The organism is Streptomyces sp. NPDC020996, assembly GCF_040641355.1.
Lineage (GTDB): Bacteria > Actinomycetota > Actinomycetes > Streptomycetales > Streptomycetaceae > Streptomyces.
The window spans coordinates 1-54870 of record NZ_JBFADM010000014.1; the positions used below are offsets into that span (position 1 = coordinate 1).

The following is a 54870-nucleotide window of genomic DNA, read 5'->3' on the forward strand; positions in this document are numbered from 1 at the left end:
GGACACCCGATCCGGCGTCGGACGGCACCGCCCCCACCGCACCAGCGTGATGCGGTGGGGCATCGGACCGTCCAGGCCGCACCGGGCATCCCGGGGCGTGAGGAAACCCGCCCCCGCATTCCCGGACCACGGACACGATCCGTGCGTGCCGGACGCGGAGCGAAAGCGGGCGACCAGCGTGCCCACAACCGTTCGGGGCACGCGGCTGAGCACCAGTCCTGGCACCAGGACTCACTCCCGCTCAGTCCCTAGGAACGGTTCGCGATCGACCTCGACTGCGGGCTGTGCGTGGCCGAATGCCCGTGCGGCGCGATCGAGATGGTTCCCGAGGAGGATTCCGGCACATGACCCACAGCACCCTCACGGTGCCCGGACTGCTCCCGCGCATCCCGCTGTTCGCGGGGCTGACGCGGGAGCAGCTCACTGTCATCGCGGCGGGCTCGCACGTCCGCGCGGTGTACCGGGGCACGATCCTGTTCCACCAGGGCGACCCGGTGCGCGGCTTCTTCTTCGTGGTGCGCGGCCAGGTGCAGCTGACGGTGTCCGCGGCCGACGGCGCGGAGAAGGTGCTGGAGATCGTCCAGGCCGGGGAGAGCTTCGGCGAGGCGGTGGTGTTCGACGGGATCACCTACCCGGTCACCGCCACCGCCCTGGTCGACACGGAACTGCTGTCGGTGTCCAGCCGCGCGGTGCTGGACCTGCTGGACCGCGACCCGTCCTTCGCCCGCCGCATGCTGGCCAACATGGCGGTCCGGCTGCGGCGCCTGGTGCGGGACGTGGAGTCGTACTCGCTGCGCACCAGCGAGCAGCGGGTGATCGGGTTCCTGCTGCACGAGGCGCGCGGCGAGGACGGCGGCCAGGAGATCGTGCTGCCCGCGGCCAAGCAGACCGTGGCGTCCCGGCTCAACCTCACGCCCGAGACGCTCTCGCGCACCCTGCGGGGGCTGACCGCGGACGGGCTGATCAGCGTCCGGGGCCGGTGCGTCACGCTGCACGACGTGCCCCGGCTGGCGGCCCGCCTCGAGTGGCGGTGACCCCCGTCACGGCGCCGGCTTGACCTGGATCAAGGAACCACCCGCGCTCCGCGCCTAACGTCACTGACCGCAACGAGCGACATCTCCCGAGGAGTACACGCATGTTCTGTTACCAGTGCGAGCAGACCGACCGAACGGGCGAGGTACCCGGCTGTGCGGGCCCGCTGGGCAACTGCGGCAAGGACGAGGCCACTTCCGACGTACAGGACCTGCTGATCCACTCGGTGAAGGGCATCGCCCAGTACGCGAGCCGGGCCCGCGCGCTGGGCGCCGCGGACGACGAGGCGGCGGGCTTCATCCTGTACGCCATGTTCACCACACTCACCAACGTGAACTTCAACCCGACCCGCTTCGTCGCCCTGCTGCAGGAGGCGGCGGCCGTACGGGACCGGGTGCGCGGCCGCTACGAGGCGGCGGCGCGGGAGCACGGCCTGGAGCCGGAGCGGCTCGACGGCCCGGCGCGCTGGCAGCCCGCCGCCGACCTGACCGGGCTGCTGGAGCAGGCGCCCGGCTTCCGCGTGGACGCCGGCCTGGACGTGGTCGGCCCGGACATCGTGGGGCTGCGCTCGCTGCACCTGTACGCCCTCAAGGGTATCTGCGCCTACGCCCACCACGCGCACGTCCTGGGCAAGCACAGCGCGCAGGTGTTCGCCGGGGTGGAGGACGAGCTGGCGTACCTGGCGGGCGAGCCGGCGGACGCCGAAGAGCTGCTGGAGCGCGCGGTCGGCCTGGGACGCCTCAACCTGACGGTGATGGAACTGCTGGACGCCGCCAACACCGGCACGTTCGGCGCCCAGCAGCCGACCGCGGTGCGCACGACGCCCGTGGCGGGCAAGGCGATCCTGGTCAGCGGCCACGACCTGCGCGACCTGGCGGCGCTGCTGGAGCAGACCGAGGGCACCGGCATCAACGTCTACACGCACGGCGAGATGCTGCCGGCGCACGCCTACCCGCTGCTGAAGCGCTACCCGCACCTGGCCGGCAACTACGGCGGCGCGTGGCAGGACCAGCAGCGCGAGTTCGCCAAGTTCCCCGGCCCGATCCTGATGACGTCGAACTGCATCATCGAGCCCTACCCCGCCTACCGCCGGCGCATCTTCACCACCGGCCCGGTCGGCTGGCCGGGCGTCCGCCACCTCGGCGACGGCGACTTCTCCGCCGTCGTGCAGGCCGCGAAGGCGATGCCGGGCTTCAAGGAGGACGGCGAGGAGCGGTTCATCACGGTCGGGTTCGGGCGGGACGCGCTGCTGTCCGTCGCGGACGACGTGGTCGGCGCGGTGAAGAAGGGCGCCATCCGGCACTTCTTCCTGGTCGGCGGCTGCGACGGTCCGACGGTCGGCCGCGACTACTACCGGGACATCGCGCTCGGCGCGCCCGACGACGCGGTCGTGCTCACCCTCGGCTGCGCCAAGTACCGTTTCAACCGGCACGACTTCGGCACGATCGACGGCATCCCGCGGCTGCTGGACCTGGGGCAGTGCAACGACGCCCACTCCGCCGTCCGGATCGCGGCGGCGCTCGCCGACGCCTTCGACTGCGGCCTGAACGACCTGCCGCTCACGCTCGCCCTGTCCTGGACGGAGCAGAAGGCGGTGGCGGTGCTGCTGAGCCTGCTCGCGCTGGGCCTGCGCGACATCCACCTCGGCCCGTCCCTGCCGGGCTTCCTGACGCCCACGCTGGTGGCCGCGATGGTGGACCGGTTCGGGCTGCGCATCATCGGCGACCCGCAGGCGGACATCGCGGCGGCGCTGCAGAGGGCCGGGGCATGACGACGTCGACGTCGTCCACGGTCACCCTCACCACCGCCGACGGCGAGCGGCTGGAGTTCGGCTGCGCCGACGGGCAGAGCGTCCTGGAGGCCGCCGCGGAGTGGGGGGCCGCCCTGCCGGCCGCGTGCCGCCAGGGCACCTGCGGCTCCTGCCGGGCGGACGTCACCGACGGCGCCTACGACCTCGGCGCCTGCGCCGCCGACGCGCTGCCCGGCGCCGAACGGGAGGCCGGGGGCGTGCTGCTGTGCCGCACCTACCCGCGCGGGGCGTTCAGCGCGGCGCTGCCGTACGACAACTCCCGCATCCTGCACGGCGGGATACCGGAGCGCGAGGGCACGGTCACCGCGCTGGAGAGGGTGGCGCGGGACACCGTACGGCTGGAGCTGATGCTGGCGGAGGACGAGGAGCAGGGCGCCGGATTCCAGTTCGACGCCGGGCAGTTCGTCGAGGTGCAGGTGCCCGGCCGGGAGGAGCGGCGGGCCTACTCGCTGGCCAACACCGGCAACTGGGACGGCCGCGTGGAGCTGTTCGTGCGGCTGCGGCCGGGCGGGCTGTTCTCCGGGTACCTGGGCGAGCGGGCCCGGGTCGGCGACCGGCTGACCGTGCACGGCCCGCAGGGCGCCTTCGGGCTGCACGAGACGGGCCTGCGGCCGCGCTGGTTCGTGGCCGGCGGCACGGGGCTCGCTCCGCTGCTGTCGATGGCCCGGCAGATGGCGGAGTGGCAGGAGCCGCAGCCGGTGCGGTTCTTCTTCGGCGTGAGCGAGGACGCGGACGTCTTCGGGGAGGACCTGCTGAAGGAGGTGGCGGCCGAGTCGGCGTCCTTCGACCACGAGATCTGCGTGTGGCGGCCCGGCCCGGGCCGGCAGGGCGTGGCCGGCACACCCGCCGAACGGGTCGCCGAGGCGCTGCGCACGGCGGACGAGGCGCCGGACGTGTACGTGTGCGGGCCGCCGCCGCTGGTGGAGAGCGTGACGACCGCGGCGCTCGCCGGGGGCGTCGCACCGGAGCGGGTCTTCCGGGAGCGCTTCCTGCCCACCTGAGCCGGGAGGGCTTCCTGCCCACCCGAGCCGGGACCGCTTCCTGCCCACCCGAGCGGACGGCTCGGGCGCCCCCGTGGGTCGGTCACCGCGGGGGCGCCGTGCGGTGCGGGTCAGAGGACGAACTCCCCGACGGCCGCCTTCAGTTCGGCCAGCCCCTGCTTGGCGTCGGTGAAGAACATGCCGGTCTTGGGATCGGTGTACAGCTCGTTGTCGACGCCGGCGTAGCCGTGGCCCATGGAGCGCTTGATGACGACGACGCTCCTGGCCTTGTCGACGTCGAGGATCGGCATGCCGGAGATCGGGTTGCCGGGGCGGCGGGCGATCGGGTTGGTGACGTCGTTGGCGCCGACCACGAGGGCGACGTCGGCCTGCGGGAACTCGGGGTTGACCTCGTCCATGTCCTTGAGCTGGGTGTAGGGCACGTCGGCCTCCGCCAGCAGCACGTTCATGTGCCCGGGCATGCGGCCGGCGACCGGGTGGACGGCGTAGCTGACGTCGACGCCGTGGTCGGTGAGCAGCTTGGCGAGGTCGCCGAGCTCGTGCTGGGCCTGGGCCGCGGCGAGGCCGTAGCCGGGGACGAGGACGACCTTGCGCGCGTACGCCAGCTGGATCGCCACGTCGTCCGCGGAGACCGACCGCACCTGGGCGGGGCCTCCTCCGGCCGCGGCCGGGGCGCCGTCGCCGGTGCCGAAGCCGCCGACGACGATGCCTGCGACCGACCGGTTCATGGCGTCGGCCATCAGCCTGGTGAGGATGCCGCCGGAGGAGCTGACCAGCATGCCCGCGATGATCAGCGCGGTCTCGTCGAGCACGAAGCCGGCCATGGCGACCGCGGAGCCGGTGAAGGCGTTCAGCAGGGCGATGACGACCGGCATGTCGGCGCCGCCGATGGGCAGCACCATCGTCACGCCGAACAGCACCGCGACGGCGACGAGCCCGAACAGGGCGGTACGGGAGTCCGGGGCGAGCACCAGCCAGACGGTGCCGGCCACGAAGGAGGCTGGCAGCACCAGGTTGAGCAGCCGCGCCCCGGGGAAGACCACCGGCGCGCCGGGGACGACGCCCTGCAGCTTGCCGGCCGCGACGAGCGAGCCGGAGAAGGTGACCGCGCCGATGACGATGTCCAGCGCGCCCGGCAGGGAGACCCGCGCGCCGGTCGCGGCCGGATCGCCGACCTGCAGCAGGCCGTCGACCGCGATCAGCGCGGCCGCCCCGCCGCCGACGGCGTTGAAGAGGCTGACCAGCTGCGGCATGGCGGTCATCTTGACCGCGCGCGCGGCGTACAGGCCGAGCGCGGCGCCGACCAGGCCGCCGCAGGCCAGTACCAGCCAGCCGGTCGCGGTGATGGCGCCCTCGTGGGCGACCAGCCACACCGTGGCGGCGATCGCGACGGCCATGGCGCCGGCGGAGACAGTGTTGCCGCGGCGGGCGGTGCGCGGGTGGTTCATCAGGTGCAGGCCGAGCACGAAGCAGGCGGCCGTGGCCAGGAAGACGTAGTGGACGGCGTCGGAGACGGTGTCCATGGCGGTCACACGTCCTTCTTCTCACTCGGCCTGGCCCGGAACATCTCCAGCATCCGGTCGGTGACCGCGTATCCGCCGACGACGTTCATCGCGCCGAACACCATCGCCACGAAGGCGAGCGCGTAGCCGGGCCAGGTGTGCGATTCCGCGGCGATCAGCATGGCGCCGATGACGACGATGCCGTGCACGGCGTTCGAGCCGGACATCAGGGGGGTGTGCAGGGTCGCCGGGACCTTGCTGATGACCTCGACGCCGACCAGGACGCTCAGCACGAAGACGGTGATCGCGGTGAGGAGATCGAGGTTGTTCATGCGGGGGCTCCTCCCGTCAGCGCGGCCGTGATCTCGTCGGCCGGGTCGAGGACCAGTTCTCCGTCGCGCACGAGGTGGCGCAGCAGCGCGACGAGGTTGCGGGCGTATGCCGTGGACGCGGCGGTCGCCATCGCGGACGGCAGGCGTCCGGCGCCGATGACGGTGACGCCGTTGTCGAGGACGGTCGTCCTGTCGGGTTCGGACACCTCGACGTTGCCGCCGGATTCGCTCGCCGCGAGGTCGACGACCACGGAACCGGACTTCATGGCCCGCACCGCGGCGGCCGTGACCAGCAGCGGCGGCTTGCGGCCCGGCACCTGGGCGGTGGTGATCACGATGTCCGTACGGGCGATGTGCGCGTCCAGCGCCGCCCGCTGGGCCCGCTGCTCGGACTCCGTCAACTCGCGTGCGTAGCCGCCCTGTCCGGTGCCCTGTTCCCATGTCGGCGGGGCCGCGACGTCCAGGAAGCGGGCGCCCAGCGACTTGACCTCCTCCCGCGACTCGGGGCGGACGTCGTAGGCGGTGACGGCGGCGCCGAGGCGGCGGGCGGTGGCGATGGCCTGCAGTCCGGCCACTCCGGCGCCGAGGACGAGGACCTGCGCCGGGCGCATGGTGCCCGCCGCGGTGGTCAGCATCGGGAAGAACCGGCCGTAGGTGTCGGCGGCGAGCACGGCCGCCTTGTAGCCGGCGACGTTCGCCTGGGAGGTCAGCGCGTCCATGGACTGGGCGCGGCTGAGGGTGCGCGGCAGCAGGTCGAGGCTCACCGTGCGTACCCCGCGCGCGGCCAGCGCGGAGACCAGGGCGGGCCGGCGCAGCGGTTCGAGCAGGCCGATCAGGACCTGCCCGGCGCGCAGCGATTCGGCGGCACCGGCGTCCGGCGGGCCCACGCACAGCACGGCGTCCGCCCTGGTGTACAGCTCGTGCGGCGGCACGACGGCCGCGCCGGCCTCCGCGTAGTCGGCGTCGGCGAACCAGGCGCCGGCCCCGGCTCCGGTCTCGACCAGGACGTCGATCCCGTCCCGGCGCAGCAGGGCGACGGCCTCGGGGACGAGGGCGACACGGCGCTCGCCGGGCGCCCGCCCCCGTACGGCGCCGACGGTGACGGTTCCCATGATCTGCTGCCTCTCGTCGTGGCCCGGTGTGCCGGGGGACCGGGGGCCGGGTCAGAACTCGAACACGAGCCGTGCCTCGGCCCGGCCCGCGAGCACCTCCTCGAAGGAGTCGTTGACCTCCTCCAGCCGCCGCGGCTCGGCGACGACCTGGGTGCGTCCGGCGGCGTGCAGGGCGAACACCTCGGCCAGGTCCTGGCGGGTACCCACGATGGAGCCGATGACGGAGATGCCGCCGAGGACGGTGTCGAAGACGGGCACGCTGATCGCCGCGTCGTCGCCGGGCAGCGCGACCATGACCAGGCGCCCGCCCCGGTTGAGGGACCGGTAGGCCTGCTCGAACGCCGTGGGCGCGGCGGCCAGCACGACGGCCACGTCCGCGCCGCCGGCCCGCACGATCTCCTCGACCGGGTCGTGGGTGCGGGCGTTGACGATCTCGTCGGCGCCGAGCCGGTGGGCCAGGCCCAGCTTGTCGGGTTCGAGGTCTACGGCGGTGACGAAGCCGCCGACCAGCCGCGCGTACTGCAGCGCCAGGTGGCCGAGGCCGCCGACGCCGAAGACCGCGACGCGCTCGGCCGGGGTCACCCGGGCGACCTTGATCGCCTTGTACGTGGTCACGCCCGCGCAGGTCAGCGGGGCCGCGTCGAACGACGGCACGCCGTCGGGGACCGCGACGACGCCGCCGGCGTCGGCGACGGCGTACTCGGCGAAGCAACCGTCGACGGAATAGCCGGAGTTGACCTGCTTCTCGCACAGGGTCTGCCGGCCGGAGACGCAGTAGCGGCAGGTGCCGCAGGAGGACCCGAGCCACGGGACGGCGACCCGCCTGCCCACGAGGTCGGCGCTGACGCCCGCGCCGACGGCCGTGACGGGGCCGACGCCCTCGTGGCCGGGGACGAACGGCGGGCGGGGCTTGACCGGCCAGTCGCCGTGGGCGGCGTGGATGTCGGTGTGGCAGAGCCCGGAGGCCTCCATCTTCACGAGCACCTGGCCGGGACCGGGCTCGGGGACGGGCAGGTCGCGGATCTCCAGGGGCTTGCCGAAGTCGGTGACGACCGCTGCCTTCATGGTCTGCTCCTCAACTGGTCCGCATGCGGGGGCGCTTGGAGCCAGGTCGCGAAGTGCGGCGGGTTCCCGGCCGCGAGGCGGTGAGCAGCAGGTGCGCCGCGGCGCGCCGTCGCGTGCGTCCCGGTGACGTGCCGAGCGTCCACGGCACCTCCCGCGTGCCTTCCCTACCCGGTCCGGTCCACCAGCCTCACGCGCGCGCGGGGCGGGCAGCAGAGGCCGAAGGACCCCGCTCACGGGGCCGCTCGGACCCCACGCCGCCGCCCGGCCGGAGCCGCTTCCTCACCGGACCCCGCCTTGCGGGACCACTCGGCGAACCGGGCGGTGAGCAGGGGGCCACCCGGCCACCGGGCCGGCCGCACGACCCCGGTCGGCCGGCAAGGAACGCCCCCCTTTTGTACCTACTAGTATGTACACTCCTCGCATGGATACTGCCGAACGCCTCATCGAAAGCACTCGCGAACTGCTGTGGGAACGCGGTTACACCGGCACCAGTCCGAAGGCGATCCAACAGCGGGCAGGGGCCGGACAGGGCAGCATGTACCACCACTTCGCCGGTAAGCCGGATCTGGCACTCGCTGCGATTCGCCGCACCGCCGAGGAGATGCGCGCCAAAGCCGAAGCAGAGTTCTCCGCTCCGGGGACCGCCGTTGACCGCGTCACCGCGTATCTGCTCCGGGAACGGGACGTCCTCAAGGGCTGCCCCATCGGACGTCTCACCCAGGACCCGGACGTCATGGGAGCCCCGACGCTGCGGGCCCCGGTCGACGAGACCCTGGCCTGGCTGCGCGAGCGCCTCGCTGGCGTCCTGGCCGAGGGGCGCGAGCGCGGCGAGTTCAGTACCGCGCTGGATCCCCAGACAGTCGCGGCAACGGTCGTCGCGGTTCTTCAGGGCGGCTACGTCCTTGCCCGCGCCGCAGACTCCGTGCAGCCGTTCGACCAGGCGATCGCCGGGGTGCTGAGCCTACTGGCCGCACACACCTCCACTCCCCGAACGTAAAGGAGTCCATCCTTCATGCGCATTTCCCACGCACCGCAAGCCACTGCCGTCGCGCCGCCCGAATGGGTTTCCGGGGCGGCATGGGTGGACGAGATCGCCGCTCCCGAGGGCTCGTCGCGCTACCGGGTGGACCTCGTGCACTTCGCCCCCGGCGCCCGCACCGTTTGGCATCGCCATCCCCTGGGCCAGACCCTTCTCGTCACCCAGGGAACCGGGCTCGTTCAATGCCGGGGCGGAGAGGCGCACATCATCCGAGCGGGCGACAGTGTGCGCATCGCGCCGGACGAGTGGCACTGGCACGGAGCGTCTCCCACCACCTTCATGACACATCTGGCCATAGAAGAGGTCGCCGAAGACGGCTCCGAGGCCGAGCGTGGCTCCCAGGTCACGGAGGTCGAGTACACCGCCGGCCCGTTCGTTCACTGATCCTTCACCAAGAAAAGGAAGCGCCTTCGTGTACGCCAAGCAGTACGAGATCACCCTGCCCACCGACTACGACATGAAGATCATCCGCACACGGGTAGCCGATGGCGGCCACGCCCTCGACGACCGCTCCGGACTGGGCCTGAAGGCGTATCTCATCCGCGAGCGCGGCATCGACGGCTCGCCGGTGAACCAGTACGCCCCCTTCTATCTGTGGAATGACACCGGCGCGATGGCCCACTTCCTGGTCGGCGGAGGCGGCTTCCAGAACATCATCCGCGACTTCGGCCGCCCGGTCGCCCGCCATTGGACCGGCATTGCCTGCCACACGGGCCCCGCTCGGACGGCACCTCCCAAGGCGGCGTCGCGCCGCCTCACGGGGATACCTTCCGAGGCCGACCCGGACGGCACGGGGATGGGCCTGTCCGCACTGATCGAACGGGAAGTCGAGCAACTGCGACGCTTCTCACGTCATGCTGACGTGCACACCGCCGCACTGGCCGTCGACCCCCACCACTGGCAGCTGCTGCGATTCGTGTTGTGGGCAAACACGTCCGCGCCGGACGAGGACGCGACCGAGCGCTACGAGGTTCTGCACCTGTCCGCCCCCGGTCTGGATCTGCTGCCGGAGGGGCAGGACTGGTAGTGCATGCTTGCGTCGGGCAGGCCGTCGCCGGCCATGATGCGGGCGCGCAATCCGTAGCGGCCCAGGCAGCCGGGCCGTGCCTCCGAGGCAGCCCTCCTCGACTGGGGCCGGCACGGCTGATCGCCGAGACCACCACCGGCCCCACCGAGTACCCGGCCCCCGCGGTCGCCCACCCCACAGGGTCTGGGATCGCCGGAGCCGTCAGGTGCTTCTCCTTAATCGGGGGCCGACGGGGAACCGAGCCGTAGTCCTCCTCCGGCGGCGGCCTCGACGAGCACGTTCACGAGCTCCCCGGGCATCGACAGCATGGGGTAATGACCGGTGGGGAGTTCGAAATACGTCGATCTGTCGTCGAGAAGGCCCGCTACCCGTGGGTCTCCGGCAGAGTGCAGGGCGCGTAGCAACGCGAGGTCGATTCCGCCCGCGGTACAGAAGATCTTGGTGGTCGGGAGATCTTCGGTACCGCCGGTCAGAACGAGGGGTTCCGTGAACGTGGCGTAGGGGTGCGGGGCTGCAAGGCGGCGCAGCCTGTCCAGCGCCATGGCGTCGAGGCCGGCGAGGTTGCCCCAGTGCGGCAGGGCGTCCGCTTCCGGCAGGGGGAAGCGCCACCCGTCGCCTCGGGTCTGTACCTGCCCTTGCAGTGCGGACTTCTGTTCCGGGCTGAGGAAGGCGTCCACGACGCTTTGGCCATTGCGCGGCATGCCGGTGTCCAGGAACACGATGCGGCCGACCGACCGCGGTCGGCGGTCAGCCGCTCCGAGAGCCGGGAAGATCCCGTAGCTGTGGCCCACGAGCACGGTGTCCGGCGTCTCGCTGGTGTCGAGAATCGAGACGACGTCCTGGATGTGGGTGCTCAGCCCCACGGCCCGGGAGGCCAGGTGCCGGCGCTCACCGAGTCCCGTCAGGGTCACAGGCACGGCCTGATGGCCGCGACGCGTCAACTCCGCGACGACCTCGCTCCACGCCCAGCCGCCCAGCCAGGCACCTGGCACCAGTACGAACAGCGACACAACACACCTCCTGCCCGGTGCGGGACACCCCGCACCCGGTTCTTTCGACCAGTTGTAGTGTGGAAAACGCCCTATGGGGAGGTTCAAGCCGTGCCACAGGAAGGCGAGCCGGTCTGGAGTGTGGGTGAGCTCGCGGCTGCCGCCGGTGTGTCCGTGAAGACCGTCCGCTTCTACACCGAGCGCGGTGTCCTCACCGAGGCCGGCCGCAGCACCGGCGGCCATCGGCGATATGGCCAGGACGCCCTTGACCGGCTGCGCCTGGTGAGGAGCCTGCGGATGCTGGGACTCGGGTTGCCGGCCGCCTCCGCTGCCGCAGTCGATGGAGCGGCGGTCCGTGACGTCCTGGCTGATCACCTCGGCGACGTGGAGCAGCAGCTGGAGGACCTGCGGTGGCGCCGGGCAGCGCTCCAGGCCCTCGACGAAGTCCCGGACGACGATGCCCTGGCCCTGGTACTGCCTCTGCTTGACAGCGTTGCCGCCAGACCCGACCCGGAAGAGCTCGGAGTCTTCTGGCGGCGCATCATGCCTGCGAGGTTCCCTCGCCACATCAGTGACGCGCTCGCCCGGGCCGCCATCCCCGAGCTGCCAAGCGATCCGAGCCCCCGGCAGGCGCTCGCGTACGCCCGCCTGCACCATCTCGCCACCGACCGCAGCGTCGCCGCTGCCATCCGCGCCCACCTGAAGCACGCTCCGCCGGCAGACCCCTCGCCGGATCCCGAACGCGTGACCCGGTTCTACGAGGCACTCGCCCGTTCCCACGCGCTGGCAGCGCGCGCCCTCACTGCCGGCGAAAGCGGAGCGGACACCACTGCGCTGGACACCTTCGTCGGCGCTTACGCGCAGTATGCGGAAGCCGCCGACACACCCGCCTTCCGTAGGGCACTCGCAGCGCGTCTGAGGCGGGAACGACATCCCTGTCTGGTGCGCTACTGGACGCTGGCGGCGCAGCTCGCCCCGTCGTCGGCTGTCACGGTCGGCGCAGGTCACGGCCGCCTGGTCGCCCTCCTCGTCTCCACGCAGCCGCGGCGCGGCTGAGGCGTTGCGTCGAGCAACCCCAGGGCTCCTTCAGACCGCGCCGGCGACTGTTACCACCCGGTCAAGCCGCTTGTGTGACCGGTGGGACGAAGGGGTGAAAACCCGGTTGTCACGCAGGAGGCCCCACGGGACGCTGGCTCGCCGGCGGGCCAGGGCTACGACTGCCTGGACCCGTTTGCATCCCTGGCTTCGCTTCTTCGGGCAGCAGTCCCCGCTCGGCAGTGCGCCCGTCGCAGACGTCGGCTGTGGCGCTGGGGCCGGTGCAGGTTGCCGGTTCGCCGTCCGGAGTCGCGCGGGACGGGCACCAGCGCGGCCGCCGATGCCAGGTGGCCGCCGTCCACGTAGGCCGAAAGATCGCCGACAGCGACGACGAACTCGGCATCGAGGATCGGACCATGCCGGGCAGGGACTCGTCGCCGACTTGGCGGAACAGATCCTGGCCCTGGACGACCGGCTCGAGCGCGTCGACAAGCAGATCCGCGAGACCTTCCGCACTCACCCGCAGGCGGAGATCATCATCTGCGTGGCGACGTCCTCGCCGGGCAGCGCGGTCTGCTGCGCCTGCGCGGCTCCAGCGCGGTCACGGCAACCTCGTCGGCGCCCCGGACGCTGCGGTTGGCCAGCCACGCGGTGAGCCGGGCATGCCCGCGGCGCCCCCACCAGCAATCGGCCGCCCACGGCCTGACTTCCTAAGCCCCCTCGTCAGACAAGGACTGTCCCATGACCGCATCCCCCACGACGACCGACACCGGCACCGTCCCCGCTTCGACGCCCGTCACCGCCGTGATCGGCTCCGGCCGGATGGGCGACGCCCTGGTCCGTCTCCTCGCACCGCACCGACGAGGCCTGATCTGGTCCGGCCGCGACCCGCAACGCCTCACCGCCCGCGTGGCGGAGCTCGGCCACACCGGCGTCGTCGACACCGCCGACCACACCACGGCCGTGCACCGAGCCGACCTGCTGGTCCTGGCGCTCTGGCACCGCCACGCCCTGGACTTCGTGCGCACCCACGCCTAAGCACTGGCCGACAAGACGGTCGTGGACATCGCCAACCCGTTCACCGACGACTTCCAGGGATTCACCCTCCCCGAGACCACCTCGGCGGCCGAACAGCTGGCCGCGGCAGCGCCACGGGCCCGGATCGTCGGCGCCCCGAAGAACACCTTCTGGGTCGTCTTCGATGACCCGGATCTCCCCGGCGGGCCCTCCGACGTCTTCGTCACCGGCGACCACCAGCAGGCCGAGGAGCAGGTCATGTCCCTGCTCGCACCCTTGCCCTTCCGCTGCCTGGACGCCGGAGCCCTGACCAACAGCCGCACCGTGGAACGCATGACACTGCTCTCCCGCGAGATCGCGGTGCGGTACGGCCACTACCCCCGAACCACCTGGCGCCTGCTCGGAGCCAGAGCGTGACCCGACCATCCCCCCGTCACGTCCATACGTCGTCACAGGTACGGGGTCTGCCACGATCCAGTAGCCCGATTGCAGGGGAACGGTTTCCCTGGCTCCGGTACTCGTCAGACAGGCGGGAGAGCCGGTTCGGCCTGCTCGACCGCGTACACAACCGCGTCGAGGAGGCCGGGGAAACGCGCGTCAAGCTCTTCCCTGCGCAGCGTGTTGACCCGCGAGTTGCCCGCTGCGACCTCTTGGCGGATGATCCCGGCCTCGCGCAGCACCTTGAAGTGCGCGGACAAGGTTGACTTGCTCAGGTTGATGCCGAAAGTGCCGCAGGGTTTGCCGTCGCCCTCCACCAACCGCCGCACGATCGTCATCCGGGCCGGTTCGGCCAGGGCGTGGAGCACTGCATAGATGCTGAAGTCCTCGGCGCGAGGATGGTGAAGCGGCTTCACGGCATTGCTCTCCCTGCCCAGCAACAGTGTTCGCAAGTTGGCGAACTCAGGTTGACTAATCTTCGGGCGAGTGTATACGTTCAATCGCGTGTTCGCCAAACAGCGAAAACACGGACACTGGGCGTCCTACGCTTTCGGGAGACCTCTCATGCTCAAGACGAAGACCACCACCGCGGCCGTCGGCGGCCTGGCCACAGCCCTCGCCTTCGGCGGCATGTTCACCGTCGCCAAATCCGCCTTCAGCTGTGTCGATCCCTTCCACCTCACTCTGGCCCGTTTCACCCTCGGCTCCGCGATCTTCGTGCTCCTCCTGCTGGCCGTCGAAGGCCGCACGGCCCTGCGCACGGACGGAAAGCTCCTCAGGCTCTGGGGACTCGGTTCGCTCGGGTTCGCCGGCTTCAACCTGCTCACCTACGTCGGCCTGCAGTCGACTCCGGCCCCCACCGCATCCCTGATCATGGCTGCGATACCCGCGATCACCGTATTCGTGATGTGGGCGCGCACGAGGAAGCAGCCGACGGGCATCACCCTCGCCCTGGTTCTGCTGGCCCTGACCGGCGTCGCCATGGTTCTGGGCAATGGCGACCCGCTCACCGTCTTCACCGGCGGCATGGGCCCAGGGGGCCTGCTCATCCTGACCGGAGTGATCGGCTGGGTCATCTACACCACCGGTGCCGCCGGCTTCCCCGGCTTCTCCGTGCTGCGCTACACAGCCCTCACCAGCACTCTCGGCACACTCACCATCGCGATCGTCACCCTCGCCGCCGCCGCACTCGGCTGGATACCCAACCCGTCCGCCGCCGACTACGCCGCCAGCTGGTGGCAGATCCTCTACATGGCCGTCCCCGCCACCGCCGTCGCGATCCTCACCTTCAACAACGCCATCCGCACCCTGGGCCCTGCCAACGGCGTCCTGTTCATCAACCTGGTCCCCATCACCTCCTTCACCATCGAGGCCGTCCGGGGCCACCAGCCCACCACCGGTGAACTGGCCGGCGTCGCCCTCACCCTCGCCGCCGTCATCGCCAACAACCTCCACAGCCGCCGCACCACCGGCAACAACTCCGCCGCGGCCGCCGGCACCGACAAAACCGCGATCACCGTCGCCTGAAGGCAGCGACCTCGAGGCGAGACCCACCGCACAGAGCAGTGACGTCCCTCGGGTCCCCATGGGCCGCCGCCGCGCCATCAGGACGGAGGGCGACGGCGGCACGGCGACCGCGAGAGGCGGAAGCATGATCGCCTTCGTGAACATGCGCGCCCGGAAACGGAGACGGCACGATCCTCATCCGCCGTGCTCGCAGTCACGGTCGTCATTGCAGCCAGGTACGGCCACGGGACCCGATCCGCACGCGTACGGACGGCCAGGGGCGCCCGGCTGCCCGATGTCCGCACTGTGATCGCCGAGAGTTCCGAGCGCACCGCACCGCCTTGATGGCCGCGGGTGTGCTGCCGTCGCAGGCGCCGACCAGAGGCGCGCCGTCCGGGTACCGATTGGCCCGCCCACCTCCTGCTCCATCTCCAACCCACCGAAGGCATCAACGCCCGCAAGGCTTGAGCAGCGACAATCCCCCGCCACGACAAACATGCCGGAGTGCCAGCCATGACCACCCAGTCCCTGCCGCACAACGACACCGTCTTCGTCTTGACCGTCACCTACAACGCCCCGCTGAAGCGCGTCGACGAACTGCTCCAAGCACACCGGGAGTGGCTCGACACTCACTTCTCGAGCGGACTGTTCCTCGCCTCCGGCCCCCGCGTGCCCCGCACGGGCGGCGTCATCCTGGCCCGGGCCGCCGACCGTGCCGAAGTGGAGGCGCTGATCCTCACCGACCCATTCGTGCTGGGCGGCGTGGCCGACTACGACATCGTGCAGTTCCAACCCAGTCGCGGCCCGTTCGCCACATCTCTGGTCACGGGCACTACCGCCGAGCAGACGTGATGTCACACCCGCATCCGCCGGCCCGGTGTACCCGCACCAGGTGCCATCGTTCAACGACCTCCCGAAGCCGGAACCCTGTCAGTCCAGCGGGACCCGCCACACCAGGGTCGTGCCGCCGGTCTCGGGGCAGTCCACCGTCAGGGAGCCGCCGAGCTGTTCCGCTCGTTCGGCCATGTTGCGCAGGCCGCTGCGACGGCCACCGGACGGGATGCCCACGCCGTTGTCGGAGACGGTCAGCCGCACCTGCTGACCGTCGGTCTCCAGGGCCACGTCCGCGCGGTCGGCGCCGGAGTGGCGGGCGACGTTGGTCAGGCTCTCGGACAGGACCGCGATGACGTGATCGGCGATCTCGCGGGGCACGTCGGTGTCGACCAGGCCCTCCATGCGCACGCTCGGCGCGAAGCCGAGCACCGGCGACGCCTCGCCGACGGCCCGGACGACGCGGGCGCGCAGCCCGGTCCCGGCTCCCCCGTCACGCGCCCGCAGGCCGAAGATCGTGGACCTGATGATCTTGATGGTCTCGTCCAGGTCGTCCACCGCGCGCGCCACCCGCTGCCCGGCCTCCGCGTGCTCGATGAAGCGGCCGGCGCTCTGCAGCGTCATGCCGGTGGCGAACAGCCGCTGGATGGCCAGGTCGTGCAGGTCCCGGGCGATGCGGTCACGGTCCTTGAGCACCGCGATCTCCTCGGAGTCCTGACGGCGTTCGGCCAGCTCCATGGCGATCGCGGCCTGCGCGGCGAAGCTCTGCAGCGGTTCGATCTCCTTCTCGGAGAACGCCATCTGACCGGTCTCGCGCACCAGCAGGACGACGCCCCGCACCCCGCCCTCACCCGTGCCGATGGGTACGGCGACGGCCGGGCCGAGCCGGCTGAAGCGCGGCGGCCCGGCGGAGACCCGGTCGTCGTGCGAGATGTCCGGGCTGGTGACCGGGGCGGCGCTGGAGAACGCCTCGCCGATCAGGCTGTCGTCCACCGGCAGCACCAGTCCCCGGTGGGTCTCCGCCTCCTCCCCGACGGCGAGTTCGACGGTGAGGGCGTCGGTGTCCTCCATCGGCATCGCGACCACGGTCAGAGCCGCCCCGGTGATCTCCATGGCCCGCCCGGCGATCAGGCCGAGCACCTCGCCGCGCCCGCTGCCGGACATCAGGCTGTGGCTGATCTCCGCGTTGGCCTGCAGCCACCGCTCGCGCTGCCGGGACTCCTCGTACAGGCGGGCGTTGTCGATCGCGACGCCGGCCGCCACGGCCAGGGTCGACAGGACCGACTCGTCCTCCTCGTCGAACTGCATCCCGCCGCGCTTCTCGGTGAGGTACAGGTTGCCGAAGATCTGGTCGCGCACCCGGATGGGGACGCCGAGGAAGGTGTTCATCGGCGGGTGGTGGGGCGGGAAGCCGTACGACGCCGGGTGCTCGGAGATCTTGGCCAGCCGCAGCGGCGCGGGACGGCGGATGAGCTCGCCGAGGATGCCGTGGCCCTCCGGGTAGGGGCCGATCCTGGCGATCTGGTCCTCGCTGACGCCGACGGTGTAGAACGCCGACAGCCGCTTGCCGTCGGGGCCGATCACGCCGAGGGCCGCGTACTCGGCGTCGACCAGGACCGCGGCGGCCTCGACGATGCTGTGCAGGACCTGCTCGAGGTCCAGCTCCCGGCCGACCGAGAGCACCGCCTCCAGGAGGCTGTGCACCCGGTCGCGCGTGCCGCGGGCCGCGTCCAGCCGGGCCTGCAGTTCCTCCAGCAGCTCGTCCAGCCTCAGCTGCGGAAGCCGAATGCGGGCCTCCCCGGCGTCCTCGGAGCGTCCCACCCGTGATCCTCCACATCCCATGCCGTGCGTGCCGTCGGCCTGCCGTTCCGGTCACGTGCCACGGTAACGGTCCAGGCAAGGGGACGATACGGGATCCCGCGGGGACCGCTGCCCGCCGGGCCGGACAAGGCCGTCAGAGCCGGGCGGCGACGTGCTCGGTGAGGTCGAGCAGCCGGTTGGTGTAGCCCCACTCGTTGTCGTACCAGCCGAAGACCTTCACCAGTTCGCCGTGCGCCTGGGTCAGCGGGGCGTCCAGCACGCAGGAGGAGGGGTCGCCCACCACGTCGCGCGAGACGATCGGCGCGTCGGACACCCGCAGGATGCCCTTCAGCGGACCGTCGGCGGCCTCCCGGTAGGCGGCGTTGATCTCCTCGGCGGTCACCGGCCGCTCCAGCACCAGGCTCAGGTCGGTCAGCGACCCGTCCTCCACCGGCACGCGCACGGCGATCCCGTCCAGCGTCCCGGCCAGCTCCGGCAGCACCAGGCCGACGGCGCGGGCGGCGCCGGTGCTGGTGGGGATGATGTTGACGGCGGCGCTGCGGCCGCGGCGCAGGTCCTTGTGGGGGCCGTCGAGGACGACCTGGTCGTTGGTGTAGCCGTGGATCGTGGTCATCAGGCCCTTGACGATGCCGAAGCGCTCGTCGAGCACCTTGACCATGGGGGCCACGCAGTTGGTGGTGCAGGAGGCGTTGGAGACCACGTCGTGCCGCGCGGGGTCGTACGTTCCCTCGTTGACGCCCATGACCACGGTCGCGTCGACGTCCTTGCCGGGCACGGACAGCAGGACCTTGCGCGCGCCCGCCGCCAGGTGCGCGCCGGCCGTCTCCCGGGTGCGGAAGCGGCCGGTGGACTCGATGACGACGTCCACGCCGAGGTCGCCCCAGGCCAGCGCGGCCGGGTCGCGCTCGGCGCTGACGGCGACCCGGTGGCCGTCCACGGTCAGCGACGAGTCGTCGTGCTCGACGGTGCGGCCCAGCCGGCCGTACGTCGAGTCGTAGGCCAGCAGGTGGGCCAGGGCGGCCGGCGAGGTGAGGTCGTTCACCGCGACGACCTCTACCCGGGTGCCGCTGGTCTCGGCGCGCTCCAGCACGCAGCGCAGGTAGTTGCGGCCGATGCGGCCGAAGCCGTTGATGCCCACGCGCACGTTCATGTCCGTTCGTCCTCCCCTTGGGAACCCGGTGGCGTCCGGGATGCGATGCCAGCGTGCTCGGGTCGGGCCCGGCGGGGCATGGGCCGTACGGGGGCGACCGGGGGGACATTCGGACCCACCGGCCGCGCCGGGCGGTACGTCAGTGGCCCTGCTGCCTGAGCCGGTCCTGGGCCTGGGTGGCGATGACCGCGGCCTGGATGCGCCGCTCCACGCCCAGCTTGGCCAGCAGGCGGGAGATGTGGTTCTTCACCGTCTTCTCCGCGAGGAACAGCCGCTGGCCGATCTGACGGTTGGTCAGACCCTCGCCGATCAGGGCGAGTATCTCCCGTTCCCGGTCGGTCAGGCCCGGCAGCGTGTCCGGCTCCTCCTCGTGCTGCTGGTCGTGGCGCAGGCGGGCCATGAGCCGCGTGGTGGCGCTCGGGTCGAGCAGGGACTGCCCGGAGGCCACCGTGCGCACGGCGGAGACCAGGTCGGAGCCCTGGATCTGCTTCAGCACGTATCCGGAGGCGCCCGCCATGATCGAGTCCAGCAGGGCTTCCTCGTCGTCGAACGAGGTCAGCATCAGGCAGCTCAACTCCGGCATGCGCGAACGCAGTTCACGGCACACGCTGACGCCGTCGCCGTCCGGCAGGCGCACGTCGAGCACCGCCACGTCGGGGCGCAGCGCGGGGACGCGGACCAGCGCCTGCTCGGCGGTCGCGGCCTCCCCGACGACGGAGATGTCCGGCTCGTCGTTGAGCAGGTCGTGCACGCCTCGCCGTACCACCTCGTGGTCGTCCAGCAGGAAGACCCGGATCGGTTCGCCGGGGCCGGGCCGCTGGCTGTCCGCCATCAGATGCTCCTCGTCACGTCTCGTGGTCCCGTGCTCAGCGCGACGGAACCGTGTCCACCAGGAGATCTTCGTCGTCCCGGGACGGACGGGCCAGGGGCCGGTCGGCCCTGATTCCCGCCCCGCGCGCACGGCTGCCGGGTACCCGGGACCGACGTTCCCGCACCTGGGCGGCGCACCGGGACCGACGGCCCGGGTGCGGGGGCCGGGCGGCCCCTGGGGCCCGGCCGGGGCCCGGGAGAGGCTGTAACCGATCACGAAAGCGCATAAGGAGTGGAGCACATGACTCCCAGGGACACCGGTACCGACGCCCGCACGACCCAGGCCGTACGGGTACGGGCCGAGGGCGACGTGGACGAGGCGACCCTCGGCTACGTCCGGACCAAGGTGAACGCGGTCTTCGACCGGCCGGGTCTGCCGGCCGTCGCCGGCGAGGTACGGATCGCCAAGGCCACCGCCCACCATGTCGAACAGCCCTGGTCGGCCGCGGCCGAGATCCGGGTGGGGAGCGAGCTGCTCGTCGTCCACGCCGACGAGGCGAGCGCCCACGAACTCGCCGACCGGCTGCAGGACCGGCTGCGCGGCCGGCTGGACCGGCTCGCCGACCGCTGGGCCACCGCCCGCAGGTCGGCCGCTCCCCCGCCGTGGCGGGGCGGGCCGGCGGAGGCACGGCAGGGCTGAGGGCCCGCGGCGGGAGCGGCGCCTGTCCCGTCGCTCCGGGACGACGGCGCCGCTCCCGCACCCGGCCGCGAGGTCAAGGAGGAAGACGTCGTGAAACCGCATCCCGTCGGTGAGGTGATGACCGGTGAGGTCGTGGTAGCCCACCGCGACACGGCCGTACGGGAGCTGGTCCGGCTCCTGGAACGGCACCGGATCAGCGGGCTTCCGGTCGTCGACCACGACGACAAGGTGCTCGGGATGGTCTCGGGCACCGACCTGGCCCGCGCGCCGGCGGGCGGGCGGACCGCCGGTGAGCTGATGTCGACCCCCGCGGTCACCGTGCACCCGGAGCAGTCGGTCTCCGACGCCGCGCGCGTGATGGAGCGGCACGGCATCGAACGGCTGCCCGTGATCGACGAGGAGGACCGGCTGATCGGCATCGCCACGCGGCGCGACCTGCTGCGGGTCTTCCTGCGCACCGACGGGACGATACGCCGTCAGGTCATCGACGAGATCGTGGTCGGCGCTCTCGGCCTGCCGCCCGACGCCGTAGCCGTCTCCGTCCGCGACGGGATGGTCACGCTGGCGGGCCGGGTGGAGCGGCGCAGCGACATCCCTCCGGCGGTGCGGTCGGCGTACCGGGTCGAGGGGGTCGTCGGCGTCGTCAACGGCCTCACCTACCGCGTCGACGACGCCCGGCCGTCCGGAGTCTGACGCCGCCCGGCACGGGCGGCGCGGCGGCACGAGGCCTGTCGGACCCGGTGCGGGGACCATCGGCCCTGGGCGGCCGGGGGGCACCGCGGGACAGTGGAATCGGGAGCGGCGTCAATCCCCCGTGGCGCCGCTCCCACCTGTTTGCGGGCGGGCCTGTGTGCGGGCCGGCTCGTCCGGAAAGCGGATGCGGTGGGAAGGGCCCGCCCGGGCCCGGGGAAAGGTCCGAACGGCCCTAGCGCGAGCGTGCCCCTGCCCGCTGCAATGAGCTGCTCGACCGAGCCCGCACCACCCCACGCCCGACCGCCGAGTGAACGTACGGACGCCGCCCATGGCCCTCGACCAAGCCCAGCCGATTCCCGTCGGCCCCCGTCACAGCGTCGCGCTCGACAGCGCCGAGGCTCTCCAGCTGCTGGGCAGCGTCTCCTTCGGCAGAATCGTCTTCACGCAGCACGCGCTGCCGACCATCCGGCCGGTCAACCACGTCCTCGACGAGGGGGAGATCGTCATCCGCACCCACGAGGGCGCGGCCCTGACCTCCCGCACCCGGCAGGCCGGTTCGCCGGGCGTGGTCGTCGCCTACGAGGCCGACACCATCGACCCCGCGACCCACCTGGGCTGGAGCGTGGTGGTCACCGGCTACGCCCATCTGGTCACCGATCCGGTGCTGCTGACCCGTTACCAGTCGATGCTGCATCCCTGGGTCGGCCAGGCCATGGACTTCGCCGTCCGAATCCGCCCGGACCTCGTCACCGGCATCCGCCTGACCCCCGCGGACACCTGAGCCGGAAAGGCCGCCGAGCCGGCCGGGCCGGCTCACCAGGCGTCGCGGCCAGAGCGGATGGCCGGAATCAGCACCGGTGTGACTGACGGCTTGCCATCATGAACCTGTGCGTGAAGAGCTGATATTGCGGTTACGCGGGGCGTGGCAGCACGCCGAACGACCCGACACGGCGCTGATCGGCGCCGCGCTCGCACCGTTCGGTGTGGAGCTGGACGGGGTGATCGGCGTCGGCCCCGGTGACATCCGGGTGCCGGTCGCGATCCCGGAGACGGCCGATGTCGTCGGCGTCCTCGGCTGGCTCTGGCACACCGTCGGCCGCCCCGTGCTCGAAGCACTGACCGCGACAGGGTGGAACGGCTCCCGCCTGTGGTGGTGCCCGGCAGGCATCATGTCGCTCTTCCCCCTGCACGCGGCGGGCGACGACGAAGAATCCGTCATGGCCAGAACCGTGTCCTCCTACCTTCCCACCGTCCGCGCCATGCCTGCCGCCCGCCGCGCCCCGGCTCCGCCGGGCGAAGCCCTCGCGGTCGCCATGAGCAGAACGCCCGGCCAAGCCTTCCTGGCGGGCGCCGTCTCCGAGGCGAACAGCCTCACCCGCCTGCTCGGCGCCACGGTCCTGCACAACGAGCAGGCCACCCGCGACGCCGTACTCGCCGCCCTGCCCCGCACCCGGATCGTGCACTTCGCCTGCCACGCGGAGCCCGACACGCGCGTCCCCACCCTGAGCCGCCTGCTTCTCCACGACAAGCCGCTCACCCCGCGAGACCTGCCGGGGCGTCTGGACGCCGACCTCGCCTACCTGTCGGCCTGCGCCACCAGCGACGTCGTCTTCACCGGCGCCGACGAAGCGCTGCACATGACCGCCGCGTTCCAGTTGGCCGGCTTCCGCCACGTCGTCGGCACCCTCTGGCCCGTCGACGACCGGGTCGCATCCGACATCGTCGAGCACTTCTACGCCCACATCGCCGCCCACGGCCCCGACGACGCCGCCCGAGCCCTCCACTCAGCCACCACGGAAATCCGCCGAGCCCACCCCGACAGACCCGACCTCTGGGCAGCTCATCTCCACGTGGGGCCCTGACACCCTCCGATGAGGGCCGCCTGTCCACAACCGGCCCGAACCGAGGACGGCGGCCCCGGGCCCTCTCCGTTCGGCCCGGCTCCAGTGCTCAGCCGCGCGGCGCGGGGGCCTTCGTGCGGCGCGGGCCGTGCGGTGACCTTCGTGCGGCGCGGGCCGTGCGGTGACCTTCGTGCGGCGCGGGCCGTGCGGTGACCGCGCGCCGGGCTGCGGATCCGCCCTCGCGACCCGCGACCCGCGACCCGGCCGCGACCGCTCGCTCGGCGCTCGGCCGTGCCGCACGCCGGCCATGCGGCCGGTGTCGGTGCCGGTGTCTGTGTCCTCAGTCGTGCGGCACCACGGCCACCGGGGCGACCGCGTGGCGGAGCACCTCGTGGGTGACCGGGCCGACCTGGCGGGCGGCGGTCGCGCTTCGGCGGTTCCTGCGGCCGATCACGATCAGGGAGGCGTCCCGTGAGGCGTCGACGAGGTGCGCTCCCGCGTGTCCGACCACGGCCTCCTCGGTGACCTCGACGTCGGGGAACTTCTCCCGCCAGGGCCGCAGCAGGCTCTCCAGCCCGTCCTCCGGCCGCGCGGGCGTGTCGGCGTGCGACGGCAGCCGGCGGCCGTGGACCACCCGCAGGCCGGCCGCGCGGCGCCGCGCGGCGTCGAAGGCGAACTCCAGCACGGCGTCACCGGTGCGGTCGGCCAGCTCGACGCCGAGGACGACGTCGCGGAAGGGGGTGGCCGCCGAAGGGGTGCCGTCCGCGTCCGGCCGGTGCTCGCCCGGGGCCTCGGCGCCGGCCCGTACGAGCACCACGGGCCCGCCGGCCCGGCCCGTCACGGCCGAGGCGACGGAGCCGAGCAGGTGACCGGCGGCCCGGCCCAGCCCCCGGGACCCGAGGACCAGCAGGTCGCTCTCCCCGGCCGCCTCCACCAGGGCGGCGGCGGGCCGGCCGGCGAGCCGTTCGGCGGTGACGTCCAGTCCGGGGTGGCGGTGGGTCAGCGACGCCCGGACCTCCCGCAGCATCCGCTCGGTGCGGTCCTCGTCGGGCTGTGCGACCGCCTCACCCGCGAACGGCACGTAGCCGGAGGGCTGTTGCTCTCCGGCGTACACGGCGCGCAGCACGGCCGCCCGCAACCGGGCTTCCCTGGCTGCCCAGTCGGCGGCGGCGAGGCTCTCGGGCGAGCCGTCCAGGCCGACGGTGACGGTGCGGAACATGATCGGGCCTCCTTCGTGTCGGACCCCACTGTGCCTCCCACCACCCGCCCCGGATAGGTCCACTGGTCCCCGAGTGACCCCTGAGAGTCCCACCCATCCCCGCGCCGGCCTCGTCCCCCGGGCGCCGGGTACGACGCGATGTCCCGTACGCGGCGCCGGCCCGCCGACCCGGCGGAGCACCACGGCCCGGTGCTGCCCCGCGCCCCGACGCGACGCAGGCAGCGGCCCGCGCGCTCCGGAGCATCCCGTGCCCCGCGAAGGCAGACGCGACGCGGCACCCCCCGGCAGCCCCGCACCGGGGCGGCCGGTGCGGCACAACCCGGCGCCCGGCGCGGCGCAACGGCCCGCCCGGCGCGGCCGGGGCGGTCGGCACGGCCGGGGCGGTCGGCACAGCCGGGGCGGTCGGCACAGCCGGGGCGGTCGAGGCGGTCGGCGCGGTCGGCGCGGTTGAGGCGGTCGGCGCGGGGCATGCGAAGGGCGCCGCCGCTGAGGTGGGTTTCCTCAGTGGCGGCGCCCCGGTCCGGTGCGCATCGAGCGGTCAGAGGAGCCAGCGGTTACGGCTGACGAAGGGCAGCCGCGCCCACACCTTGCCCAGGCCCCAGGTGGCGCCGGCGCCCGCTGCCGCGAGGGCGATCAGCACGGCGGCGTAGATCACGTGGTAGTCGGCGAACGGGTTGGTCGACATGCTCAGCGACCCGTCCGAGAGGTGCTTGGCCGGCGGCCATTCCGCGATCCACATGAAGGCCATCATCAGCGTGCCCGCCACCGCCGCGAGCCGCAGGGCCACTCCCGAGACCAGCGCCACGCCGATGCCCAGCAGGCCCAGCATGAACAGCCAGTCCGCCCAGCCGGCGCCGGCCCAGTCGTGGAAGGTCGACTCCATCGGACCGGCCGCCACCGAGCTCAGGAAGCCCTTGGTGGGCGAGCCGCCGTCGATCCAGCCCTTGCCGGACGGGGTGGCGTAGCCGAAGCCGAAGGTCTTGTCGAGGAACGCCCACAGGAAGACGAAGCCGGTCAGCAGTCGCAGCCCGGCGAGAGCCTGCGCGACGAGCGCCGTCGATGCGGCGGTGTCCACGGTCTGCGGGGCGGTCGCGGCCTTGCGCTGGAACGAGAAGTGGAACCCGTGAAGGCGCTGCGGGTGGTTGTGGACTGCCATGATCGTCATCCCCTCCGAGAGTTTCGCTCGGGCTTTCCGAGCCCTTGTTGCACCTTCAATGTCCCGCGGCCGCGGCGGCTGCCGCAGGGGCTGCAAGGCCTGACCGCACAGTCCGAACGGCCCCCTGTGCCGGACCAGTTGGGGCCCGGCACAGCGCCCGTCACCGGTCCGTCGAGGGGACCAGCAGCACGGGGCAGTGGGCGTGGTGCAGCAGCGTGTGCGCGACCGTGCCCAGGTGGGGGCCGAGCCGGCCGGCGCGACCGTGCGAGCCGATCACGACGACGGCGGCCTCACGGGTGGCCTCCAGCAGCGCCTGAGCGGCGCCGGAGCGCACCGTGCGGGCGTCGACGCCCACCGTGGGGTGCCGTTCCTGCAGCCGGGCGAGGCTGAAGCGCGCCACCGCCTCCTCCGCCCGGTCCTGCTGCGCCATGCGCCGCTGGCCGGGGCTCGTCGCCGGCACCAGCGACGGCATTTCGGGGGTGACGTGCGGGCGGTCCCAGGAGTGCAGGACGCGCAGCCACACGCCGCGGCGCTCCGCCTCCTCGAACGCGAAGGCCGCCGCGGTGACGTCGGTGTCGTCCTGCAGACCGAGGAGCACCTCGTGGCCCGTGCCGAGCCGCTCGCCCGCGTCGGTCCCGGCGGTCTCCCCGTGGCAGACGTGGTCCCCGCGGACGATCAGCAGGGGACCGTGCACCTGCGCGGCCAGCCGCAGGCTCACCGAGCCGAACAGCGTCCCGGTGACCCCTCCGAAGCCGCGGGTGCCGACGACGGTGAGGGCGGCGCCCTCGCTCTCGGCGGCCAGTGCCTGGACGGCGCCGCCCTGCGCGGCCGTGGGCACGACCCGCAGGCCGGGGTGGCGTTCGCGGACGCGCGAGGCGGCCGACGACAGGATCGGTCCCGCCTCGTCGCGGTCGGGCACGGCGTAGACGACGCGCAGTTCGGCGGAGCGCCGCGCGGCGTCGTCCGCGGCCAGGTCCAGAGCCCGTACGGCGGCCGGCGTGCCGTCCACGCCGACGACCACGTGGTGGAGAGTCATTGTCCCGTTTCCCTTCTGGTGCCGTTGTCTTCTCGTGCGGCGGGAAGGGGCCGCCGGAACCGGGGCGTGTGCCCCGTCGGACGGCTCGCGGGAATCCCGCTACGGCTACGGGTCCGATGCTCGCGGTACGGGGGCGCCGCGGGGCAGGGCCCGCGGGAACCGGCGGGCACGCCGTACGGCCCCTTGCGGGAGGGCCGTACGGTCCCCGGCCCGGGCCGGGCCGCGCTCAGGCGGGGATGTCGAGATCGACGCCGTACAGGGTGCGTCCGGCGACCAGTTCGCGTCCGGTCACCAGCTCCGGCTCGATGCGGACGAAGACCTCCCGTGGCGAGGCCACCCACGAGCGGGGGCCGGTGCGGGCCAGCGTCTCGTGCCGTACGGGATCGGTGACCACCGCGGCCCGTCCGGTGATGACGACGCTCCACCCGGAGTGGGCGACCGCGTCGACCTCGTCCGCCTCGAAGGCGACGACCGCCTGGTCGATCGCCCGCACCAGTTCGGAGGCCGCCGAGGTGCGCAGCAGCACGGCGCCGTCCCCGTCGAGGCAGAAGTTCACCGGCAGCACCGCCGGCAGGGCCTTGCGCGTGTGGACGATGCGACCGACGGGCACCTTCGCCAGCAGACGCAGGCACTCCTGCCGATCCAGTTCGCGGAATCCGTCGTTGGGGTACATGGCCGGCCGTCTTTCAGCGCGTGGGGACCGCTCTGTGCGGCGGTATGGGAACAGGTCCATCATGAGTCGGCCGGGACCGCCGGCTTAGGGCCATGGGTCCCGACCAGGATGGACAACAGCCCTTTCACACGGTGATCCGGCGCCCGGTCAGAGCGAGCAGCTCGATGCGCACCCACACCTCGCGCCGCCCGCCGGCCCAGGGTTCGCTGTAGGAGCCCTCGACCAGCCGGCGCACCTCGTCCGGGTCGGTCACGGTCCGGGCGAGGCCGCGGACCAGCACGCTCCAGCCCTGGCTGAAGACGTCGTCGATGCGGTCGACCTCGAACGCCACCCGGCAGCCGGCCGCCTGCGCCGGTACGGTGCCCGGCGAGGTGCTGAAGACGATCGCGCCGTCGACGAGGCTGTAGTTGACGGGGACCACGAGGGGTCCCTCGACGGTGGGCACCGCGATGCGTCCCACGCCGTGCGTGGACAGCAGCGCGCGGCACTCCTGGACGCTGAGTTCGGTGAACTCCGCGTGGCGGGCCGCCCTGCCGGGACCGGGCGGCGCGTCGGCCTCGCCGCCGGTCAGCTCCGTGATGGTGGTGCCGAGGACCTCCGCGAGCCTCAGCAGGGTGCCGGTGCCCGGTGCGGCGGCCGGCTGCTCCTCCAGGTACTGGAGGTATCCGGGAGCCACGCCGGCCCGGGCGGCCGTCTCCTCGCGGCTGAGCCCGAGACGGTTGCGCCTGCGTGCGAGACGGCGCCCGAGGTCGCCCGCCGCGAGGGCGTTCGGGACGCCGGGACCCGCTGCTGTCATTCCCCGTCACTCCTTCCGGTCACGTCCGTGTCATGCCGTCCGGACGGCGACGGTCTCGTGGCTCTCCCCACCGAGCACCACCTTCAGGGCGCCGGTGTCCGCGGCCCGCGCGAAGACGTCGTACGCCTCCTGCATCTCGTGCATCGGGAAGGTGTGGGTGACCAGCGCCTGCACGGGCAGCCGGCCGGCGGCCGCCATGCGCAGCAGCATCGGCGTGGTGTTGGTGTCGACCAGGCCGGTGGTGATCGTCACGTTCTTGATCCACAGGTCTTCCAGGTGCAGCGTCGCGGGGCTGCCGTGCACGCCGACGTTGGCGACGTGCCCGCCGGGGCGCACCATGCGGGTGCTCATCTCGAAGGTCGCCGGGATGCCGACGGCCTCGATGACGACGTCGGCGCCGAGTCCGTCGGTGAGGTCGGCGATCAGCTGCTCGGGCGCCTCGCGGGCGTCGGCCACGGCGTCGGCGCCGAGCTGCTTGGCCGCGTCCAGCCGGGCGGGGGCCAGGTCGACGGCGACGATGCGCTCGGGGCTGAACAGCCGGGCGGTGGCGATCGCGGCCAGTCCGACCGGGCCCGCTCCGACGACGGCGACGGTGTCGCCGGGCCGCACCTTCCCGTTGAGGACGCCCACCTCGTAGGCGGTGGGGAAGATGTCCGCCAGGAGCACGGCCTGGGTGGCGTCCAGCGTGCTGGGCAGCGCGTGGACGGACAGGTCGGCGTAGGGCACACGCACGTACTCGGCCTGGGTGCCGTCGATCAGGTGGCCGAGGATCCAGCCCCCGCCGCCCCGGCACTGGCCGTACATCCCCGTGCGGCAGTAGGCGCAGCGTCCACAGGCGCTGATGCAGGAGACCAGGACCCGGTCCCCCGGCCGTACGGTGCGCACGTCGCTGCCGGTCTCGACGACCTCGCCGACCGCCTCGTGGCCGAGGACGGTACCGGGCCGGACCTCGGGCACGTCGCCCTTGAGGATGTGCAGGTCCGTGCCGCAGATGGTGACGGCGTCGACGCGGACGACGGCGTCGGTCGCCTCCTGGATGCCGGGGTCCGGGACGTCCTCCCAGGAGGACTGGCCGGGGCCGTGGAAGACGTAGCCCTTCATGGCGATCTTTCCCTCCTCGGTTCCCCGGGCCCGTGGGTCCGGGGTCACCGGATGCCGGTGCGGCGCCGGGACTGCCCCGCAGGTTCAGCTTGGGCCGCCACGGCCCTGCCCGCTTGGGCCGGTCGGCCCTGCGGGCGCCGCCGGACGGATCCTTACCGGCCCGGTTCGGTCCGTCCGGCCCAGGTCCGGCGCGACGCGGTGGGCCGATCGGCACTTCCCCGCGCGGGCCCCGGACGGCTTGTCTTGGAGCATGGCCGAAACCCACTCCAGCCGCACGCCGGACCCCACCGTGTGCACCGTCGCCGGGAGGACCGTCGTGGCGCTGCGCGGCGAGATCGACCTGCTCGTGGCGCCGTCCCTGTCGGCGCGGCTCGACGCGCTGACGTCGTCGCCGAGCCCCGACGTGGTGGTGGATCTGCGGGCGGTGTCCTTCATCGACTGCTCCGGACTGGGAGTGCTGTGCCGGGTGCGCAACCGCGTCCTGGCGCGGCACGGCCGGCTGCGGCTGGTCTCCGACGACCCCGGCTTCCTTCGGCTGCTGCGCCCCGTCGGCCTGGCGGGCGTCTTCCACGTGTGTACCCGGCTGTCCGAGGCCCTCACGCCCGAGCCGGAGCCGGTGGGCCTGTCCGCCGCCGCAGGCTGAGGACCGGGGGCTGAACGGCCCAGCGCCACGGGGAGGTGGGTCCCGGTCGGACCCGGGAAGGCGCCTGACCGGCCCATCCCCGCACGCCCCGCCAGGTGGCACCGTCGTGCCGTGACCACGAGGAGAAGGGGCAGGACAATGGGCGGCAGGTCTGGAAGGAAGAGGCTGTGGCGGTTCCGGAGCAATCCGCTGCGACGCCACGAGGACATCGTCGAGGCGTGGATCGTGCTCGCCGTGTGGGCGGTCATCGCCGTCGGCGGAGCCGTCGCCGGGCTGGTCACGGCCGGTGCCGCCGGTGACGTGCTCGCCCAGCAGCGTGCGGAACGGCACTCCACCCGCGCCGTCCTGCTCGCCGACACACCGGGCGACTCGTCGGCCGGGGTGACGGCCGAGCGGGTCCCGGCCCGGGTCCGCTGGACGACGGCGGACGGCGCCACCCGCACCGGCAGGACCCTGGTGGACGCCGGTCAGAAGGCCGGCAGCCGGGTCGTGGTCTGGCTGGACGCCCGGGACGCGCTCACCACCCGGCCGCCCGGGCCCACGGAGGCCCGTCTCGAGGCGGGTCTGCTGGGCGGGGCCGCCGGGCTGGCCGTCGCGGGCGCCGTCTTCGGCGCGGGCGCGCTGGCCCGCTGGCGCCTGGACCGCAGGCGCTTCGAGGAGTGGGGCAAGGAGTGGGACCTGGTCGGACCCACCTGGGGCCACAAGACCGGCTGACCCACCGCCCCCGGCCCCGCCCCCGGCCCCGGCCGAGCCGCCGCCCCGCCCCCGGCCGAGAACCTCCAGCCCGTGCCCCCGCCCCCGTGCGAGGCACGGGCTCAATGTCGCCCGCACGACCCCGACCGCTCGACCCCGACCGCTCGACCGCGACCGCACGACCGCGGCCTCGCGCCACCGTCACCGCCACCGCCACCGCCACCGCACGAGGCCGCCCCCACCCGCCGAAGCCGCCGGACCCTGTCCACCCGCGCACCACGAGGAGGTCCGTGGACCCCGTCCGGGGTGCACGGGCCTCCTCGTGGTCACGGGGCCGAGTCCGCCTCAGCTCACCGTCAGGTCCGGGCGGACCAGCGTGCCGGAGCGGCCGTGCACGATCTCGTACGCGGCGTCCAGGGCGCCGATGGCGGCCAGCCCGCCGGTGCGGGCGACGAAGCGGGCGGCGGCCTCGGCCTTGGGTCCCATGGACCCGGCGGGGAAACCGCCGCGGCGCAGTTCGGTGGGGGTGACGTCGAGGACGGGGCGCTGTTCGGGGGTGCCGAAACCGGCGTACACGCACGGCACGTCGGTGAGGATCAGCAGGAAGTCGGCCTTGAGGTCCTCGGCGAGCAGGGCCGCGGTGAGGTCCTTGTCGACGACGGCCTCCGCCCCGCTGAGCCCCCCGGTGACCCGGTCGGCGACGACGGGGACACCCCCGCCGCCGGCGCACACGACCAGCGTGTCGCAGGCCAGCAGGTCGTGGATGGTGGGCGTCTCCAGGAACCGCTCGGGCGCCGGTGAGGGGACCACCCGGCGCCAGCCGCCGGTGTCCTCGGCGATGTGCCAGCCGTGCTCCCTGGCCAGTGCCCGGGCCTGCTCGCGCGAGTACACCTGCCCGACGAACTTGTCGGGCCGGGCGAAGGCCGGGTCGTCGGCCCGCACCAGGGTGTGGGTGACCACCGAGGCGATCTTGCGGCCGGGCAGCGCGTCGTGCAGGGCCCGCACCAGCAGGGAGCCGATCAAGCCCTGGGTCTGGGCGCCGAGCAGGTCCAGCGGATAGGGAGCGCTCAGGGCGTGGTCGCTCGCGCTCTCCACCGCCAGCATGCCGATCTGGGGGCCGTTGCCGTGGGTGATCACGAGCTCGTTGTCCTGGGCGAGCGCGGCGATCGCGGTGGCCACCCGGACGATGTTGGCCGTCTGGATCTCCGCGTCGGGGCGTTCGCCCCGGTGCAGCAGGGCGTTGCCGCCGAGAGCGACGACGATACGCATGGTTCAGCCCTCCACAGTGGCCACGCCCCGCTCGCGCGGGCAGGTGGTGCCGGGTGTGCCTTGCGGGATCGATCCTGCTGCGCGGGGCCGGGCCGGGTGAGCGGCCGCAGGTCCCCGGACGTGCCCGTTGGTCCCGGGGCGCACGGCCACCCGGCCCCTGTCCCGCGCGGCATGCGACAGCCATGGCCACTCGATGCGCCCCGTCGCACCGAGGACCGTCTCGGTCTCCGGCGCCGGTCGCGCGCCCCCGATGACCGGGCCGCGCGAGGTGATCAGGCCACCGATCCCACCACGACGGCGGTGCACACGATCGTCGCCACCGGCTCGACAGCCAGACCGGACGGACGGAGGGGTTGTGACATCCCGGTTCCGGGGCAGGGACTCGCGGCTCCCGATCGGCCGTTTCGGCGGGCCTGTCACAAACGCCTTGGCTGCTCTGTCAGTTCTCGGTGGTGTGTGCGGCGCCCCGAGCACACCTGTTCAGCGAGGAAGGGAAACAGCCATGTCATGTCGGACTTCCTGATGCGCGGGCAAGGCCGTCATCGGCTCTCTGTGACCGCCCTGCCGGGCGGGACGGGGGAGCCTCCCGCACACCGCCAGGGGCATGGCGGTGTGCGGGAGGCGGTCGACGCGCCGTCTCAGCGGCAGTCACGACCGTCACGCTTCACGGTCACGGCCCGTGCGGGCGGGGCCGTGGTCAGGCGGAGGGCCGAGGGGCGCGCAGGTGCGTCCTCCGGGCCAGTTCCTCCTTGTCGACCAGTTCGAGCATGGGCTTGCCCGGCGCGCACATCATGGTCACCACGAACCGGGTCCGGGCGTCCGTCGGCGCGTTGCCGTCCTGGTAGTGGATGACGTCGCCGCCCGGTTCCCAGAACGTCCCGCCGGCCTCGACGATGCGCTCCGGCTCGCCCTCGAGTCCGAACCTGACCGCGCCCTCGACGACGTACCCGAATGCGGGGCCCGAGTGGTGGTGCGGAGGGGTTCCCGGGTCCCCGGGCTCCCACCGGACCTCGATGGTCATCGCCGAGGCGCCCTCGGGGACGGTGATCGGCGAGGCGTCCTGCAGCATCCTGGCCGCGGTCGTCCAGCTCGCCCCCTCCTCGTGATCGCCGGCCCCGTGCGTGTGCGCTGCGTGATTCTCGGACACTGTGCTGCACCTTCCGTGGGTTTCACAACCGTTTCCCGTGATGACCGGGCACTGGCCGGATCTGTGACACGGACGACCGCCGTCGCTCGGTGTCACAACAGCTCGGTGTCACAACAGCTCGGTGTCACAACAACAGTGCGGCCACGGTCGTATCTGTGGTGAGCGGTCCGTGGTGAGCGGTCCGTGGTGAGAGATCGACCTCACCGCCGACCGTCACCGCCACGAAGGCATCAACGGGGCACCGGCCCCCGACGGCAGGAGACCGACATGAGAGTCGTCGTCGCAGGAGCCACCTGGCCGGAGACGGTCACCGAGGCCCGCGACCGCTACGGATGCGGCCCTGAAATGGGGCCGTCGGCACGGGTCGGGCAGTGGTGGGCCCGTCGAGGCCCCTGGGATTGAGTTCGACGGCGACGGTCGCCTCGCCGGATCGTTCCCCCTTTTCCCGAGCGCGGCAGAACATCGCCGGCGTCCAAGGGCGGGCTCACCCATAAGGCAGGCGGGCATCGGGAGCGCAATCAGCGATATACGGAACGGCGGAATGCGTGACACGCAGGCGTAAGGACATGGCTTCACCAAGTAAGTCAAGACTTACCTTCAGGGAGCTTTGACCTTATGGTGTGGCTCGAGTCGAAGGAGCCCCCTGTTGTCGAAAATCAGCGATCCGGCTGTGCGTGCGGTTGAATCGGAGCAGGATTATGTGTCCTCCTTATACGAGTTGCTGGCCGAGCGGATTTCCGAGGCGCGAGCACAGCGAGCGAATGTGCTGAAGGCCCCGGCGGAAAGCGCCGGTGAGGCATACGAGAGAGAAATCACCGCCGTGCGTCTGGCCAAGGAAATCGGCCGGCTGGAGGGCGCGGAAAAGGGGCTGGTATTCGGGCGCATCGACTGGACGGACGGCACGGCCCTGCGCATCGGGCGGATCGGACTGCACAGGGAAGAGGACGACCTGCCTCTGCTCGTGGACTGGCGCGCGAACGCGGCGCGGCCCTTCTACGAGGCGACGCCGGTCCACCCGATGGACCTGCGGCGGCGCCGGCACCTGCGCCTGGAGGGGCGCACGGTCGTCTCGGTGAGTGACGAACTGCTGGACGGGACCGCCCCGACCGACGAGGACGTCGTGGGGGACGGCCCGTTGACCGAGGCGCTGTCGGCACGGCGGACGGGCAGGATGCACGCGGCCGTCGCGACGCTGCAGGCCGAGCAGGACGAGATCGTCCGCTCCGCCCACCGCGGGGTGACCGTGGTGCAGGGCGGGCCCGGCACCGGCAAGACGGTGGTCGCCCTGCACCGGGCGGCCTATGTCCTGTACGCGTTCCCGCGCGCCGCGGAGGAGGGCGTCCTGGTGGTGGGGCCGAACTCCCGGTTCCTCGACTACATCTCCCAGGTCCTTCCCTCGCTCGGAGAGAACGATGTCGTTCTGGCGACCTGCCGGGAACTGGCCGGAGTTTCCACGGACACGGTGGATCCGTTCGATACGGCGCGTCTCAAGGGCAGTTCCGGCCTCGCCGACGCCTTGGCCGGCCTGCTGCGCGTCCACCAGGCCCCCGCCGGTGACTTCACCGTGCGGGTCGGACAGGAACTCGTGCACGTCTCCGGCGAGGAAGCAGCCACGGCACGCGACGCCGCCGTGGCAGCCGCACCGGGGCACAATCCCGCGCGCCAGGTCTTCAAAGAGCTCTTGGCCGACGCCGTCACCGACGCGATGCGACGAGACATGGGCGACCTCCTGGAGCAGATCGACGCCGATGCCGAGAGGATGACGGGCATCGACCTCGACCGGTTCACGGGAGCCGCCCAGCGCCGTGCCGAGGGTGCGGCCGACTCGGGTCCGGTCCACGAACTGGACCTGGACGCCGTCCGAGCCGATCTCCTCGACGACGCCGGCTTCGACCGAGCGGTCGAGGTGTTGTGGCCGCGGCTGGCACCAGGTGACCTCGTGAAGGCGCTCCTGACGAACGCCGACGCTCTCGCCGAGCACCTGCCCCGCCTGACCGCGCAGGAGCGGTCCCTACTGCTGCGCGGTCCGGACGACCCGTGGACCGATGCCGATGTGCCGTTGCTGGACGAGGCGGCGAGCCTGGTCGACGGCCCGCCCGAGCGGACGTACGGGCATGTCGTCGTCGACGAGGCGCAGGAACTGACCGCCATGCAGTGGCGGATGATCGTCCGCCGCTGCCCGTCGAAGGCGATGACACTGGTGGGTGACTTCGCCCAGGCGGGCCCGGTCGCGACAGCACGCGACTGGAAGGAAGCACTGAGCCCCCACGTCGGACCGCGGTTCAGACTGCACCACCTGACCGTCAGCTACCGCACGACGCGGGAGATCCTGGAGAGCGTCCGGGACCTGCTCACGCGGATCGCTCCGGACCAGAAGCCCACACGGTCACTGCGAAGCGGTGAGAGCCCTCGCACCGTGACCACACCTGCGGACGGGTTGGCCGCCGCCGTCGTTCAGGAACTCCGCGCCCAGAGCGCCGCGCACCCGGGCGAGCTTCTGGGAGTGATCTGCGCGGACGCCAGGGTGAGCGAGCTGACGGCCCTCGGTATCGCTCACCACGCACGCATCGTGCCGGCGTCCGAAGCACGCGGCCTGGAATTCGACGGAGTCGTCGTCATGAACCCCGAGGAAATCACCGCGACCCGCCCCGGTGGGGAAAGGGACTTGTACGTAGCCCTGACCCGGGCCACCAAGCGCCTCTGCACCGTCACCGTCCAGCCGGCCTGACGACTCGGCGCCCGCGTCGTCGCCGCGGGCGCACCGGCGTGGTACGGACAGCGGGACCAGGTCGACGACCGCGGGGGACGCCGAGGCGGTGCGGGGCGTCGAGTCGCCGCCGGTCAGGGCGACGGGTCCTCCGTCATCGCGGTCACGCCACGGCGGGCGCGCACGCCGGGCCGGCACACCAGGAGCGGCATGACGCGCCCGGTGGCCTCCGACCATCCGGCGAGCAGCAGCAGCGCGATGACGGCAGGTGACATGGCGTCACCGCCGCCGTGCGCGGTCGTCGGCGGCCGACCCGACCGGACGCGCCGTCCGCAGGTACCGTTCGAGTTCGTCGGCGGCCCGGCGGTACCCGCCCGCCCGGCGCTGGACGTCCCGCACGGTGTGCGCGGCCTCCCGGAACCGGGGCTCGTCCATCAGGCGCCGGGCGAGGGACCGGGTCAGCCGGTCCGCGCACCAGCGCCTGCTGGAGGTCTGCCTCACCGCGGCGCAGACCGGCGATCTCAGGGCGCTGGAGGACGTCCTCGCCGCGGACGTCGTCGGCTACTCCGACGGCGGAGGAGTACGCGGCGCATCGCGGATCCCGGTCGTCGGACGTGCCCGCGTCGCCAAGTAACTGGTCGCCTTCGCGCCCCGGTTCTGGCCGCAGGCGCACGTTCGCCGGGTGGAGGCCAACGGCCGGCCGGCGGTTCTCGTGTACTTCGGCGAGGACGCTGTCGCGCTGCTGACCATCGATGTCTCGGCAGAGGGCATCGACCGGATCATGTGGGTGATGAACCCGGCCAAGCTGGCCCCCTACGTCGCGTCCTTGGCAGGCTGACCAGGCCCTTCGGCCGGGAGGGACCGCGCCGGGGACCACGGTGTCACAAGCAGGCACTCCTGCCGGTCATCTGGTGGTACAAGACCTGCGGTTCCCCCGGATCAGAAGGACGTACGACGTGACGACAGCCATGAGCGGCGCGGCCGGTCCCGTCCCGCCCCCGGCGGTGTGACCGGCTGTGCCCGGCGCGGCAGGACCGCGAGCGGGGGAGTCACCAGGTGACGGAGCACATCGAACTGCCGGACCTGTCCGCGGAGAAGGACTTCGCAGGCGAGTCCTTCTCCCCCATCTACACGACGACGGTGACCGTCAGCGGCGGCGTGGCCTCCCATGGGCGTGCCTCGGGCCGGGCGCGGTCGGACGACGGGGTTCTCGACCTCGACCTGCGTATGCCGGCCGCACTCGGCGGTGACGGGCGCGGAACCAATCCGGAGCAGCTCTTCGCCGCCGGGTTCGCGGCCTGCGGAGCAGGTATCCGCCGTCTCCCGGATCCCGGCCGAACGCCACGGTCGCCTCGACGGAGATCACGGACGGATCGAGTGCCCGCCTGCCGCGCGACCAGGCTCAGGGCCCCGTGGAGCGCCTTCCACAGCGCGCCCCGGGCCCGGCCGCGGTAGCCCAGCCGCGCCTTCGCCCACCCGGCGACCCTTTCACCCGATTCCTTCACGACAACGCTCCCGAGTCAGGGTTTGCGAACGTCCGACTCCCTTACGACCGTGCGTCGCGCGAAGATGTGACATGACACTGTCTCGGTGTCGACGGCATCGCCCCGGAAGCGGTCAGGCGGAGCCCTCACGGCTGCCCGGGGCCTCCGGCGTGCGACCGGCGTCCGACGGCGCCGCGCTCGCCCTGTGGGACAGTGGCAACGATTGGTTCCACCTTGTGTGGAGTGCGTTCCCGCTTATGATGTCCGGGTTAAGCGGAGGATGAGAGGAACGCATGGTCTCGGGAACTCGCGCGGCACACAATGTCGAGATCACCGCGGAGAGCCTCCAGGAGGACCTGGCCCGCCTGGAGCTTCAGAAGCAGGCACTCGAGCGGGAACTGGCCGCGGTCGTGGCCCACCTCGGCTCCGTCCAACGGGCCCTCAGTGCCCTCGAGGTCCTGATGCGCGACCCGGCTGCCACCGCGGGCCCCGCCGGAACTGTCGCCGCCGCCTCGGACACCGGGCGCCCCCGGGCCGCCGCGGCGCAGACCGACGCCCGCTCCGAGGACGCCGACGCGGTGTCCCGGACAGAGCCCCGTGCCAAGCAGCCGAAGCACCGCCAGGAGGCGGCGAAGCGGACCTCCCGCGCGCCCCGCGCCAAGGTGGACCAGCAGCGGAACTACGGGCGGCTCACCGAGCAGATCCTGGAGTACTTCGAGGGCGTCGGCGACACCGATGTGCGCGCTCGGGATGTCGCGGCGGCGCTGGGCCGCGACGGCGACAGCGGGAGCATCAACGCGGTCCGCAGCACCCTCGACCGCCTCGTCGGCAGTTCCCGTATCCGCCGGGCGGGCCGTGGGCTCTACCGCGCTCAGCGGCCTTGACCGAACGCCCCGGACGCCGGTCCGCGGGGGATCGAGCGGCGTCCGGAGCGCAGCGCACCTGCTCGGCTCCGTCGGCAGCTGCTGAAGCGTGTTCCGGACCGCTGCCACGGCGATCGCGCTTCACAGTGTCAGGAACACTGTGAAAACTGTATCGCATTTCAACAGTGTGATGGTTCGTCCGCACGTCGCCCGGCAGGCGTGCCCGTCACCGGCTCGCTCGGTCCTCGCCTCACGTGACCTTGACCGCCGCAAGGCCGATACTGCCTGTGGAGGACTCCAGCCGCATGCCGTCGATCCATCGCAGGGCCTGACACAGCGTCACCGAAGCGAGCCGACTAGGAGATTGTCATGAAGATGCTGATCAACGTCGCTGAGACCGTGGTCGCGGACGCGCTGCGGGGCATGGCGGCCGCACACCCCGAGCTGACCGTCGACGTGGACAACCGCGTGATCGTACGGCGGGACGCTCCGGTGGCCGGGAAGGTCGCCCTGGTCTCCGGCGGCGGGTCCGGGCACGAGCCGCTGCACGGCGGGTTCGTGGGCCCCGGGATGCTCTCGGCGGCGTGCCCGGGCGAGGTGTTCACGTCTCCGGTCCCGGACCAGATGGTGCGGGCGGCGGCGGCCGTGGACAGCGGCGCGGGGGTGCTGTTCGTGGTGAAGAACTACACCGGTGACGTGCTCAACTTCGACATGGCGGCCGAACTCGCCGAGGACGAGGGCATCCAGGTCGCCAAGGTGCTGGTCAACGACGACGTGGCGGTGACCGACAGCCTCTACACGGCCGGGCGGCGCGGCACCGGGGCGACGCTGTTCGTGGAGAAGATCGCGGGCGCCGCCGCGGACGAGGGGCAGCCGCTGGAGCGGGTGGAGGCGATCGCCCGGCAGGTCAACGACAACGCGCGCAGCTTCGGTGTGGCGCTCACCGCGTGCACCACGCCGGCCAAGGGCAGCCCCACCTTCGACCTGCCGGCCGGCGAACTGGAGCTGGGCGTCGGCATCCACGGCGAACCCGGCCGGGAGCGGCGGGCGATGATGACCTCGCGCGAGATCGCCGACTTCGCCGTGCACGCCGTCCTGGACGACCTTTCCCCGCGCAACCCCGTCCTGGTCCTCGTCAACGGCATGGGCGCGACTCCGCTGCTGGAGCTGTACGGCTTCAACGCCGAGGTGCAGCGGGTGCTCGCCGAGCGCGGTGTCGCCGTCGCCCGCACGCTCGTCGGCAACTACGTCACCTCCCTCGACATGGCGGGCGCCTCGGTGACCCTGTGTCAGGTCGACGAGGAGCTGCTCAGGCTGTGGGACGCGCCGGTCCGCACCCCGGCGCTGCGCTGGGGCATGTGACCTGCGAAGCCCCGCGCCGACCCACCTACCACGCAAGGAGATCCCGTGCTCGACGCCGACTTCTTCCGCCGTTGGATGACGGTCACCGCCGCGTCCGTGGACCGCGAGGCGGAACGGCTCACCGCCCTCGACTCCCCCATCGGCGACGCCGACCACGGCAGCAATCTGCAGCGCGGGTTCAAGGCCGTCGTCGCCGCGCTGGAGAGGGAGGTCCCGGACACGCCGGGCGCGGTCCTCACGCTCGCCGGGCGGCAGCTGATCTCCACGGTCGGCGGCGCGTCGGGCCCGCTGTACGGCACGCTGCTGCGCCGGACCGGCAAGGCGCTCGGGGACGGCCGAGAGGTGAGCGAGGCGGGGCTTTCCAAGGCGCTGCGGGCCGGGGTGGACGCGGTCATGGCGCTCGGGGGCGCCGCCCCGGGCGACAAGACCATGATCGACGCGCTGGTGCCGGCCGTGGACGCCCTCGGCGACGGCTTCGCCGCGGCGCGGTCCGCCGCCGAGGAGGGGGCGCTGGCGACGACGCCGTTGCAGGCCCGCAAGGGCCGGGCGAGCTATCCGGGCGAGCGCAGCATCGGCCACCAGGATCCCGGCGCCACGTCGTCGGCGCTGCTCGTCGCGGGGCTCGCGGAGGCCGCCGGTGAGTGACGGCAGGGGCGAGGCGGACGAGAAGGGCGCGAGGCCGGTCGGCATCGTGCTGGTGTCGCACAGCGCCGAGGTGGCCGCGGCCGTGGCCGGACTGGCGAAGGCCCTGGCGGGCGGCGCGGCGTCGGTGCCGGTCGCGGCGGCGGGCGGCACCGAGGGCGGCGGCATGGGCACGAGCGCCGGACTGATCTCCGCGGCCGCCGCGTCCGTGGACCGCGGCGCCGGCGTCGCGGTGCTGGCCGACCTGGGCAGCGCGGTCCTCACCGTCAAGGCGCTGCTCGCGGAGGACGACGAACTGCCCGACGGCACACGCCTGGTGGACGCCCCGTTCGTGGAGGGTGCGGTGGCCGCCGTCGTCACCGCGGCGACGGGCGCCGGCCTCGACGCCGTGGAGGCGGCGGCCACGGAGGCGTACACGTACCGGAAGGTGTAGCGGACCGGCACCCGGCCGCAGCGCCGTCCGCGCACGGCAGCGGGTCCGGGCGGGGGCCGGCCGGGGCTCACGACGCTCGTCGGCCGGCCGCCCGAGGAGCGGGCCGCCCCGTGGTGTTCCTCGCCTGGGGCGCCGCGAGCGGCATCGACGGCGCGGTCCTGCCGGCCGGCGGCGGCTGGGCGGCCGTCCGACGGCCGGGCGGCTGTCCGACGGCCTTGGTGGCCGGCTGCCGCGTCACCGGCCGGTCATGAACTTCAGGGCCAGCCGCTCCCCCGCCGCCACGGCCGCGCTGCGGCTCTGGACGGGGCGCGCGACGGACCGCTTGAAGACGATGTAGGTGACCCCGGAGGACACGCCGCCGCCCTGCGGATCCGGGCGGATGCCGAGGCCCGCGGCGGTGGCGTAGGACGCCTCGCCGATGATGCCCTGCGGGCCGATGTCGCCCACCACCGCGTACTGCACGCGGTCGCGGTAGACGACGGCGGCGACCGACCCGCCGCGGATCCCGTGCCTGCGGTGGTCCCAGATGCGGCTGGCGGCGGGCACCACGATGTACGGCAGGCGTTCGGCGCTCAGGTGACGGCCGTCGGACTGGGTGAAGGCGGTGGTGGTGGAGAAGGCGGGATCGGTGTCGCTGTTGCAGCGCGGGCCGGGGCGCCCGTCGCAGTCGATGTCCAGGTCGGCCTTCCAGTAGACCGCGTCGCGGGTGCCGCACACCCGGATGTCCGCGGGCCGGCCCGCGTCAGTGCGGTAGCGGCCCCGGGAGACCTGTACACAGGGACGCGCCCTGGCCAGCAGGGCGGCGGCGGTGACCGGGGTGTGCCGCCACGCCGCCGGCGTCTGCTGGACGCGGGTCTGAACGGTGGCCGGTGGGACCGTCGGAGCGAGCAGGGCGGCGCTTGCCGCGGCCAGCGTCAGCGACTGGACACGCACGATGGGGAAGCCTCTCCTGGGGGACACTGACAGACACCCGGCCCACTCTGATGACCTTCCCCGCGCGCGGCCACCGCTGGAGGGCCGTATGGTGCAACCCTGTACCCGGACAGGGGCCGGGCGCCTGAGCCTGCGTCGGCTCCGGCTGCCCGGCCGCCCGCGTCCGGCGCGGGATCAGCGACGACAGCGGCCCGCGCCACCGGCGAGAACTCCCCAGCCCTCAGGGGAAGTTCGCCGTGAAGAGCTTCAGCATACGTAACTCCCGCGGCAGCCGACCAACGACGGCCTCTTGCCGCGGTCCCGCCCGCGACGCCATATTGGTCCGGACCAATGCCGCCGTACCGCCTCTGGAGGCACAGCCGTGCGTCGCGCCGCCTTTCTCCTGTGCCGACTGCTCGCCCTGTGCGCGGTCCTGGCGGCGGTCGCGTCCTGCGGCCGGGACGGCACGGGCGACGAGGGCCGGCTCCCCGGGGTGCCCGGCGGCGTCACCGCCACGGCGGGCAGCGCCACCAGCGTGCACGTCATGTGGAACGCGCTGCCCGCGGATCCCGGCATCCGCGCCTACGAGGTGTACCGGGGCGCCACCAAGGTGGCGCGGGTGCCCGGTTCGGCGCACATGGTGGACGTCACCAGGCTCAGGCCGTCCACCACGTACGTGTTCACCGTGCGGGCCCGCGACGCCGCGGGGCGGCTCGGGCCGCACAGCCGGAAGGTGCGGGCCAGGACGCCCGCGGCCGTGGCGACGGACGCCACGCCGCCGACCCGGCCGGGCCGCACCCGCGGCCGCGCGGCGGGCAGCCGGGCGGTCCAGCTGTCCTGGTCCGCTTCGAGGGACGACCGTGCCGTGGTGTCGTACGACGTCTGCCAGGGCGGCACGAAGATCCACAGCGTGGGCGGGGGCCAGCGGGCGGCCGTCGTCACCGGACTGCGGCCGGGCACCCGCTACTCCTTCACCGTGCGGGCCCGCGACGCGGCCGGCAACGTCTCACCGCCCGGCGCCGTCGTCCGGCTGACCACCCCCGGTTCCGACGACGGCCGGGACACCGCGCCCACCGGCTTCCGCGCGGGCACGCACCGCGCGGACGGGGCGTACTACATCGATCTGAGCTGGGTCCCGCCGCGCACCGACGGCCCGGTCACGCGGTACGAGATCCGCCTCGACGACCGCAGGGCCACCTCGCTGGTCTTCGGCGGCGACCCGCCGGGCGGCCGGGCGGCCTACAGCTTCTACGCGGGCCGGGAGGCCGGGGTCGGCCACCGGGTGCGGATCCGGGCCGGACTGCCCGACGGCACCTGGGGCGGCTGGTCGGCGCAGCGGTCGGTGACCACGGGACCGGGACCGGCCGCGCGGCCCTGACGGGAGGCCCGGAGGACGGCCCTGGAGGACGGCCCTGGAGGACGGCCCCGGAGGACGGCCCCGGAGGACGGCGGGCGTAACCCGGACGGTCGGACGCGTCACCCGCCCGGCGGCCGTCCGCATGCGGGACGCGGCCGGGGCACGTTGGCTTCCTGTGAAGGCAGCACGGGCGTTCCCCGATCCTCGGCGGCGCAAGGGATGTACCGCCAACCGTGCCGCCGGAAGGCAGTGGACATGCGCAATTCAAGGCCACCCGTTCCCCGTTCGCTCCTGACCGCGGCAGCCGCCGCCGCGCTCCCGCTCGCCCTGGCCGCCGGGCCGGCCACCGCCCAGGGGTCGGGCATCTCGGTCAGTACCAGCGGTTCCACGGTCTCGGTGACGACCACCGCGTGCTCCCGGACCAGCGGCAGCGGCAGTTTCGGCACCGCCTCCCTGCTCACCAGCAGCCAGACGAGCTTCGCCCAGGGCCGGCAGGTGGCGCTGACCGGCACCACCGCCCTGCAGACGGCGGCCTGGCAGGGTGTGGCCCCCGGGACGTTCACCGTGATCGTCATGTGCTCGTTCGACAGCAGCATCGCGGGCACGCAGTCCGTCGTTGTCTCCGCCGCCACCCCCACCGTCACTCCGACGATCTCGGCCACGGCCACGGCCACGCCGTCACGCGGGGTCATGGGCGGACTCGGCGGCGCCGTCCGGGACTACGGCCCGGTCACACTCGGGGTGGGCAGCGCCCTGGTCGGCGCGGGCGTCATCGCCACCGGGTGGTACCTGCGCCGCCGTTCCAAGCCGCACCGCCTGTGACCGCACGTCGAACCGCGGCGGTACTCATGCCGCCGGAGGGCCGGGCAGTTCGGCGAACTCTTCCAAGGCGTGCGTCAGCCACCGTGTCCAGAAGGTCTCCAGGTCGATGCCGGCACGCAGCACGAGGTGCCGCAGGCGGTCCTGGGCAGCGTCCTTGCCGGGCGGGAAGTCGCGCCTCTCGATCTCCTCGTACTCGGCCAACTGCCGCTGGTGCAGGTCGAGATGGCGGCGCAGGTCGTCCTGAAGGCCCGCGGTCCCCACCACGGCCGCCGCGCGCAGCCGCAGAAACAGCGGGTCGCGCTGCGGCCGTGGGTCCTGCGGTGCGGCGGTCCAGCGGGCCAGTTCGGCCCGGCCCGCGGGCAGCACCTCGTAGCGCTTCTTCTGCCCGCGGGCCGGCTGCTCGGACGGCAGGGCGCGGATGTGTCCCTCGGCCTCCAGCTTTCCCAGCTCGCGATAGATCTGCTGATGCGTCGCCGACCAGAAGTAGCCGATCGACCGGTCGAACCGGCGGGTCAGCTCCAGCCCCGAGGACGGTTTTTCCAGCAGGGCGGTGAGGATCGCGTGCGGGAGTGACATGGGGTCATCCTAGGGACGGCGCGTCCCGCCGGATCACAGGGCGGCCGCGACCTCGGTGCCCTGCTTGACGGCGCGCTTGGCGTCCAGTTCGGCGGCGACGTCGGCGCCGCCGATCAGGTGCGCGGCGCGTCCCGCGGCGACCAGTTCCTCGTACAGGTCGCGGCGCGGTTCCTGCCCGGTGCACAGCACGATCGTGTCGACGGCCAGCACCGTGCTCTCCTCGCCGATGGTGACGTGCAGTCCGGCGTCGTCGATGCGGTCGTAGCGCACGCCCGGGACCATCGTCACGCCGCGGTGCTTGAGTTCGGTGCGGTGGATCCAGCCGGTGGTCTTGCCGAGGCCGGCGCCGACCTTGCTGGTCTTGCGCTGCAGCAGGTGGACGGTGCGCGGCGGGGCGGGCCGCTCGGGTGCGGTGAGCCCGCCGGGCGCGCGGTAGTCCATGTCGACGCCCCAGTGGCGGAAGTACGTCGCCGGGTCCTCGCTCGCCTTGTCGCCCGCGTCGGTGAGGAACTCGGCGACGTCGAAGCCGATGCCGCCGGCGCCGAGGATCGCGACGCGGTCGCCGACGGGCGCGCCGTCGCGCAGGACGTCGAGGTAGCCGACCACGCTGGGGTGGTCCACGCCGGGGATGTCGGGGACGCGCGGGGTGACGCCGGTGGCGACGACGACCTCGTCGTAGTCGGTGAGGTCGGCGGCGGAGACCCAGGTGTTCAGCCGTACGTCCACGCCCTCCTCGGCGAGCCGGTGACGGAAGTAGCGCAGCGTCTCGTCGAACTCCTGCTTGCCGGGGACCTGGCGGGCGACGTTGAGCTGGCCCCCGATCTCGCTCGCGGCGTCGAACAGGGTGACGTCGTGGCCGCGTTCGGCGGCGCCCGCCGCGCAGGCGAGTCCGGCCGGGCCCGCACCGACGACGGCGACGCGCTTCTTCAGCCGGGTCGGGGCGAGGACCAGCTCGGTCTCGTGGCAGGCGCGCGGGTTGACCAGGCAGGAGGTGATCTTCCCGCTGAAGGTGTGGTCGAGGCAGGCCTGGTTGCAGCCGATGCAGGTGTTGATGGCCTCGGGCGTGCCGGCGGCGGCCTTGGCGACGAAGTCGGGGTCGGCGAGCATCGGACGGGCCATCGACACCATGTCCGCGCAGCCCGAGGCGAGCAACTCCTCGGCGACCTCGGGGGTGTTGATGCGGTTGGTGGTGACGAGCGGGACGGACACCTCGCCCATGAGCCTCTTGGTGACCCAGGTGTAGGCGCCGCGCGGCACCGAGGTCGCGATGGTGGGGATGCGGGCCTCGTGCCAGCCGATGCCGGTGTTGATGATCGTGGCTCCGGCGGCCTCGACCGCCTTGGCGAGGATGATCACCTCTTCCAGCGACGAGCCGCCAGGCACCAGGTCCAGCATGGACAGCCGGTAGACGATGACGAAGTCCTCGCCGACGGCCTCGCGCACCCGCCGGACGATCTCGACGGGGAAGCGCATGCGGTTCTCGTACGAGCCGCCCCAGCGGTCGGTGCGGTGGTTGGTCGGCGCGGCGATGAACTCGTTGATGAGGTAGCCCTCGGAGCCCATGATCTCGACGCCGTCGTACCCGGCCAGGCGGGCGAGGCGGGCGGCGCGGGCGTAGTCGTCGACGGTCCGCTCGACCTCGGCGTCGGTGAGCTCGCGCGGCACGAAGGGGCTGATCGGGGCCTGGAGCGGGCTCGGCGCGACCAGGTCGGCGTGGTAGGCGTAGCGGCCGAAGTGCAGGATCTGCATCGCGATCCGCCCGCCCTCGCGGTGCACGGCGTCGGTGACCACGCGGTGCCGCTCGGCCTCCGCCTCGGTGGTGAGCTTCGCGCCGCCCTCGTACGGCCGGCCCTCCTCGTTGGGCGCGATGCCGCCGGTGACGATCAGGCCCACTCCGCCGCGGGCGCGCTCGGCGTAGAACGCCGCCATGCGCTCGAAGCCGCCCTCGGCCTCCTCCAGGCCGACGTGCATGGAGCCCATCAGGACGCGGTTGGGCAGCGTGGTGAAGCCCAGGTCGAGCGGGCTCAGCAGGTGCGGGTAACGGCTCATCGGCCCCTCCGTGCGCGGTGTGGTGCCTCAGTTGTAGAGGACGCCGCGCCGGTTGTGCAACTAGTTGCACAACCGTGGGGGCGTGACGCGGACCACCGTCGGACACGGTGGTCCCGAGCCGTCTCGCGTCACAGGCTGGTGAGCCGCAGGTGGACGTCGCGCTCCTGGTCGCCGGAGGCGCCGGTGAGGTCCCGCACCGAGAACAGGGAGTCGAGGGTCGTGCGCAGCCGGTCCACCGCCCAGTAGCCGCCCTGGACGTCCGCGGTGACGGTTCCGGAGAGGTGGGCGGGCGCGCGGCTCCCGCGCGCTTCGGTGACGTCGAACGTGCCGAGCCACACCGTCGGCCGCGTCTCGTCCAGCCGCTCCGGCACGTCCTCGGCGCACCGGTCGGACGCGAAGCACGCGCACAGGGTGTCGAACACGATCCGGGCGTCGTCCGCGCTGCAGTCGCTGATCTCGACGGATACGGATTCCGGATGCCTGTCCATCGTGGTCGCTCCTTCCGTGGGCGGGCCGCTGCCCCACGGGGCCGTCTCCCGTACGGCCGCGCCCCACCCACCAGAAAAGCACCACATCACCGCGGCGGCATCAGCACGGAGGTATCAGCCGTGGGCATCACCCCGGCACGGGCGCATCACCTCGGCTCGGGCGCATCGCTACGGCACGGGCGCATCACCTCGGCTCGGGCGCATCGCTACGGCACGGGCGCACCCGCCGCAGCCCGCCGCTCAGCCGCGGGTGAACCGGTACGTCTTGCTGTCGGTCAGCACGCAGAAGCCCGGGGACACCACGATCACGCGCAGCGTGCCGGTGCGGCGGTCGTAGTCGATCCCCTCCGCCTCGAAGGTGCCCGAGCAGGCGCTGCGCAGCGGCAGTTGCCGCAGGGCCGTGACCTGGCCGGAGACGTCCGAGGTGCCATTCGGCGGTGCGGACAGGTCGATCTGGAGCAGCGGCTTGGTGACCCCGAACAGCGTGCCGTCCGGGTCGTCCGAGGAGCACAGCAGCGTCGTCGGGCCGGAGAAGTCGCAGCCCTGCACGTCCCGCACGGCGTGGCCGAGGCGGACGGTGGAGACCTGGGGCAGGTTCGCCGAGGGCGAGGTGGACGGGTTGACACCCGGGGTCGGGAAGACCAGCAGCCGGTTCATGGTGCCGTACTCGCCCGCCAGCATCCACTGGCCGTCGGGCGAGACGGCGACCCAGGAGTTGTTGAGCGCCTCGCCGGAGCCGAGCGCGTGGGTGTACTCGGACCAGGTGCCGTCCGGAGCCTGCACGCGGAACATCTTCGCGGCGCCGTCGTCCCGCTGGTACGGCTCGATGTAGTGGCCGTCGTAGGAGGCGTCGGGGTCGCCGACGTGGTTCCAGCCGCGGCTGGACACGCCGAGGGGGATGGTGCCGATGCCGGTGTAACGGTTGGCGCTGCCGGCCGGGACCTCGACGGAGGCCAGCCCCTGGCTCTCGGTCAGCGGGTCGGCGCGGTCGGAGCCCACCTCGGTCCAGGTGTCGGCGGCCGAGGCGGCCGGGGTGTCGGACAGGACGGCCAGTACGGCGAGGGCGACGAGAGCGGCCGACGTGGCGGTACGGCGTCGCCGGGTGCGCAGCGGCATAGAGGGTTCCTCCGGGGGGTGTGGGGTCGGCGGACAGTCTGGCCCGCCTGGATGGTCATGTACAGACCAATGAGCGAAAGTGTCGGTCCGGGGAACGGCCCGCCCGGTACTGTCGTCACCCGCTCGGCGGAGGCCTCCGGCCGTGCCGGGAGACGCGGGTGGACGACGAAGGCGTCACAGGGACGGTTGAGCGCGGTGGAACAGGGGAGTCGGCACGGGGGAACAGCGTGCCGCGCAAGGAGGCGGAGGCGGTGCGTGCATGAGTGCACCTGAGTTCCCGTTGGCCGACGGCGACGAGTCGATACGGCCCAGCGGTCTGCTCGACGTGCTGCGGGTGGCCTCGGTGGTCCTGGACGCCCGCGGGCGCGTCGTGCTGTGGAGCCCCCAGGCGGAGGAACTGTTCGGCTACACCGCCCAGGAGGCGCTCGGGCAGTACGCCGCCCGGATCATGGTGCACGAGCAGCATGTCGAACTGGTGATCAAACTGTTCGCCGACGTCATGCACACCGGCCAGAGCTGGGCCGGGGCCTTCCCCGTCCGGCACAAGGACGGCAGCACCCGTCTGGTGGAGTTCCGCAACATGCGGCTGCTGGACGACCGGGGCGACGTCTACGCGCTCGGCCTGTGCGCCGACCAGTCGACCGTGCGGCAGCTGGAACGCGACGTGGCACTGTCCACGCGGATGATCGCCCAGTCGCCGAACGGGCTGGCGGTCCTGGACACCGACATGCGGTACGTGTCGGTCAACCCCGCGATGGAACGGCTCAACGGCATGCCGGCGAGCGAGCACATCGGACGCACGGTCCGCGAGGTCCTGCCGCATCTCGACGTCGACGGCATGGAGGCCACGATCAGCGAGGTGCTGGAGACCGGCCGGCCGCTCGTCGGCCACCGGGTGGTCGGCCACACCCCGGCCGACCCGGACCAGGAACACGCCCTGTCGATCTCGCTGTACCGGCTGGAGGACGCGCTCGGCACCGTCCTGGGCGTGGCGGCTTCCGTCTCGGACGTCACCGACCAGCACCGGGCGGGCATCGAGGCGGAGACGGCACGCCGCCGGCTCGCCGTCGTCGCGGACGCCTCGGCCCGCATCGGCACCACCCTGGAGCTGGACCGCACCGCCCTGGAACTGGCGGACGTGGCCGTCCCGGAACTGGCCGACGTGGCCGCCGTCGACCTGCTCGACTCGGTCGCGGAGGGCAGACGCAGCAGCCTCGGCCCCGCGGAGTCCGCGGTGATCCGGGCCCTGGCCGTACGGGCGGACAACGCCCCGGAGGCGCTGCGGGCGGCCGATACCCCGGGGCAGGTGGCGGCCTACGGCGCCGACCGCCTGGTCACCGAGTGCGTGCGCACCGGCCGCCCGGTCCTGGTCGCCGAGGTCCAGGACGCCGACCTGCCGCGCATCACCCGCTCCCCGGAGGCGGCGGAACTGCTGGCCGGCGCGGGCGTCCACTCTTACCTGGCCGTGCCGCTGATCGCCCGCGGAGAGGTGCTCGGCGCGCTCGACCTGAAGCGCACGCGCAACCCGCTGCCGTTCACCGAGGACGACCTGCTGCTCGCCCGGGAGCTGGCGTCCCGGGCGGCGGTGCAGATCGACAACGCCCGCTGGTACCAGAACGCCCGGAACACCGCGCTCACCCTCCAGCGCAGCCTGCTGCCCAGCCATCCGACGGTGACCGGGGGCCTGGAGGTCGCCTCCCGCTACCAGCCGGCCGGGACCACCACCGAGGTCGGCGGCGACTGGTTCGACGTCATCCCCCTGGAGGACGGCAGGACGGCACTGGTGGTGGGCGACGTGATGGGCAGCGGGATCACCGCCGCGGCGACCATGGGCCGGCTGCGCACCGCGACGAACACGCTGGCCTCGCTCAGCCTCGACCCCGCGCGGCTCCTGGAGCACCTCGACCGGATCACCGAGGGCCTCGACCACTCCATCGCGACGTGCGTGTACGCCGTCCACGACCCGGAGTCGCGGCAGTGCCGGATCGCGAACGCCGGGCACCTGCCGCCGGTCCGGCTGCGCGAGGGCCGGCGCCCGGAACTGCTCGACCTGCCCACCGGAGCGCCGCTGGGCGTGGGCGGCGTCGCCTTCTCCACCACGACGATCGACCTCTCGCCCGGCGACCGGCTGGTGTTCTACACCGACGGCCTGGTGGAGACCCGGCAGGACCCTCTCGACGAGCGTCTGGAGGCGCTCCTCGACCTGCTCGACGGACCCGACCGCCCGCTGGAGGAGGTGTGCGACCTCCTGCTGCGCACCCTCTACCAGCCCGACAACCCCGACGACGTGGCGCTGCTGATCGCCCGGGTGCAGCAGCCGGGCTGACCGGCCGCGGGGCGATGCGCCGGGGGGCGGTTTCCCCGGAAATCTGTTATCCAGTCCTTATCGTCCCCAGCCCACAATGAGAACAGAGCAGGACAAGGCAGGGCACGCGGAGACCGGGTGCCGTGGCCGATGGGAGCGAGCCGTGACGCACGAACCGACACCGGAGCGGAAAGTGACGACGGGGCCGGGCGGGCCGGACCGTCCGCCGGGCGTGGGCCGGGGCAGGCTGGGGCGGGGCCGGTCCCGCCGGGCGCGCCCCGCGATGGCGGCGGTCACCGTCGCCGTCCTCGCCCTCGGCGGCACCGTCGCCCACGCCGCGGCCTCGGACGGCGCCGGCGGGGGCGCCGCCGCCTCCCCGTCCGCCTCCGCGTCCGCGACGCCGTCGCCGGACGGGACCGGCCACCGGTGCGCGTTCCGCATGGGCGTACACGGCGAGTCGACCGTCAAGGACCCGGACACGGGCAAGTGGCTGGTGCGCGCCTGGCAGCGCGGCGCCGTCCAGAAGGTCTACGACGACCAGGTGACCGTCAGGAGCGAGGACGGCGCCGCCTGGACGTGGACGGTGAACAAGAACACCGTCTTCTTCCACGACGGCACCAGGACCTCCGGCACCGGCAGCCTGAAGAAGGGCGAGAACGCCGTCCTGGTCGGACCGCGCTCCGGCAGCACCAGGACCGCGGTGTACGCCATGACGGGCACCTGGGGCGAGGGCCGCTACGACGGGCACCACGACGGATGCGACCACGGCATGATGCCGGGGCACGAGGACGGATCCGACCACGACATGCCCGGGTACGGCAACGGATCCGACCACGGCATGATGCGGGGGCACGGCCCCTGGGAGCAGCGGATGTCGTCGCCGTCGGCAACCCCGTCGGGCGCTGGCGCTACGGCCTGACGCCGATCACGACGCTGGCGCCCAGTTCCTCGTCGTAGGCGAGACGGGCGGTCAGCCCGCCGCGGGAGAAGGCATCCACGGCCGCTGCGGCCTGCCGTTCACTCGTCTCGACCAGCAGGCAGCCGCGGGGCGCGAGCCACCGGTGCGCCTCCGCGGCGACCCGGCGCAGCACGTGCAACCCGTCGGAACCGCCGTCCAGGGCGACCAGCGGTTCGTGGTCGCGGGCCTCCGGGGGCAGCAGGCCGACCTCGTCCGTGGGGACGTAGGGCACGTTGGCCGCGAGGACGTCGACGCGGCCGCGCAGGCCGGCGGGCAGCGCCTCGAACAGGTCACCCGAGTGGACCTGACCGCCCGCCGCGGCGACGTTGCGGCGGGCGCAGCGGACCGCGGCCGGGTCGATGTCGGCGGCGTGCAGCTCGACGGGACCGAGCGCGGCGGCCAGGGCCGCACCGACGGCGCCCGAGCCGCAGCACAGGTCGACGACGACACGGGCCGCCGGAGCCTGGGCCAGCGCCTGCTCGACCAGGAACTCGGTCCGCCGCCGGGGGACGAAGACGCCGGGTTCCACGACGATGCGCAGCCCCCGGAACTCGGCCCAGCCGAGGACCAGTTCGAGGGGCAGACCGCCGGACCGCCCCTCGACCAGCAGGGCCAGCTCCCGCGGGGTGCGGGCGGCGGACAGCAGCAGTCGCGCCTCCTCCTCGGCGAAGACGCAGCCCGCGGCACGCAGCGCGGCGACGACGGCGTCGTAGGAGGAAGAAGAGGACGCGGAAGAAGAGGCGGGAAAGGAGAAGGGTGACGAAGGGGACGACGCAGGCATCTGAGCCGAGGGCCTTTCGGTAGTCGAAGGGCGCTCCCGCGGTCACCTACCGGCGACGGTCCGCGTCGACGCGAGGGGAGAGCACCCGGTCTGGCACAGCGGTGATGACTCCCACCTCCTCGGTCCACCGGCGGCCGGGACGTTCCTCGGCCGGACGGTCACCCTACCGCAACTCCCGGTCACCGTGGCATGCGCCGGTCACCTCCCCGGCCGGGGCCGCACGGCGCACCGCGCGCTCCGGGTTGTACGGTGCAACCAGGAGAGCGAGGGAGGCCCGGTGGAGGCGCAGCAGGCCGTGGAGACCATCCAGCGGGAGATGACGGTCTTCGCCCGCCGCGCCCGCGCGTCCGCGGGGCGCCTGCACCCCGAGCTGTCGCTGGTCTCCTACACCCTGCTCGGCCATCTGGAGGAGAGCGGCGGCTGCCGCGCGACCGACCTGGCCGCGCACTACGCCCTGGACAAGTCGACGGTCAGCCGCCAGGTGACGGCCCTGGAGCGGGCCGGCCTGGTCGAGCGGCGCCTGGACCCGGAGGACCACCGCGTGCAGGTGCTGCACCTCACCGGCGCCGGCCGCCGGATCCTCGCCCGGGTCACCAGCAGCCGCCGGAAGGCCGTCCGGGAACGGCTCGCGGACTGGTCCGAGGAGGATCTCGAACGGTTCGCGCGGTACCTCACGCGCTACAACGCGTGGCCGGGATCCGGCGCCGGCGAGGACTAGAGGGCCTGTCCGGCGGATCAGGCCGGGCAGACCCTAGAGGGCGGCGGCCACCGCCTGTGCGTCCGGACGGTGTTCCGGTGTGCGGGCCGCGAGGAAGACGGTCCTGCGGCGCAGCCGGAAGCCCAGGGACTCGTAGAGGCGGATGGCGTTCGTGTTGTCCGCGGCGGTGTGCAGGAACGGGGTCTCGCCGCGTTCCCGGATGCCGTGGGCGACGGCCAGCACCAGACGGGTCGCCAGGCCCTCGCCGCGGAAGGCGGGGTCGGTGCAGACCGCGCTGATCTCGGTCCAGCCGGGCGGGTGCAGCCGCTCCCCCGCCATGGCGATCAGGGCGCCGTCGCGGCGTACACCCAGATAGGTGCCGAGTTCGACGGTGCGGGGCAGGAACGGGCCGGGGCGGGTGCGGTCGACCAGGGCGAGCATCTCGGGCACGTCGGCGGGGCCGAGACGGACGGCCTCCGGCTCCGGGGCGGCCGCCAGTCCGTCGTCGACGAACTGCACGCCCTCCGCCTGGAAGGTGATCTCCCAGCCGTCCGGGACCGTTCCGCGGAAGCCGGCCAGCGCGACCTCCGCGCCGGGGCCCGCGAGCGCGGCGAGGTCCGCCCAGTCGCCGGCGTCTGGATCGTCGGGCAGCGCCAGCCAGGGCGAGACGTCGACGGGGTAGCGCAGTACCCGGCCGCGCCGCTCGGCGAAGTGCGCGTGCGGACCGGTCAGGGACGCCAGGGCGGGGTTGTCGAGGACGTGGCTCATGCGCCGACCTCGATCACGATCTCGGGCCGGTCCACGTCGACCAGGGCCTCGGCCTCCGGCCCTCCGTACCGTGTGAAGACGTACACCTTCGGCATGTCTGCTTCCACTCTCCTTCGCTGTCGCGGGCGGCAACAGGCGGCAAGGAAGATCGACGAGCGGCTATTCCCGGGCGCCGGAGACTTCACACGTCCGCAATGATCGCCGGGCCGCCCGGTGCGTAAGCACCCCCGGGACGCACGTACGGTGGAATGCGTGAGCTACCGACGCCGTCCCGCTGGATCCGCATGAACGTCACCCGAGGCTTCACCGGACGCCCCCGCGCCCTCCGCCCCGGCCTGCCCCCCGGCCAGTACGACGCGGGCGACGACTGGCCCGTGCTGTCCGCGGAGGTCACGCCCGACCTGGCGCCCGCCGACTGGACCTTCCGCGTCGACGGCCTGGTCGAGCGGCCGCGCACCTGGGACTGGGAACAGGCGCACGCGCTGCCCGCGTCGGTGTACGAGGGCGACATCCACTGCGTGACGAGCTGGTCGAAGTTCGGGGTGCGGTTCGGGGGCGTGTCCCTGGACGCCTTCCTCGATGTGGTCCGGCCCCATGGGTCGGCCACCCATGCCGTCGCCTACTCGCACACCGGGTACACCACGAACCTGCCGCTGGCCGACCTGACCGGCGGGCGCGCCTGGATCGCCTGGGAGTACGACGGCCGGCCGCTCACGGCCGAGCACGGCGGGCCGGCGCGGCTGCTGGTGCCGCACCTGTACTTCTGGAAGAGCGCCAAGTGGATCGCCGGCATCCGGCTCCTCGACCACGACGAGCCGGGTTTCTGGGAGCAGAACGGCTACCACGCCCGCGGCAACCCCTGGCAGGAGCAGCGGTATTCCGGTGACTGAGACCTTCACTCCCCCGACGCGGTTCGCCGTGCCCGGCCGCATCGCCGTGAACGAGCGGGTCGCAGGACGGTGGCAGACCGCCACCCTGACCGAGATCCGCCGCGAGACGCCGCACGCCGCCACCTTCCGGTTCGCGGTGCCGACGTGGGCCGGCCATCTGCCCGGCCAGCACCTGATGCTGCGGCTGACCGCGGCGGACGGCTATGTGGCGCAGCGCCACTACTCCATCGCGTCCGCGCCCGACGACGCGGGCCACGTCGAACTGACCCTGGACCACGTCGCGGGCGGCGAGGTCTCGGGCTGGTTCCACACCGTGGCCCGGCCCGGCGACCGGGTCGAGGTGCGCGGCCCGCTGAGCGGGTTCTTCGCCTGGCCCGGCGACCGCCCGGCCCTGCTGATCGGCGCCGGTTCCGGGGTCGTGCCGCTGATGTCGATGGTGCGCCACCACCGGCTGCGGGGCCTGTCCGTGCCGCTGCGGCTGCTGGTGTCCGCGCGCGGTCCCGAGGAACTGATCTACGCGCGGGAGTTCGGCGCGGAGACGACGCCGGTGTTCACCCGCCGCGCCCCGCGGGGTGTGCCGGTGGGACGTCTGACGGCCGCACATGTGGCGCCGCTCCTGGCCGAGCGGCCACCTGGCGGGTGGGAGGCCTATGTGTGCGGCTCCAACGGCTTCGCGGAACACGCCTCCCGGCTCCTGGTACAGGCCGGCCAGCCCGTGGACCGCATCCGCATCGAACGCTTCGGCTGACCTCCGGTTCCCCAACGCCCCCGCAGACCCCGGCAGGCCGCGTGCCGACCGGGCCGGCCCGACGGGCGTGGTACACGCATGCGGGGCCTGAGTCCGGCAGGCCCGGCACGCCGAGCGGAGCCGACGGCCACGGCAGTCGGCAAGCGCAGCCCTCGCGGCGCGCGCGACGGACCCGGCAGGTTCGGCAGGCGGACCCGACGGGCGGCCGCGGCGGAGGCGGCGCGCGCGGCGGCCCGGTCCGGCGTGGGGCGGAACCGGCAGGCCCGGCGGGTTCGGCAGGCCCGGCGGGTTCGGTGGGCCCGGCGGGTTCGGTGGGCCCGGCGGGTTCGGCAGGCCCGGCGGGTTCGGCAGGCCCGGCGGGCTTGGTGGGCCCGGCGGCCGACGGGTGCGGTGAGGAAGGAACTCCGGTGGCCTGGGTATCCGGTCCC

At 73.0% G+C, this 54870-nt stretch carries 55 protein-coding genes and 3 pseudogenes; 32 read left to right on the forward strand and 26 right to left on the reverse strand.

Annotation, left to right across the window (positions count from 1 at the left end; all coding sequences use genetic code 11):
• The 4 genes and pseudogenes from AB0G63_RS12860 to AB0G63_RS12875 all read left to right on the forward strand — a co-directional run.
• A pseudogene (locus tag AB0G63_RS12860) lies at positions 1-252 on the forward strand (IS200/IS605 family accessory protein TnpB-related protein); the annotation flags it as partial.
• A gap of 92 nt (positions 253-344) precedes the next feature.
• Positions 345-1034: a Crp/Fnr family transcriptional regulator gene (locus AB0G63_RS12865; protein ID WP_360748672.1), complete on the forward strand. Its 690-nt coding sequence runs from the start codon at positions 345-347 to the stop codon at positions 1032-1034.
• A 101-nt stretch (positions 1035-1135) separates the two neighbouring features.
• A complete protein-coding gene (hcp, locus tag AB0G63_RS12870) occupies positions 1136-2803 on the forward strand; it encodes a hydroxylamine reductase (protein ID WP_360748674.1) in 1668 nt (555 codons plus the stop codon).
• The gene (locus tag AB0G63_RS12875) at positions 2800-3843 is read left to right on the forward strand and encodes a 2Fe-2S iron-sulfur cluster binding domain-containing protein (protein ID WP_360748677.1); all 1044 of its coding nucleotides are present in this window, start codon (positions 2800-2802) and stop codon (positions 3841-3843) included. Before hcp ends, AB0G63_RS12875 begins: the two co-directional genes overlap by 4 nt.
• 110 nt (positions 3844-3953) lie before the next feature.
• Here the strand turns inward: AB0G63_RS12875 and AB0G63_RS12880 are convergent, their stop codons facing one another.
• Genes AB0G63_RS12880 through AB0G63_RS12895 form a run of 4 tightly spaced genes read right to left on the reverse strand, consistent with a single transcriptional unit; the run spans position 3954 to position 7854 of the window.
• A complete protein-coding gene (locus AB0G63_RS12880; protein ID WP_360748993.1) occupies positions 3954-5366 on the reverse strand; it encodes an NAD(P)(+) transhydrogenase (Re/Si-specific) subunit beta in 1413 nt (470 codons plus the stop codon).
• Between the two features lie 5 nt (positions 5367-5371).
• Positions 5372-5677 carry an NAD(P) transhydrogenase subunit alpha gene (locus tag AB0G63_RS12885; RefSeq protein ID WP_360748680.1) on the reverse strand — a complete coding sequence of 102 codons (306 nt, stop codon included), beginning with the start codon at positions 5675-5677 and terminating at the stop codon, positions 5372-5374.
• Complete coding sequence (locus AB0G63_RS12890; protein WP_360748683.1) at positions 5674-6789, reverse strand: NAD(P) transhydrogenase subunit alpha; 1116 nt, start codon at positions 6787-6789, stop codon at positions 5674-5676. The genes AB0G63_RS12885 and AB0G63_RS12890 overlap by 4 nt, the downstream gene beginning before the upstream one ends.
• Positions 6790-6840: 51 nt before the next feature.
• Positions 6841-7854 carry a zinc-dependent alcohol dehydrogenase gene (locus AB0G63_RS12895; RefSeq protein WP_360748686.1) on the reverse strand — a complete coding sequence of 338 codons (1014 nt, stop codon included), beginning with the start codon at positions 7852-7854 and terminating at the stop codon, positions 6841-6843.
• 421 nt (positions 7855-8275) lie between these two features.
• Here AB0G63_RS12895 and AB0G63_RS12900 point away from each other — a divergent pair, with 421 nt between their 5' ends.
• From AB0G63_RS12900 to AB0G63_RS12910, 3 genes are read left to right on the forward strand one after another with little or no spacing between them, the layout of a single operon-like run.
• On the forward strand, positions 8276-8851 hold the full coding sequence (locus AB0G63_RS12900; RefSeq protein ID WP_360748689.1) for a TetR/AcrR family transcriptional regulator: 576 nt from the start codon (positions 8276-8278) through the stop codon (positions 8849-8851).
• Positions 8852-8866: 15 nt separating this feature from the next.
• Positions 8867-9277, forward strand: coding sequence for a cupin domain-containing protein (locus AB0G63_RS12905; RefSeq protein ID WP_360748692.1), 411 nt, complete (start codon positions 8867-8869; stop codon positions 9275-9277).
• Between the two features lie 28 nt (positions 9278-9305).
• Positions 9306-9920: a DUF4865 family protein gene (locus AB0G63_RS12910; RefSeq protein WP_360748695.1), complete on the forward strand. Its 615-nt coding sequence runs from the start codon at positions 9306-9308 to the stop codon at positions 9918-9920.
• Between the two features lie 215 nt (positions 9921-10135).
• Here the strand turns inward: AB0G63_RS12910 and AB0G63_RS12915 are convergent, their stop codons facing one another.
• Positions 10136-10930, reverse strand: coding sequence for an alpha/beta fold hydrolase (locus tag AB0G63_RS12915; RefSeq protein ID WP_360748698.1), 795 nt, complete (start codon positions 10928-10930; stop codon positions 10136-10138).
• A gap of 90 nt (positions 10931-11020) precedes the next feature.
• Between AB0G63_RS12915 and AB0G63_RS12920 the strand changes: the two genes are divergently transcribed.
• The gene (locus AB0G63_RS12920) at positions 11021-11965 is read left to right on the forward strand and encodes a MerR family transcriptional regulator (RefSeq protein WP_360748701.1); all 945 of its coding nucleotides are present in this window, start codon (positions 11021-11023) and stop codon (positions 11963-11965) included.
• A gap of 155 nt (positions 11966-12120) precedes the next feature.
• Here the strand turns inward: AB0G63_RS12920 and AB0G63_RS12925 are convergent, their stop codons facing one another.
• Positions 12121-12306 carry a transposase gene (locus AB0G63_RS12925; protein WP_360748704.1) on the reverse strand — a complete coding sequence of 62 codons (186 nt, stop codon included), beginning with the start codon at positions 12304-12306 and terminating at the stop codon, positions 12121-12123.
• Between the two features lie 379 nt (positions 12307-12685).
• Between AB0G63_RS12925 and AB0G63_RS12930 the strand changes: the two genes are divergently transcribed.
• Together AB0G63_RS12930 and AB0G63_RS12935 are read left to right on the forward strand one after the other, a co-directional pair.
• Complete coding sequence (locus AB0G63_RS12930; protein ID WP_360748707.1) at positions 12686-12982, forward strand: NAD(P)-binding domain-containing protein; 297 nt, start codon at positions 12686-12688, stop codon at positions 12980-12982.
• Between the two features lie 21 nt (positions 12983-13003).
• Positions 13004-13378: a hypothetical protein gene (locus tag AB0G63_RS12935; protein ID WP_360748710.1), complete on the forward strand. Its 375-nt coding sequence runs from the start codon at positions 13004-13006 to the stop codon at positions 13376-13378.
• Between the two features lie 104 nt (positions 13379-13482).
• On the opposite strand, the gene AB0G63_RS12940 is transcribed toward AB0G63_RS12935, so the two are convergent.
• Positions 13483-13815: a helix-turn-helix domain-containing protein gene (locus AB0G63_RS12940; RefSeq protein ID WP_360748713.1), complete on the reverse strand. Its 333-nt coding sequence runs from the start codon at positions 13813-13815 to the stop codon at positions 13483-13485.
• Between the two features lie 148 nt (positions 13816-13963).
• On the opposite strand from AB0G63_RS12940, the gene AB0G63_RS12945 reads away from it, so the two are divergent.
• Entirely contained in the window at positions 13964-14926 is a 963-nt protein-coding gene (locus tag AB0G63_RS12945) for a DMT family transporter (RefSeq protein WP_360748715.1), read from the forward strand.
• Between the two features lie 492 nt (positions 14927-15418).
• Positions 15419-15757, forward strand: coding sequence for a YciI family protein (locus AB0G63_RS12950; protein WP_360748718.1), 339 nt, complete (start codon positions 15419-15421; stop codon positions 15755-15757).
• 78 nt (positions 15758-15835) lie between these two features.
• Here the strand turns inward: AB0G63_RS12950 and AB0G63_RS12955 are convergent, their stop codons facing one another.
• The 3 genes from AB0G63_RS12955 to AB0G63_RS12965 all read right to left on the reverse strand — a co-directional run bounded on the left by AB0G63_RS12955 (position 15836) and on the right by AB0G63_RS12965 (position 19539).
• Positions 15836-17557 carry a GAF domain-containing sensor histidine kinase gene (locus tag AB0G63_RS12955; RefSeq protein ID WP_360748721.1) on the reverse strand — a complete coding sequence of 574 codons (1722 nt, stop codon included), beginning with the start codon at positions 17555-17557 and terminating at the stop codon, positions 15836-15838.
• Between the two features lie 133 nt (positions 17558-17690).
• Positions 17691-18707 (reverse strand): type I glyceraldehyde-3-phosphate dehydrogenase, encoded by a 1017-nt coding sequence (gap, locus tag AB0G63_RS12960; protein WP_360748724.1) that lies wholly within the window; start codon positions 18705-18707, stop codon positions 17691-17693.
• A 139-nt stretch (positions 18708-18846) separates the two neighbouring features.
• Entirely contained in the window at positions 18847-19539 is a 693-nt protein-coding gene (locus AB0G63_RS12965; RefSeq protein WP_360748727.1) for a response regulator transcription factor, read from the reverse strand.
• Between the two features lie 279 nt (positions 19540-19818).
• Between AB0G63_RS12965 and AB0G63_RS12970 the strand changes: the two genes are divergently transcribed.
• The 4 genes from AB0G63_RS12970 to AB0G63_RS12985 all read left to right on the forward strand — a co-directional run bounded on the left by AB0G63_RS12970 (position 19819) and on the right by AB0G63_RS12985 (position 22772).
• Positions 19819-20217 carry a hypothetical protein gene (locus AB0G63_RS12970; protein ID WP_360748730.1) on the forward strand — a complete coding sequence of 133 codons (399 nt, stop codon included), beginning with the start codon at positions 19819-19821 and terminating at the stop codon, positions 20215-20217.
• Between the two features lie 90 nt (positions 20218-20307).
• A complete protein-coding gene (locus AB0G63_RS12975; RefSeq protein ID WP_360748733.1) occupies positions 20308-20910 on the forward strand; it encodes a CBS domain-containing protein in 603 nt (200 codons plus the stop codon).
• A 328-nt stretch (positions 20911-21238) separates the two neighbouring features.
• Positions 21239-21691: a pyridoxamine 5'-phosphate oxidase family protein gene (locus AB0G63_RS12980; protein ID WP_360748736.1), complete on the forward strand. Its 453-nt coding sequence runs from the start codon at positions 21239-21241 to the stop codon at positions 21689-21691.
• A gap of 106 nt (positions 21692-21797) precedes the next feature.
• A complete protein-coding gene (locus AB0G63_RS12985) occupies positions 21798-22772 on the forward strand; it encodes a CHAT domain-containing protein (RefSeq protein ID WP_360748739.1) in 975 nt (324 codons plus the stop codon).
• Between the two features lie 319 nt (positions 22773-23091).
• Here AB0G63_RS12985 and AB0G63_RS12990 read toward each other — a convergent pair whose 3' ends face one another.
• The 6 genes from AB0G63_RS12990 to AB0G63_RS13015 all read right to left on the reverse strand — a co-directional run bounded on the left by AB0G63_RS12990 (position 23092) and on the right by AB0G63_RS13015 (position 28732).
• A complete protein-coding gene (locus tag AB0G63_RS12990; protein WP_360748742.1) occupies positions 23092-23970 on the reverse strand; it encodes a universal stress protein in 879 nt (292 codons plus the stop codon).
• Positions 23971-24508: 538 nt separating this feature from the next.
• Positions 24509-25126, reverse strand: a complete 618-nt coding sequence (locus AB0G63_RS12995; protein ID WP_360748995.1) for a hypothetical protein — start codon at positions 25124-25126, stop codon at positions 24509-24511.
• 160 nt (positions 25127-25286) lie between these two features.
• Positions 25287-26162 (reverse strand): universal stress protein, encoded by an 876-nt coding sequence (locus AB0G63_RS13000; protein ID WP_360748745.1) that lies wholly within the window; start codon positions 26160-26162, stop codon positions 25287-25289.
• Positions 26163-26388: 226 nt separating this feature from the next.
• The gene (locus tag AB0G63_RS13005; protein ID WP_360748747.1) at positions 26389-26835 is read right to left on the reverse strand and encodes a pyridoxamine 5'-phosphate oxidase family protein; all 447 of its coding nucleotides are present in this window, start codon (positions 26833-26835) and stop codon (positions 26389-26391) included.
• A gap of 124 nt (positions 26836-26959) precedes the next feature.
• On the reverse strand, positions 26960-27631 hold the full coding sequence (locus AB0G63_RS13010; protein ID WP_360748750.1) for a pyridoxamine 5'-phosphate oxidase family protein: 672 nt from the start codon (positions 27629-27631) through the stop codon (positions 26960-26962).
• A gap of 30 nt (positions 27632-27661) precedes the next feature.
• Entirely contained in the window at positions 27662-28732 is a 1071-nt protein-coding gene (locus AB0G63_RS13015; protein ID WP_360748753.1) for a zinc-dependent alcohol dehydrogenase family protein, read from the reverse strand.
• 250 nt (positions 28733-28982) lie between these two features.
• On the opposite strand from AB0G63_RS13015, the gene AB0G63_RS13020 reads away from it, so the two are divergent.
• Together AB0G63_RS13020 and AB0G63_RS13025 are read left to right on the forward strand one after the other, a co-directional pair.
• Complete coding sequence (locus tag AB0G63_RS13020; protein WP_360748756.1) at positions 28983-29375, forward strand: STAS domain-containing protein; 393 nt, start codon at positions 28983-28985, stop codon at positions 29373-29375.
• A gap of 138 nt (positions 29376-29513) precedes the next feature.
• The gene (locus AB0G63_RS13025) at positions 29514-30089 is read left to right on the forward strand and encodes a hypothetical protein (protein ID WP_360748759.1); all 576 of its coding nucleotides are present in this window, start codon (positions 29514-29516) and stop codon (positions 30087-30089) included.
• A gap of 324 nt (positions 30090-30413) precedes the next feature.
• On the opposite strand, the gene AB0G63_RS13030 is transcribed toward AB0G63_RS13025, so the two are convergent.
• Together AB0G63_RS13030 and AB0G63_RS13035 are read right to left on the reverse strand one after the other, a co-directional pair.
• Positions 30414-31337 carry a carbamate kinase gene (locus AB0G63_RS13030; RefSeq protein ID WP_360748762.1) on the reverse strand — a complete coding sequence of 308 codons (924 nt, stop codon included), beginning with the start codon at positions 31335-31337 and terminating at the stop codon, positions 30414-30416.
• Positions 31338-32034: 697 nt separating this feature from the next.
• Positions 32035-32484 carry a cupin domain-containing protein gene (locus tag AB0G63_RS13035; protein ID WP_360748765.1) on the reverse strand — a complete coding sequence of 150 codons (450 nt, stop codon included), beginning with the start codon at positions 32482-32484 and terminating at the stop codon, positions 32035-32037.
• Between the two features lie 700 nt (positions 32485-33184).
• Between AB0G63_RS13035 and AB0G63_RS13040 the strand changes: the two genes are divergently transcribed.
• Positions 33185-35212 carry an AAA family ATPase gene (locus AB0G63_RS13040; RefSeq protein ID WP_360748997.1) on the forward strand — a complete coding sequence of 676 codons (2028 nt, stop codon included), beginning with the start codon at positions 33185-33187 and terminating at the stop codon, positions 35210-35212.
• Positions 35213-35325: 113 nt separating this feature from the next.
• Here the strand turns inward: AB0G63_RS13040 and AB0G63_RS13045 are convergent, their stop codons facing one another.
• Entirely contained in the window at positions 35326-35466 is a 141-nt protein-coding gene (locus tag AB0G63_RS13045; protein ID WP_360748768.1) for a hypothetical protein, read from the reverse strand.
• Positions 35467-35639: 173 nt separating this feature from the next.
• Between AB0G63_RS13045 and AB0G63_RS13050 the strand changes: the two are divergent.
• The 6 genes and pseudogenes from AB0G63_RS13050 to AB0G63_RS13075 all read left to right on the forward strand — a co-directional run.
• A pseudogene (locus AB0G63_RS13050) lies at positions 35640-36029 on the forward strand (RNA polymerase subunit sigma-24); the annotation flags it as partial.
• 302 nt (positions 36030-36331) lie between these two features.
• A pseudogene (locus AB0G63_RS13055) lies at positions 36332-36499 on the forward strand (peroxiredoxin); the annotation flags it as partial.
• A gap of 469 nt (positions 36500-36968) precedes the next feature.
• Positions 36969-37559, forward strand: a complete 591-nt coding sequence (locus AB0G63_RS13060; RefSeq protein ID WP_360748771.1) for a hypothetical protein — start codon at positions 36969-36971, stop codon at positions 37557-37559.
• Between the two features lie 348 nt (positions 37560-37907).
• Complete coding sequence (gene dhaK / locus AB0G63_RS13065; RefSeq protein ID WP_360748774.1) at positions 37908-38900, forward strand: dihydroxyacetone kinase subunit DhaK; 993 nt, start codon at positions 37908-37910, stop codon at positions 38898-38900.
• A gap of 45 nt (positions 38901-38945) precedes the next feature.
• Complete coding sequence (gene dhaL, locus AB0G63_RS13070; protein ID WP_360748777.1) at positions 38946-39545, forward strand: dihydroxyacetone kinase subunit DhaL; 600 nt, start codon at positions 38946-38948, stop codon at positions 39543-39545.
• On the forward strand, positions 39538-39975 hold the full coding sequence (locus AB0G63_RS13075) for a PTS fructose transporter subunit IIA (RefSeq protein ID WP_360748780.1): 438 nt from the start codon (positions 39538-39540) through the stop codon (positions 39973-39975). Before dhaL ends, AB0G63_RS13075 begins: the two co-directional genes overlap by 8 nt.
• Positions 39976-40209: 234 nt before the next feature.
• On the opposite strand, the gene AB0G63_RS13080 is transcribed toward AB0G63_RS13075, so the two are convergent.
• Positions 40210-40908, reverse strand: coding sequence for a glycoside hydrolase family 75 protein (locus tag AB0G63_RS13080; RefSeq protein WP_360748783.1), 699 nt, complete (start codon positions 40906-40908; stop codon positions 40210-40212).
• 361 nt (positions 40909-41269) lie between these two features.
• On the opposite strand from AB0G63_RS13080, the gene AB0G63_RS13085 reads away from it, so the two are divergent.
• On the forward strand, positions 41270-42265 hold the full coding sequence (locus AB0G63_RS13085) for a fibronectin type III domain-containing protein (protein WP_360748786.1): 996 nt from the start codon (positions 41270-41272) through the stop codon (positions 42263-42265).
• Positions 42266-42499: 234 nt separating this feature from the next.
• Positions 42500-43066, forward strand: coding sequence for a hypothetical protein (locus AB0G63_RS13090; RefSeq protein WP_360748789.1), 567 nt, complete (start codon positions 42500-42502; stop codon positions 43064-43066).
• A 24-nt stretch (positions 43067-43090) separates the two neighbouring features.
• Here AB0G63_RS13090 and AB0G63_RS13095 read toward each other — a convergent pair whose 3' ends face one another.
• The 4 genes from AB0G63_RS13095 to AB0G63_RS13110 all read right to left on the reverse strand — a co-directional run bounded on the left by AB0G63_RS13095 (position 43091) and on the right by AB0G63_RS13110 (position 47295).
• Entirely contained in the window at positions 43091-43642 is a 552-nt protein-coding gene (locus AB0G63_RS13095) for a PadR family transcriptional regulator (protein WP_360748792.1), read from the reverse strand.
• Positions 43643-43675: 33 nt separating this feature from the next.
• Positions 43676-45691, reverse strand: coding sequence for an NADPH-dependent 2,4-dienoyl-CoA reductase (locus AB0G63_RS13100; protein WP_360748795.1), 2016 nt, complete (start codon positions 45689-45691; stop codon positions 43676-43678).
• 128 nt (positions 45692-45819) lie between these two features.
• A complete protein-coding gene (locus tag AB0G63_RS13105) occupies positions 45820-46179 on the reverse strand; it encodes a hypothetical protein (RefSeq protein WP_360748798.1) in 360 nt (119 codons plus the stop codon).
• Positions 46180-46419: 240 nt separating this feature from the next.
• A complete protein-coding gene (locus tag AB0G63_RS13110; RefSeq protein ID WP_360748800.1) occupies positions 46420-47295 on the reverse strand; it encodes a hypothetical protein in 876 nt (291 codons plus the stop codon).
• 259 nt (positions 47296-47554) lie between these two features.
• On the opposite strand from AB0G63_RS13110, the gene AB0G63_RS13115 reads away from it, so the two are divergent.
• Complete coding sequence (locus tag AB0G63_RS13115) at positions 47555-49621, forward strand: SpoIIE family protein phosphatase (RefSeq protein WP_360748803.1); 2067 nt, start codon at positions 47555-47557, stop codon at positions 49619-49621.
• 142 nt (positions 49622-49763) lie between these two features.
• Positions 49764-50519 (forward strand): hypothetical protein, encoded by a 756-nt coding sequence (locus AB0G63_RS13120; RefSeq protein WP_360748806.1) that lies wholly within the window; start codon positions 49764-49766, stop codon positions 50517-50519.
• On the opposite strand, the gene AB0G63_RS13125 is transcribed toward AB0G63_RS13120, so the two are convergent.
• The gene (locus tag AB0G63_RS13125; RefSeq protein WP_360748809.1) at positions 50509-51339 is read right to left on the reverse strand and encodes a putative protein N(5)-glutamine methyltransferase; all 831 of its coding nucleotides are present in this window, start codon (positions 51337-51339) and stop codon (positions 50509-50511) included. The two genes, AB0G63_RS13120 and AB0G63_RS13125, sit on opposite strands and share 11 nt — an antisense overlap.
• Positions 51340-51616: 277 nt before the next feature.
• On the opposite strand from AB0G63_RS13125, the gene AB0G63_RS13130 reads away from it, so the two are divergent.
• Positions 51617-52057: a MarR family winged helix-turn-helix transcriptional regulator gene (locus AB0G63_RS13130; RefSeq protein ID WP_360748812.1), complete on the forward strand. Its 441-nt coding sequence runs from the start codon at positions 51617-51619 to the stop codon at positions 52055-52057.
• Positions 52058-52090: 33 nt separating this feature from the next.
• On the opposite strand, the gene AB0G63_RS13135 is transcribed toward AB0G63_RS13130, so the two are convergent.
• The gene (locus tag AB0G63_RS13135; RefSeq protein ID WP_360748815.1) at positions 52091-52804 is read right to left on the reverse strand and encodes a GNAT family N-acetyltransferase; all 714 of its coding nucleotides are present in this window, start codon (positions 52802-52804) and stop codon (positions 52091-52093) included.
• Positions 52805-53088: 284 nt separating this feature from the next.
• Here AB0G63_RS13135 and AB0G63_RS13140 point away from each other — a divergent pair, with 284 nt between their 5' ends.
• Both AB0G63_RS13140 and AB0G63_RS13145 read left to right on the forward strand, forming a co-directional pair.
• Positions 53089-53694 carry a sulfite oxidase-like oxidoreductase gene (locus AB0G63_RS13140; protein WP_324787813.1) on the forward strand — a complete coding sequence of 202 codons (606 nt, stop codon included), beginning with the start codon at positions 53089-53091 and terminating at the stop codon, positions 53692-53694.
• Entirely contained in the window at positions 53687-54442 is a 756-nt protein-coding gene (locus tag AB0G63_RS13145; RefSeq protein WP_360748818.1) for a ferredoxin reductase, read from the forward strand. The genes AB0G63_RS13140 and AB0G63_RS13145 overlap by 8 nt, the downstream gene beginning before the upstream one ends.
• The last annotated feature ends 428 nt before the right edge of the window (positions 54443-54870 follow it).

Excerpts from the sequence above, each read along its gene's own strand:
- AB0G63_RS12995 (WP_360748995.1), bottom strand. The coding sequence starts at position 25,126 with ATGGCAGTCCACAACCACCCGCAGCGCCTTCACGGGTTCCACTTCTCG.
- AB0G63_RS12895 (WP_360748686.1), bottom strand. The coding sequence starts at position 7,854 with ATGAAGGCAGCGGTCGTCACCGACTTCGGCAAGCCCCTGGAGATCCGC.
- AB0G63_RS12900 (WP_360748689.1), top strand. The coding sequence starts at position 8,276 with ATGGATACTGCCGAACGCCTCATCGAAAGCACTCGCGAACTGCTGTGG.
- AB0G63_RS13140 (WP_324787813.1), top strand. The coding sequence starts at position 53,089 with ATGAACGTCACCCGAGGCTTCACCGGACGCCCCCGCGCCCTCCGCCCC.
- AB0G63_RS13095 (WP_360748792.1), bottom strand. The coding sequence starts at position 43,642 with ATGTCACTCCCGCACGCGATCCTCACCGCCCTGCTGGAAAAACCGTCC.
- AB0G63_RS12965 (WP_360748727.1), bottom strand. The coding sequence starts at position 19,539 with ATGGCGGACAGCCAGCGGCCCGGCCCCGGCGAACCGATCCGGGTCTTC.
- AB0G63_RS12950 (WP_360748718.1), top strand. The coding sequence starts at position 15,419 with ATGACCACCCAGTCCCTGCCGCACAACGACACCGTCTTCGTCTTGACC.
- AB0G63_RS13135 (WP_360748815.1), bottom strand. The coding sequence starts at position 52,804 with ATGAGCCACGTCCTCGACAACCCCGCCCTGGCGTCCCTGACCGGTCCG.
- AB0G63_RS12945 (WP_360748715.1), top strand. The coding sequence starts at position 13,964 with ATGCTCAAGACGAAGACCACCACCGCGGCCGTCGGCGGCCTGGCCACA.
- AB0G63_RS13025 (WP_360748759.1), top strand. The coding sequence starts at position 29,514 with ATGGGCGGCAGGTCTGGAAGGAAGAGGCTGTGGCGGTTCCGGAGCAAT.
- AB0G63_RS13105 (WP_360748798.1), bottom strand. The coding sequence starts at position 46,179 with ATGGACAGGCATCCGGAATCCGTATCCGTCGAGATCAGCGACTGCAGC.
- AB0G63_RS13020 (WP_360748756.1), top strand. The coding sequence starts at position 28,983 with ATGGCCGAAACCCACTCCAGCCGCACGCCGGACCCCACCGTGTGCACC.
- AB0G63_RS12875 (WP_360748677.1), top strand. The coding sequence starts at position 2,800 with ATGACGACGTCGACGTCGTCCACGGTCACCCTCACCACCGCCGACGGC.
- AB0G63_RS13015 (WP_360748753.1), bottom strand. The coding sequence starts at position 28,732 with ATGAAGGGCTACGTCTTCCACGGCCCCGGCCAGTCCTCCTGGGAGGAC.
- AB0G63_RS12880 (WP_360748993.1), bottom strand. The coding sequence starts at position 5,366 with ATGGACACCGTCTCCGACGCCGTCCACTACGTCTTCCTGGCCACGGCC.
- hcp (WP_360748674.1), top strand. The coding sequence starts at position 1,136 with ATGTTCTGTTACCAGTGCGAGCAGACCGACCGAACGGGCGAGGTACCC.
- AB0G63_RS12930 (WP_360748707.1), top strand. The coding sequence starts at position 12,686 with ATGACCGCATCCCCCACGACGACCGACACCGGCACCGTCCCCGCTTCG.
- AB0G63_RS12980 (WP_360748736.1), top strand. The coding sequence starts at position 21,239 with ATGGCCCTCGACCAAGCCCAGCCGATTCCCGTCGGCCCCCGTCACAGC.
- AB0G63_RS13010 (WP_360748750.1), bottom strand. The coding sequence starts at position 27,631 with ATGACAGCAGCGGGTCCCGGCGTCCCGAACGCCCTCGCGGCGGGCGAC.
- AB0G63_RS13030 (WP_360748762.1), bottom strand. The coding sequence starts at position 31,337 with ATGCGTATCGTCGTCGCTCTCGGCGGCAACGCCCTGCTGCACCGGGGC.
- AB0G63_RS13110 (WP_360748800.1), bottom strand. The coding sequence starts at position 47,295 with ATGCCGCTGCGCACCCGGCGACGCCGTACCGCCACGTCGGCCGCTCTC.
- AB0G63_RS13125 (WP_360748809.1), bottom strand. The coding sequence starts at position 51,339 with ATGCCTGCGTCGTCCCCTTCGTCACCCTTCTCCTTTCCCGCCTCTTCT.
- AB0G63_RS13000 (WP_360748745.1), bottom strand. The coding sequence starts at position 26,162 with ATGACTCTCCACCACGTGGTCGTCGGCGTGGACGGCACGCCGGCCGCC.
- AB0G63_RS13060 (WP_360748771.1), top strand. The coding sequence starts at position 36,969 with ATGGTCTCGGGAACTCGCGCGGCACACAATGTCGAGATCACCGCGGAG.
- AB0G63_RS13090 (WP_360748789.1), top strand. The coding sequence starts at position 42,500 with ATGCGCAATTCAAGGCCACCCGTTCCCCGTTCGCTCCTGACCGCGGCA.
- dhaK (WP_360748774.1), top strand. The coding sequence starts at position 37,908 with ATGAAGATGCTGATCAACGTCGCTGAGACCGTGGTCGCGGACGCGCTG.
- AB0G63_RS12890 (WP_360748683.1), bottom strand. The coding sequence starts at position 6,789 with ATGGGAACCGTCACCGTCGGCGCCGTACGGGGGCGGGCGCCCGGCGAG.
- AB0G63_RS12990 (WP_360748742.1), bottom strand. The coding sequence starts at position 23,970 with ATGTTCCGCACCGTCACCGTCGGCCTGGACGGCTCGCCCGAGAGCCTC.
- gap (WP_360748724.1), bottom strand. The coding sequence starts at position 18,707 with ATGAACGTGCGCGTGGGCATCAACGGCTTCGGCCGCATCGGCCGCAAC.
- AB0G63_RS13115 (WP_360748803.1), top strand. The coding sequence starts at position 47,555 with ATGAGTGCACCTGAGTTCCCGTTGGCCGACGGCGACGAGTCGATACGG.
- AB0G63_RS13045 (WP_360748768.1), bottom strand. The coding sequence starts at position 35,466 with ATGTCACCTGCCGTCATCGCGCTGCTGCTGCTCGCCGGATGGTCGGAG.
- AB0G63_RS13100 (WP_360748795.1), bottom strand. The coding sequence starts at position 45,691 with ATGAGCCGTTACCCGCACCTGCTGAGCCCGCTCGACCTGGGCTTCACC.
- AB0G63_RS12905 (WP_360748692.1), top strand. The coding sequence starts at position 8,867 with ATGCGCATTTCCCACGCACCGCAAGCCACTGCCGTCGCGCCGCCCGAA.
- AB0G63_RS12885 (WP_360748680.1), bottom strand. The coding sequence starts at position 5,677 with ATGAACAACCTCGATCTCCTCACCGCGATCACCGTCTTCGTGCTGAGC.
- AB0G63_RS12970 (WP_360748730.1), top strand. The coding sequence starts at position 19,819 with ATGACTCCCAGGGACACCGGTACCGACGCCCGCACGACCCAGGCCGTA.
- AB0G63_RS12865 (WP_360748672.1), top strand. The coding sequence starts at position 345 with ATGACCCACAGCACCCTCACGGTGCCCGGACTGCTCCCGCGCATCCCG.
- AB0G63_RS13005 (WP_360748747.1), bottom strand. The coding sequence starts at position 26,835 with ATGTACCCCAACGACGGATTCCGCGAACTGGATCGGCAGGAGTGCCTG.